This window comes from Microcoleus sp. FACHB-1515, assembly GCF_014696105.1.
Taxonomy (GTDB): Bacteria; Cyanobacteriota; Cyanobacteriia; order Elainellales; family Elainellaceae; genus JAAUTJ01.
In genome coordinates this window covers 1-57,156 of the sequence record NZ_JACJPO010000038.1, presented here as the reverse complement: position 1 = coordinate 57,156, position 57,156 = coordinate 1, and the positions used below count along the sequence as shown (strand labels likewise).

Below are 57,156 nucleotides of genomic sequence, written 5' to 3'. Positions count from 1 at the left end.
GAGCAAGACGCCCAGTTTGGGATCTGTGGGTGGCTCGATCGGCAGCAACCGATCGATCGTTGCCACGACACCATCCGGATTCACCGTTGTGGCGATCGCCGCCAGCACTTCAGGACTGACAATCTCGGCGCGATCGCAGCGATTGATCGCTCGCTCATACAGCGCAAGATGCTGACGCTGCCAAGACTCGGTGCAGCAAAGTGTCGCCAAGGATCGATCGGTGGCGATCGCTTCTTCAATCAGATGCGTTCCTTCCAGCAAACTAAGCTGCTGTTCGTGCCGCTCTTTCGCCTTTTGCAGCTTGCGGAGTTGTTTAATGAGCGGATTTTGCAAGCTGGTGAGCACAAGATCGCCTTCTGAAATTCAATCTACAGCCAGCTTACCGAGGAACGTCCGCTGCGGTGATCGACTCGGTGACTTCCAGGGCGCGATCGAGCATTTCGGCAGCGCGTTCGCGATCGGATGTGCCAAACATCGACTCGACCTGCTCAACCAGGTGAGAGAACCAAGATTGAACGGCGTTCTGCGCTGGTGCATCCTGGCTGTAGGCTTGGGCGATCGCAATGAACGCTTGCGCCTTGAATTCAGGATTGCTGATCGATTCGGCAATTTGCAGGGCGCGATCGAACTGTCCGTTTTCAGCAAAGCTTCCAGCAAAACTGGGCAAAATCCACTGCTCGCGAATCAGGGCGATCGCGCGATCGGGCTGTCCGTTCTCGGCAAAGCTTTGGGCAATGTCGGGCGCGAAGCCTTCAAGATTATTAGCCTGCACAATTTGCAGGGCGCGGTCGGGCTGTCCGGCTTCGAGAAATGCGGTTGCCAAGTCGGAATTCATGTCGGTCACTTGCCGAGCTTGCGCGAAATTCAAGGCGCGATCGGGTTGCTGGCGAAACAGATAGTGCTGAACAATGCTGTCGTAAATCGCGCTGGGATTGTCGATCGACTGGGCGATTTTCACCGCTTCCGCCTCATTGCCTGCTGCAACATACGTCAGCGCAATTTGCCGAAGCGCCATTTGTCGCTCGGATGCAGACGAAATCGATCGCGCAATTTGCAACGCCTGCTCAAACTCGCCAATTCGCGCGTAGCCTTCTGTCACTCTCGCTAACACCTGCGGACGGCGAGGGGCGAGATCTCGAACTTCAGTGAGCAGCGCGATCGCTTGATCTGGCTGATCGAGTTTGTGATAGGCGATCGCGGCATCAACAAAAAGGCCCACTTTTGAAATTACAAGATATTCAAGCGACTCTCCCCTTGCTTCCAGTGCCCGAATTTTTGGAACGGTTTGATTGAGCAGTTCGATCGCCTGCTGGGTCGCGCCGCTGTCTGCCAGTGCAGTCGCAATTCGCAGCGTTGAATGGATTTGATTGAATGCAGCTTGATTGAGTGCAGCCGCTTCGGTGGCAGGTGCTTCAATTTCTGAAACGCTTTCAAGAGCGCGATCGAAAACTTGCTGGGCGGCTTCTGGGCGTTCTGCGGCAAGAAGTTGTTCGCCCATGACGGTAAGAATCAGCGTTCTCCACCATGCTGCCTCGCTTTGCCCTGGCGCTTCAACCTGTTGGAGAAAATCGATCGCCTGATCTAAAACTGCATCCGCCCGTTCCGTTTCACCCGCTTTGGCTAGCTCAGTAGAAAATTCTGCCAGCGAAACCGGATCGCCCAGTCTTGTACTAACCTCGATCGCCAAATCCAAATGTCCAGCCTCGGCAAATTCTCTGGCTCGATTTGCCAGCGATTCGGTTGGAGAAGTCGCGCTGCTGCTACAGCCTGTTCTTTCTTGCGCTTTGGCAATCTCGATCGCTTCAGCCAAGAGGCGTTCGCCCTCTGGCCGCTCTAGCAGCCAATAGCCGCCGCCGACTCTCAGAACCGGATTCGCTTGATAGCAGCGATTGGTCATTGCGTCGATCGATTGCTGCGCCTGATCAAACACTTCAACAGCGCGATCGCTGCCCAGTGCGGCATATTCAAAGCCAATTTCGGAGAACAGTCTGGCTTTGATTTCGGTGGATGGAGAGGCGATCGCTTTGCCTGCGCTCAGGCCGAAGAGGAAGGCGATCGCGGTCAACTGGGTCAACGGCTTGACTGGAAACATGGCTGCTCAAATCTGGTGGCTGTTCAAATCCAAAAGGAATTACTGTCTTCATGCAAGACAAGTCACGATCTGGCAAATGCACCGAAATAATCTTGCAATCGTAAGCTTGCAGACGATCGCAGTGAGCAATTTGAGTCCGGTCTTTACACAGACTTCATCTAAAAGCAAAGCGGCAGCGATCGAACCTAACCGCCTTTGAAAAATCAGCCTTCAGTCAGCGCAATGGCAGCGATCGAATCTGTTAAGAATGCGGAACCCGGGACTTGAACCCGGAAGCCTTGCGGCACATGAACCTGAATCATGCGCGTCTACCAATTCCGCCAGTTCCGCTAGCGTTTTTCGACTGCGATTTACAATCTTTACGCAGATCGACTTCTTTGTCAACTGCTGTTTCAAACAGAAAATGGCAAAGCACGGTCAGACAACGGTAACATCAAATTTGCCTTGCTTGCAGTTTCTTGAATACTAGACATTCTGAAACTTTCCTGTAGAATCGAAACCAAATTTACTTCCGCGTAAGCATAAATTCTTGGAGGACAAAGCCATTACCGCTTCATTCACCCCAACCAGTTCTCAGGCTCAGCCTGAACAAGACAAGTCCATGCTGCAAGTCTGGGGCAAAACGCCGCTAGCAGGCCAAGTCAAAATCAGCGGAGCCAAGAACTCGGCGCTGGTGATCATGGCGGGTGCGCTGCTTTGTCCGCAAGATTGCCGCCTGCGAAATTTGCCTGCCGTTGCCGATGTTGCCAAGATGTGCGACCTGCTGTCGGCCTTGGGACTCAAGCTCGATCGCCAAGACGACGTGCTGGAAATTGACGCTCGCCACGTCAGCCAGTCGAAAGCGCCCTACGAACTTGTCAGCCGGATGCGAGCCAGCTTCTTCATCATTGGCCCGCTGCTAGCACGAATGGGCGTGGCGAGAATTCCGCTTCCTGGCGGCTGTGCGATCGGAGCGCGTCCGGTCGATCTGCATGTGCGCGGCTTGCAGGCGATGGGCGCCGATGTGCAAATCGAGCATGGCACGGTTCATGCTTACATTCGCGGCGTCAACAAGCGACTCAAAGGCGCTAAAATCTACCTCGACTATCCCAGCGTTGGCGCGACCGAAACGCTGATGATGGCGGCAACCTTGGCCGATGGCGAAACGATCCTCGAAAACGCCGCCCAAGAACCGGAAGTCGTCGATCTGGCAAACTTCTGTCGGGCAATGGGCGCAAAAATTCGGGGAGCCGGAACGAACACGATCGTCATCTCCGGCGTTCCTTCGCTGCACTCTGTTGATTACTCGATCATCCCCGATCGCATCGAAGCTGGAACCTTCCTGGTTGCCGGAGCGATCACGCACTCGGAAATCTCGATCGCGCCCGTTGTCCCGGATCATCTAACGGCTGTCATCTCGAAGCTGCAAGCGATCGGCGCTCAAATCATCACCGAAGCACCGAACCGCCTGACGATCGTTTCCCGTCAGCCGCGCATTGCAACGGATATCGAAACGCTGCCCTACCCCGGTTTTCCCACCGACATGCAGGCGCAGTTTATGGCACTTCTGACCTTGAGCGAAGGCGATAGCGTCATCACCGAAACCGTGTTTGAAAATCGCCTCCAGCACGTCGCGGAACTCAACCGGATGGGAGCCGATATTCGCGTCAAGGGTCGTCATGCGATCGTGCGCGGCGTCTCGTTTCTGTCGGGTGCGCCTGTTGTCGCCAGCGATCTGCGTGCTTCCGCCGCTCTGGTGCTGGCCGGACTCGCCGCTGAAGGAATGACAACCATTCAAGGACTGCATCACCTCGATCGCGGCTACGACAACATCGAAGGCAAACTGCTGAAGCTGGGGGCACGGATTCAGCGCGTCAAGGCTGACCCAGATATGAGTGCCCAATCGATCGCCCCGACGCCCGCACCCGTCGCTTAGATTGCTGTCAGTCTCGATTGCCTGCCGCTACAATCAATTTTGTAGCGGCAATTGCGTTTGATATGTCACTTTCTAAAACTCTGCTGTTGGGTCTCAAGTCCGATCACTTCCGCCATCCGCTTGATTTGCAGGCGACTCAGGCCTTAAAGCAACTGCCGGGAATGGATTTGGTCGTGCGAAATTTGCTGGGACCGATCGCAGAGCAATTCTTCTATCTGGAAAATATCGCGTCGAGCGTCTTGGTGAGCGAAAAGCAACTGCCCGACCTGCATAAACTGCTGGTGGAAGCCTGCAAAATTCTCGATCTGGAAGTGCCGCAACTCTACATTCGGCAGCACCCGATCCCCAACGCTTACACCTTCGCCATGCGCGGACGCCAGCCATTCATTGTCGTTCACACTTCGCTGATCGAACTGCTGACGCCCGAAGAAATTCAGGCGGTTCTCGCGCATGAACTCGGCCATCTTAAATGCGATCACGGCGTTTACCTGACGCTGGCGAACATTGCAGTTTTGGCAACAGCGCAACTGCCCTCGGTCGGAGCGGCGATCGCTCAAGGTCTGCAAGCCCAACTGCTCGAATGGGTGCGCTGTGCCGAATTCACCTGCGATCGCGCTGCCCTCCTCGTTGCCCAAGATCCGCGTGTCGTCGCTTCTGTTTTGATGAAGCTGTCCGGCGGCTCTCCCACGCTTGCGCCACTGCTGAACCTGGATGCCTTTCTTGAACAAGCTCGCTCTTACGATGATGTCAGCAGCAGCGAACTGGGTGAACTGCTGAAGCAGGCGCAAACTAGCCAGCTCAGCCATCCGGTTCCGGTTTTGCGAGCACGAGAAATCGATCGCTGGGCCAGCAGCCAAGATTATCAAACCCTACTCAAATCGCGTCCGGTTCGCTATAATGATGAAGCTGGTCAACCCAGCAAAGACATCCAGGGCGGATGGCGAAATTGGTAGACGCACCACACTCAAAATGTGGCACCGAAAGGTATGAGAGTTCGAGTCTCTCTCTGCCCATGCAGTTCACAATCGATTTTCCAACTCCGGTAGCTGTGCGGGAAATCGATCGCAACTGGTGTGGAAGCTGATACGGGCATTTCCTGGAGGTGGAACATGGCTCAACTCAAGCGCTGGGAATCTCCTCGGCGATCGGGTCGTAACGACAAAGGCAAAGGTGGCTCTGCAAGAGCAAGGCAGCTTCGCAAACAGCAGCAGCAACTTCGCCAAAAGCTCAAATCCAATCAATCCGCAAGCGAGGGAGGAGTTCATCTTCCCTCGTTTTTTAGCCGCGAAAACTCAGAAAAACTATACGAAAGTCGAATTCATTGGGCGATCGCGCCATCCTGTCGGTTTTGCGCTTCTCAGGAAGTTTGCCTAAATGTTATTGTCAAAAACAGCGAGCCAATCAGCGCAGGCGAAACGGGAGAGACGCAGTGGAGCAAGACCGCCTCGACCAGCAAATCGAGCTGGTGCAGCATCGACTGAATGCGCTGTGCATTGATTCACCCGTGCTTGCCAGCGTCCGGGAAACGCTAGCGCAGCTCACACAGACGATCGCCCGCCTCGAAGATCGATCGCAGCACTATCAAGATTTGTTTGAATTTGCACCCGATGCCTATATCGTCACCAACGCGCAAGGCCAGATTCTCACCGTCAATCAAGCAGCGGCAAGATTGCTCGATCGATCGCCAGATGACCTTATCCAGCAGCCTTTTCATCACTTGCTGACAGATGCATCTCGCCAGCAGTGGAGCGAAATGCTCAGCGCATTTGAGCAAGGCGCACTTACGCAAACGCAAGAAGTTTGCTTGCTGCATCACCCGGAACCTATTTATGTGTTGCTGAGCGGTTCTGCCCAGCGGCAAGCCGATCGCCTGATTCAACTGCGCTGGCTGCTGCACGACATTCGCGATCGCAAGCTTGTTGAGCAGCAGCTTCGGCAGCGCGTTGAACAAGGAGAACTGATTGGTCAAATTGCGCGTCGCATTCGCCTATCGCTAAATCCACAAGAAATTCTTAGCAGTGCGGTGGCTGAAGTGCGACAGTTTCTCCAGACCGATCGCGTTGTCGTCTACCGGATTGCGGCCAATGGCAGTGCTGCGATCGTGGCAGAATCCGTGAATGCGGCATGGCCTTCGGTTTTAGGCACCGCGATCGATCCTGACCGGATGGCACAGCGAATCGCCTTCTACAAAAGTCGCGGCTTTGCAGCGATCGATGATGCTGAGCAAATTGCTTTGCCGCCCGAAGTGCAATCGCTGGTGCAGCAGCATCAAATCAAAGCCGCTATGGTAACGCCGATTTTGCAAGACGATAAGCTGCTGGGATTAATCTGTGCCCATGTGTGTGCGGCTCCGCGCCAGTGGAAAGTTGATGAGGCGAATTTGTTGCAGCAGTTGGCTGACCAGATTGCGATCGCGATCGCTCAGTCCGAAAAGTATCAGCAGGCGCAGCAGCTTAATGCCGATTTAGAGCAGAAAGTCCGCAGGCGCACCGAAGAAGTTGAACGTGCCCTGAATTTTGAGTCGATGCTGAAGCGAATTACCGATCGCGTCCGTGATTCGCTCGATGAAGGTCAAATTCTCGATGCCGCCGTGCGCGAACTGACGCTGGTTTTGGAGCTAAGCGGCTGCAATGCCGCCCTGTACGATCTCGATCAGGGCATCTCAACCATTTGCTACGACTACACCAATTCGATTCCGACCTATCAGGGACGAGTCGCACAAATGGATCGATTTCCAGAAATCTACAGTCAGCTTAAGGACGGCTTGTACTTTCAGTTTTGCTCGCTGCTGCCCAATCCAGTGCGCGGACAGGTCGCAATGTTGGCCTGCCCGATTTTTGTCGATCCTGCTTCGTCGCAAGGCATGGATCAAGCGGTTTTGGGCGATCTGTGGCTGATCAATCACAAAGATTACGAATTTAACGACGATGAAATTCGATTGGTGCAGCAGGTGGCAAACCAGTGTGCGATCGCCATCCGCCAAGCCCGCCTCTTTCAAGCTTCGCAAGCGCAGGTCAAAGAACTTGAAAAGCTCAACCGCCTCAAGGATGACTTTTTAAGCACCGTGTCGCACGAGTTGCGGACGCCAATTTCTAACGTGAAAATGGCGATCCACATGCTGAAAAATACGCCCGATGAAACGCGCCGCCAGCGCTATTTGCAGATTCTCGAAGCCGAATCGACCCGCGAAGCCGAACTCATCAACGATTTGCTTGATTTGCAGCGGCTTGAAGTGGCAGCAGGGCCAGTCACGCTGGAAACTTTAGCGCTCCAGCGCTGGCTGCTTGCCCTGATTGAACCGTTTAAGACGCGAATTTCGCATCGGCAACAGCGCTTGCAGGTCAACTGTCCGGCCAACCTTCAGCCAATGACCTGTGACTTCGGAATGCTCCAGCGGATTTTGGCGGAACTCCTGAACAACGCCTGCAAATACACGGCTAGCGATCACGAAATTTTGCTCACCGTTTGGCAAGAAGAAGGGTTCACCGTGTTTCAACTGCAAAATCAAGCGGAAATTCCCGCCGCTGAACTGCCGCATATTTTCAAAAAATTCTACCGCATTCCTGACGCTGATCCTTGGAAGCAGGGCGGAACTGGGCTGGGACTGGCGCTTGTGCAAAAATTTGTCGATCGCCTTCAAGGAGAAATTCAGGTCGAAAGCGCACAAGGCTGGACAACCTTCACCGTGCGCCTGCTGACGCAGTTCCAAGAGCGCCAATGAAGGCAATTTGCTCTAGCGAAGTGAGCAAGAACCGCCTACACTGACTGGCAGCAACTTGGGAGCAAGTGCAATGGTTTCTGCGCGGTTTTTTCGATTTTTTGGACATTTGAATCTGCATACCCTTCGCAAGACGATCGCCAAAGTCGGCCAGCAGCGGCTAACCGGACTGGCGGCAGAAATGGCTTACAATACGCTGCTCGCGATGTTTCCGGCTATTCTTGCGGTGCTGACGGCGATCGGTCTGTTTGCTCCCTTGACGACCGCCTTCAATCAGCTTACGACTCAAATCAGCGAGATTGCTCCGGTCGAGGTGCTGACGATCGTGCAGGATTTCGCAGGCGACATTAGCACCAGTCGCAACGGCGGATTATTTTCGCTCAGCTTTGCGATCGCGCTGTGGACTTCATCTGGCGCATTGGTTGCTGCCATGACTGCGCTCGACCAGATTCACCAAATTCCGCTGTCTCAGTGGCGACCATTTTGGAAGCGCAAGCTCGTGTCGATCGGCCTGACGATCGGAACGATTTTGCTGCTGCTGGCTGCGTCGATTTTGCTGTTCGTTGGTGATTGGGCAGTGCGGCGAATTGCCAGCCAAAGCGGAGGACTCGAACCCGGATTGCTCACGACTTGGCGACTGTTGACTTGGCCGCTGGCGCTGGGAATCATTTCGATCGCTTTTGCCTTTGTCTACCGCTATGGCCCCAGCCGCTGGAATCCCGGTCAGCCGATTTTGCCGGGAGCCGTTGTTGCTGCCGTATCGTGGGCATTGCTGTCGAGCGGCTTTCGCCTGTATGTCTCAAACTTTGGCGACTACAATCGAGCGTATGGCGCGATCGGCGCGGTGATCGTGCTGCAAATCTGGCTGTATCTGGGCTGTTTGGTGATGCTGGTCGGCGATCAGCTCAACGTTACAGTCGGCGAAGCGATGCAGAAACAGGCCGCCTCGCAAAAAATCTAACGCTTGGTGCGCTGGAGAAATTCGACAATTCCCGCGCCAAAGGTGAGAAAAATCAACAGCCAAATGATCCATCCGGGCAGAAAGGCGAGCAGCGCCAATCCGCGCAACACCCAAATGGCGATCGTAATTCCCAGAAAAAATAGAAAGACGATCGTTTCCGGTCTCAGTTGCGAGATGCTGCGTTTTGGCCGATTCATCGAGTTTCCTCAAAGCTCGATTTTATCCTAGCGTTTTGCGGAAGCCAGCTAGAAGGGCGATCGCGAAGCGACCGACTCGTTAAAATGAAGATAGATTGTTTCGTTTTGTAACTATGCCGCGCGGCGTTAAAAAATCCGATTTGCCAACTAAAATCTGTCCGGTCTGTCAGCGTCCTTTCACCTGGCGCAAAAAGTGGGAAAACTGCTGGGACGAAGTGAAATACTGCTCGGATCGCTGCCGTCGCCATCGCACCGAGGCAAAACTGCCAGATTGAGCAAATCGATCGAAAGGAGAGCGCTAGAATATGATGTTCCTTCGATCGCAGCAATCATGCAGGCAGTGCAACCCAAACTCATCATTCACGGCGGAGCAGGCAGTTCTTTGAAAGGTAAATCGGGCGTCGAGGCCGTGCGGCGATCGCTCTATGACGTGATCGAAGCCGTCTACGCGCTCTTGCTGGATGGAACCAACGCATCTGCTGCGGTTGTGCGGGGCTGTCAACTGCTGGAAGATGACCCGCGCTTCAATTCCGGAACCGGATCGGTGCTGCAATCGGACGGGCAAATTCGCATGAGTGCCGCGCTGATGGACGGACAAGCTCAGCGCTTCAGCGGCGTGATCAACGTTTCGCGCCTCAAAAATCCGATCGATCTGGCCGAATTTTTGCAGACTTCGCCCGATCGCGTCTTGTCCGAACACGGAGCCGCCGATTTGATGCGCGAACTGCAAGTTCCCCTGCACGACCCGCTGACCGAAATTCGCCTGCAAGAATGGATTCAAGAACGACGCGGCAACTTCACAAAAGAAATGGCGGGCGTCGTCGCCGAAAAAGAACTGGTCAGCAGCGAAGCCGGGCGCGGCACGATCGGCGTGGTTGCCCTTGACGGTCAAGGCCGCTTGGCAGTCGGCACCTCCACAGGCGGCAAAGGCTTTGAGCGCATTGGGCGCGTCAGCGATAGCGCCATGCCAGCCGGAAACTACGCGACACCTCACGCTGCCGTAAGCTGCACCGGAATCGGCGAAGACATCATTGACGAATGCCTTGCCGCCCGCATTGTCGTTCGCGCTACGGATGGACTGTCGCTTCAAGCTGCATTTGAGCGATCGTTCACCGAAGCCGCCCACAATCAGCGCGATCTGGGGGCGATCGCCATCGATCGAACAGGCGCGATCGTCTGGGGCAAAACCAGCGAAGTGATTTTGGCTGCGTACCACACGGGCGATCGCATGGGCGACAGTTTAGAGTCCGGATCGGGTGTAATGGTCGATCGAGCCGACTAGCCAGCAGTGAAGCTCTGCTGCAAGGCCGAGAGCAGCTTGAGCGTTTGGCGCTCCCAAGTACAATCTTGCATCTGTCGGGAGGCGGCTAAACCTTTGGCTTGGGCGGTTGCGGGATCGCGGCGGATTTGCCGGAGGCGATCGACCACACCCTCAACCGTTACAGCGGGCAAAACAAACGCGATCGAATCATTCACCCAGTCAAAATCGGCGGTGATCACAACAGGCAGACCACAAGACAGGGCGGCGGTGACGCTCACCGCAGGTGTGGAATCGATCGCCACCACTGCATCGACGGAGTGAAACACCTGTGCGAGTGCTGCGTCCTTGAGAACTCCCAGATGCAAGCCAGGGAGAGAACTATCGATACCGTTCCGGGAGCGCTTCGCGATCGGCCAACTGGTCAGCAGTTGCGCTTCCGGATGCTCTGTTGAAAATCGATCGAATGCGGCCAGAACCAAGTCGCTCGGTTCACCTGCGGCAAAAATTGCAAAACGCTTCCGGTGCGGCGATCGCTCAACAGGATGAAAAATGGTGGGATCAATGCCAGGATCGATCGCATGAACGCACTTGATGCCCTGAGCTTCTAGCTGTTTCGCCACCGGAACAGAAGCAATGAGTGCACTGTAATCGTTGTCGTTTATTTTCGGCGGAGCATCAGACAGAATCCAGCCGATTTTCACAGGAGCGGCGATCGATCGATCTGCATCACGATCGAGCAGATGTAAAACCGGACAGTCTGCGCTGGCAATGACGGGCAACTGTGCCAACAGATAGCGATTGAGCGGATTGGCGATCGCCTGAAGATTCGGCGGAGACAGCAGCTTGAGGCGGCAGTGGCGCTGAAGCTGAAGCGCAAGATTAATTGCGGCTTCTGTCCAGGTGGCGCAGTGCAAAGCAAGCGTGTCGATCGATCGCACCCGACCACTTGATCGTTGTAATTCCGCTGCAACCTGAGCAAAAACGCTGTCCCAATCGTTTGCCTGCGGCTGACGAAACAGGCGCATCGTTGGATACCAAGGGGAATCGGATCGATGCAGCAGCCAGCGCCAATCTGGAGAAAATGGCAGCACGACCCAGACGGCTTTTCCCAGTGCGCCCGCGAGATGCGCCAAAGCGGTATCGATCGAAATGACCAAATCTAGCTCGGCCACGATCGCGGCAGTATCAGCAAAATTTCGCAGGCGATCGCTCAGATCGATGACGTCTTCTGGCAGTTCGACTGCCTGATCTTTTTGTAGGCTGTAGAGCGTGACACCGGGGATCGAGCGCAGCTTGAGAAATTGCTCGACGGGGCACGATCGCCGCTGGTTAATCGGATTTTTGGGATCGCCTGCCCAAGCGATGCCGATTTTGAATGAGCCTGGCAAGTTGACAGATTGCGGTGGATGCAAGTATGGAACGCGAGCAGGAATCGTGTCGATCGCAGTCTTCATCAAATGAGGAAGGCTCAGCAGCGGAGCTTGCCAATCAAAAGGCGGCAGCGGTTCGCCTTGCGAAATGACCTGAGCGATGCCTGGAACGGAGGTGAGCAGCGATCGCAAACTCGGCTGACATTCGACAATGATGCGCCCCTGATTCGCCAGCAGCAACACATAGCGCACAAATTGCAGCGTATCGCCAAAGCCTTGTTCTGCCCACAGCAGCAAGGTTTTTCCATTCAGCGGCGCACCGTCCCAGCGCGGCTGCGGAAATTGGCGCGGCGGATTGTAAGCGAGTCGCCAGCGCCATTCATATTCGGCAAATCCGGCCTGCAAATCGCCGTTGATCAGCAGCGTGAAGGCGTAGCCAAAGTGGGCTTCCCCATCGTTGGGGGCGAGGGCGATCGCGCTTTGATGATGCACAATTGCAGCGGCGGTTTGCCCCTGCATTCGCAGCACATGCGCCAAATTCTTGTGTGCTGCACTCAACTTGGGATTGTGCGCCAAAGCTTGCTCATAGCAGTGAATCGATTCGGTGAGGTTGCCTTGCGATTGCAGTGCATTCCCTAAATTAACCAGCACTTCAGGCGATCGCGGCGCAAACTTCAGCGCTTGACGGTAGGCCGCGATCGATTCCGCCAGTCGGCCAAGCTGCATCAGCGCAATCCCCAGATTGTTGTGCGCTTCGAGGTGCTGCGGCTGTTGGTGAATGACGCGATCGTAGAGGGCGATTGCCTTTTCTAAATCTCCCTGCCTTGCCGCAATCAGGCCAAGCAGATGCAGCGCTCCAACGTGATCGGGCTGCTGCTGCAACAGTTGCTGACAGATTTGCGCGGCTTGTGCCAACTGTCCAGCCCGATATTGCTCTAGCGCCCTCTTCAGCATCAGCTAGCGCGGTTCAAAGCTTTCGAGAATCAAATCGGCTCTGGGAATGAAGCCTTCGGCATATTCGATCGGGTAGTGCGTGTAAACCAGAAACGCTTTGCCTTCATGCTCACCGACATAAATTCTGCCTGTAATGTCGTCAGTGGTGTTGGGCTGTTCGTAGTTGATCACCGATCGCGCCCAATCGTAGGGCGGCGAACTGTCGCTGGCGATCGTCTTCCAGCCATTGCTCGCCAGCAGACCATCAGGAGCGATGAGCTGCTGCGTCAAATCATCTGCGCTGAGTGCTTCATTGGGAAAGAACACCTGCACATAGGCTTGCTCGTCCGGCGTTCCAGTTGGGCTGAACTTGAACCGCACGCCAGTTCCGTCATCTGCCGATTCTGGCGTTGCGACAAACTGGCCTTCGGGAATGTCAGCGATAAACTGCGGCGTTTCATAGCGCTCTAGCTCAACCTGAGTCGGTTCACCTTCCACATTGAACGTGGCCGTTCTGGGTGCGGCATCGGGCGATGTCGTTGGCGCAGGCGTTGGGCTGGCGATCGATTCTTCTGGAGCAGCCGTCGTCGCAGCAGGTGAAACGGTGGGCGCTTCTGCTTGGGGAAGACAGCCGCCTAAAAAGATTGCCAGTCCGATCGCGATCATTCGCTGCATTTCACGCCACCACAAAATTGACGAGTTTACCCGGAACGACGATCACTTTCTTGACTTCCTTTCCGGCAATGTACTTTTGCGCCAGTTCTGAATCACGGGCGTACTGTTCCAAGGCTTGGCGATCGGCCTGGGCGGGAACCTGAATCGTGCCTCTGGTCTTGCCCATAATCTGAATCACTAGGGGAATCTCATCGACCACGAGGGCAGACTCATCGACCGCAGGCCACGCTGCCAGATGCACTGAATCCGAGTGGCCGAGCAGATGCCAGCATTCCTCGGCAATGTGTGGCGCAAACGGCGCTAGAAGCAAAATCAACGTCTCGATGCCTTCACGGTAGACAGGCGAATCTTTGCTGCTTGCATCGGTCAAGGCGTTGCTCAGCTTCATCATCTCCGAGACGGCAGTGTTGAACTGATAGTCACCTTCGAGGTCTTCCGTCACAGCTTGAATTGCCGTGTGGATCGATCGCCGCAAATCTTTTTCCGGCTTGGACAGTTCGCCCGTCGATTTTGCCGTTGAATTTTTCTCGACAAATTCAGCAATCAAGCGCCAGATGCGATTGAGAAAGCGAAACTGCCCTTCCACGTCCGCATCGTCCCACTCCAAATCCTTTTCCGGCGGCGCTTTGAATAAAATAAACATCCGCGCCGTATCTGCGCCATACTTGCCCAAAACCTGTTCCGGGTCGATGCCGTTGTATTTCGACTTCGACATTTTTTCGTAAAAGACTTCCAGCCGATCGCCCGTTTCGGGATCAGTGGGATTCGCCAAATCCGCAATTTGACTCGGCGCAATGTACTTGCCCGTCACCGGATTTTTGTAGGCTGCCGCCTGCACCATCCCCTGCGTTAGCAACCGCTCAAATGGTTCATCGAAGTTCAACAGACCGCGATCGCGCAGCACTTTTGTAAAAAATCGCGAATACAGCAAATGCAAAATCGCGTGTTCAATGCCGCCGACATATTGATCAACCGCCATCCAGTCGTTGGTCTTGGCCGGATCAAATGCCTGCTGCTCATTGCGAGCATCGGGATAGCGCAAAAAGTACCACGAGGAATCGATGAACGTATCCATCGTGTCGGTTTCGCGCTTCGCCGCTGTGCCACAGCTTGGACAAGTGACATTTACCCAGTCGGCCAACTGCGACAAAGGCGAAGCACCGCGCCCGGTAAATTCCACATTGTCCGGCAGACGCACGGGCAAATCAACATCGGGAACCGGAACGATGCCGCAGTTGGGACAGTGGATGACGGGAATCGGTGCGCCCCAATAGCGCTGCCGCGAAATTAGCCAGTCGCGCAGGCGATAGTTGATTGTGCCTTTGCCTTTGCCGTTGGCTTCCAGCCATTCGATCGCCTTTTCGACACTTTGCCCCGCGCCCTTCCCTGCCGGAATTCCGTCCAACGCGCCAGAGTGAACCATGACGCCTTCATGCGCCCAAGCTTCCGTCATCGTGTCGGCATCGATCGCTCGATCCGGCGGCTGCACCACGACGACGATCGCCAGCCCAAACTTCCGCGCAAACTCAAAGTCGCGCTGGTCGTGCGCGGGAACCGCCATAATTGCGCCAGTTCCGTAGCCCATCAGCACATAGTCGGCAATCCAGATTGGAATCTTTTCGTCGTTGACCGGATTGATCGCGTAGCTGCCCGTCCAAACGCCGGATTTTTCGCGATCGTCCGCAGTGCGATCGATGTCGCTTTTGGTCGCCGCTTCTGCCTGATATGCCTTGACGCTCTCTGCTTGATCGGGTGTGGTTAATTGCCCAACCAGCGGATGTTCGGGCGACAGCACCATAAACGTTGCACCCCACAACGTATCCGGCCTGGTCGTGAAGACTGGCAGTTCGTCTCCGGCTTCGGTGTGGAAAATGACTTGTGCGCCAGTCGATCGCCCAATCCAATTTTCCTGCATCAGCTTGACGCGCTCCGGCCAGCCTTTGAGCTTGTCCAAATCGTTCAAAAGCTGTTCCGCGTAGTCGGTGATTTTGAGGAACCATTGACGCAGCAAGCGACGCTCGACGATCGCGCCCGATCGCCACGATCGACCTTGACTATCAACCTGTTCATTGGCGAGGACAGTTTGATCGATCGGATCCCAGTTGACGGCGGCTTCTTTTTGATAGGCGAGTCCGGCTTTGAAGAATTCCAAAAAAAGCCACTGCGTCCACCTGTAATAGTCCGGTGAACAGGTGGCGACTTCGCGATTCCAGTCGTAGGACAAACCTAAGCGCTGAAGCTGTTTACGCATCTGGGCAATATTTTCATACGTCCAACTGGCCGGACTCACACCCCGATCGATCGCCGCATTTTCTGCCGGAAGCCCGAACGCATCCCAGCCCATCGGGTGCAAAACGCGAAAGCCCTGCATCCGATGCACACGGGCGATCACATCGGTAATCGTGTAGTTGCGGACATGCCCCATGTGCAGATTGCCCGACGGATACGGAAACATCGACAGCGCGTAGTATTTGGGTCGATCGCCGCCGTCAGCGGTTTGATCTAACTTTTGTTCTGCCCAACGCTGCTGCCACTTTTCCTCGATCGCGGTCGGGTTGTAACGGGACTCCACTGAACGCAACTCCTGCTTGTCATCGGGTTTCCAATGAGACCATTCTAAGAGGCCAAGGGTGATAGGGTGTCAAATAGATTTGGCGATCGTGCTGCAATTTCAGCCAATGAATTTTCTTGATTCGCAACACTCGATTTCTCTCTTCGTCTACGGCACACTGAAACCCGGTGAATTTTTCTACTCACGCTATTGCGAAGCTCATCTGATTTCAGCTCAAGCAGCGATCGTGCGGGGACTGCTGTTTGCCCTGCCGCTCGGCTATCCGGCTTTAGCAGCAGGCAGCGATTGGGTGCAAGGCTACCTGCTGCATCTCAAATCCGACGCGCTTGAGGCGATCGATGAACTGGAAGATTACGATCCGACTCGTGCGGCAGGCGACAACGAATATGAGCGGATTGAAGTGGAAGTGTTTGATCTGGCGCAAAATTCGATCGGCAAAGCTTGGACATACCGAATGGAACTCAAGCGCATCTTGACGCTGCGGGGCCACTGGTTGCCGAATGGCATGTGGACGGGAAATGCCGAATCGATCGAGTTTTGAGCGCTAGGGCATTTGTGCAGGGTTGGGTGCAGTTCCAGTGGCCGCGGTTTGCGGGGAAACGGGCGCTTTGGGAATTTCGAGGATCGGGCGATCGAGCGCGATCATCAGCGCATCCGAATCAGGCTGAGCCGCAGTTGTGTCAATTTGCGAGGTGGCGTATTGTGCGCTCGGAAGATTCACCGAAACGGCTCCGACAAACAGTGCAGCGATCGCCATGCCGCCCCACACAACCAGCTTGCGCCGACGCCGATCGAGTTGCGACAAGACGCGCTCAACGGTTTGCTCAATCGGGCGATCGGCAGGAATTGGCATCGCGTGCATTCCCTGCCGCAGCTTCAGCAATCTGGAATAGAGGCACTGCACCTGCGGGTCATGCTTGAGCCACGCTTCAACTTGGCGACGTTCGTTTGCCGTTACTTCTCCATCGAGATAGGCGCTTAAAAGCTCGAAGCGGTCGCGCAGCGCTCCCGGTACGGTATCGCGCTGAGATTGACTTTGTGCCGAGTCACCATCGATCGACGAAGGGCGAGCAGAATCGTGAGCGTCAAACGAGTTGGAAGTCATGTTTACTAATCACATCGAAGATTGAGCAAGCTTTGCACTCGCACACGCACATAGACTTGCAATGCACCGCAATAGTTTCACTATAGCGAAACCTGTTTTTGCATCTCGTCAAACTGACTACATCTGTAGGCGGATATTCTAGCGGCCATCTAGGTAGTTTTGCAGTTGCGTTTGCAGACGTTGCCGCGCTCTGGCAATGCGAGATTTCACTGTCCCTAGGGAAACTCCGGTGATTTCCGCAATTTCTTCGTAGGCCATGCCTTCAATTTCACGCAGAACGATCGTGGTGCGAAACACTTCGGGCAGATCCGCGATCGCGTCGTGAAGCTGGTCATAAAACTCGCGGGTGACGAGTGCTTCCGCAGGCCCCGGATCGTCTGAGGGAATTTCCCAATCCATTTCGCCGTCTTCCATTGTGCGCGGTGCATCCAGCGACAGCGGATTGTTGTTGCGTTTGCGCTTACGCAGTTCGTCATAGAACAAGTTCGTGGCGATGCGGCTCAGCCAGCCCCGAAACTTGCTGGGATCTTGGAGGCGACGAATGTTGCGATAAACGCGAATCCACACTTCTTGCGCCAAATCCGATCGATCCGACCAGTCCGGTGCAAGGTGATAAAGAATTTTGTCAATATGCGACTGGTAGCGACGGAGCAGTTCAGCAAAGGCGGCTTTGTCAGGACGCACGCCTGTTTGACACTGCAAGATCAAGTCGTAGTTAGAAAGTTTGTCGGCTCGCAGAGGAGTGGCAGGCGTCGCCGTTTCTGCTGCCCAAGCCGGAGGCATGGATTGAGCCTGAAATGTTCCCGATTGGGGGGTGAGTGACATGACTAAAACCTTCTCCAGTCGCAAAATTACTACGAACGCTAAGTAAATCAGAATCGAGGCAGTTCAAGAGTGGCAAAGCTGCTCCATCAAACCATCGAACCAGAGTGACATGAACTAGAGTGACCGTGCTGCTCGATCGAATCGGCAAAATCAGCGTGATATGACTGCATTCCCGATACTCGATACACTCTACCGTCTGCTTCTAACTCTTAGGCCGCACCTGTAGGACGCTTTTTAATCCGCACATTCATTGGCACAGCTTTATTTCACCTCCCAAAAGTTCTTTGTAATACCAAATCTTTACCGCTCGATCGATCGCGGTTTCAGGAATTGAAACGCAACGTTTCATGAACTTTAGCGATCGCTGCTAAAGCTGAAGCGATCGCCAAAATCTTGACATAAACCTCCAAGAACGTTTGCACAAAAAGACAAAAACTAGCGGTTTTTCCAAGCTTAAGATTAAAGCTCAAGCAGCTTTTTCACTTCTAAAATGAGGTATTAAGATGGTTGGCAACGTTGATGGTGGTAATAGCTGGCAGGATGCAAAATCGCTGGGAACTTATCGCTGGCCGAATTTTCGAGTTTTTCCGGGCGTTATTTTCGCAGACGAACGAACAGACTGGTTTTCGTTTCGTTCCACTGGACGATCCTCAAGTGGAGCGCTTTTTTATTTTTCCGGTAGAACGGCTAGTCAATCCAAGTTTGAGGTTTTCTTTCGTCCAAGCGATCGAAAAGGTCTCGGCCAGCGCATTGGACAACTTTCGCTTCGTCCGCAAGAAATGAACTCTTTTGTCGCTCTAACTCGAAAACCAGGAACCTACTACATCCGAATCACTTCACAAGCGTTCCTGCCAACTAGCTATGAATATCAATTTGGCTTTTCTTTAAGACCAAGCAGAAGTCAAGCCGCTGATGCACCCAAAAATCGTAGCGGTCAGGATTTGTTTTGCTAATCGTTGAATTGCTTGAAGCGATCGCGTTCAGCAGTCGAACCACTAACTGAGTCTGCGCGCTCGACTAGGCAGACCAGCGAGATTGCGATAGCAAAGCTTTATGAATGGCAGCGGCGATCGCTTGCGGCTCTACAGGTTTAATCACATACGCTTGAAAGCCTGCTGCCAAACTGCTCAACTCTTCTTCCGAGGGTGACAAAGCGCTGACGGCGATCGCAGGCAAACACCGCCCCACATCGAGCGATCGCACGCGACGAATTAGCGTGTAGCCATCTTCAAACGGCATGGCAAGATCGCTAAACATCAGGTCAGGTCGCAACTCAGGCAAGGTCGCGATCGCTTCTGCTGCTGAAGACACGGCGGTTACTTGAAGGCCGTGAATTTCGAGCATGACGCTAAGCAGCAGGCGATCGTCAAAACAATCGTCAACTACGAGGGCGCGGAGATTGGTAAAATCTGCTGGCTGATCCACATCTGGACTCACTGTTTGAATACTGTCCATTGTTCGTGAGCAATCGCTACAGCAAATATAAATAAAATCTTAAACTTGCTTCTTCCTAACAATAGCGGGCTGTTCTCGATTGTTCAAGCATTTTTTCCTGCTCAATTCAGTATTGCCTGGGGATCGCCAGCGGCACAGGCGGATCGCACACCAGTTCAAGCTGCTCCTGGCTGTGAGGATGAATGAAAGCGAGCCGCATCGCGTGTAAGTGATAACCACCATCGCCCGGAAGCGCTTGCTGATTTGAATAAGGCAGGCCACCAGGAGCATACAGCGGATCGCCGACTAACGGGTAGCCTGCGGCGGCGAGATGAATGCGAATTTGATGCGGGCGACCAGTGGCGATCGACACGTCCAGCAAGCTTGTCTGAGATCGATGCACCACACGGCAATCGCTTCGCGCCTCCAGACCTGCATCGACTGCCGCATACAAATCGCCTAGAGGCGGGTAGGCGACTTTGCCGATCGCCTGCGTAATTGTGAACTCGTCGGGCATGTCGCCACCGCAAACTAAAGTGCGATAAATCTTGAGAATTTGGCGATCGCGCATTTGCTGACTTAGGTGGGCGCGGGCCTGGGGCGATCGAGCCAGCAGCATCAGACCTGACGTTCCTCGTCCCAAGCGGTGAATGGGTGTTGGCAAATCGATCGCATCGCGCTGTCGCAACTGTCCCAACAGCGTATGCTCGACAAAGCCGCCTCCAGGCAAAACAGGCAGTCCGGCAGGCTTATTGACAACCAGCAAATCGGCATCTTCATAGGCGATCGCAAAAGGGGGCACAGGCGGCTCGACCCAAGGCGGACGGTGATACTGCAATTCTTGTCCGGCTTTGAGGCGGGTTGCTGGCGTGGTGGGGCGATCGTTGAGCAAAATTTGTCCGTCCTCGATTCGCTGCTGCCATTCGGATTCGATCGAGTGCGAATAGCGCTGAGTGTAAAATTCCAGGACGGTGCAGCCTGAGCTGGTTGGGGTGATGCGATCGCGATAAATCCAGCCGCGATTTAATTTGCTCATTTCTAACCGTTATTGAGTTCCATCAGCGATAGTTTTTCATCTGAATAGAGCCACTTTTCAAAGTTGGTTTTGCAGCGCGGCCATTCTTTATCGGTCATTGCAAACCAATCGGTATCGCGGTTTTTTCCCTTCACAATCATGTGCTGACGAAAACGACCTTCATGCAAAAATCCCATTCGCATTGCTGCCGTTCGACTGGCATGATTGAGCGCATCGCATTTCCATTCCACTCGTCGATAGCGATGCTGATCAAACAAATGACAAAGCAGCAAAAATTGCGACTCGGTATTCACTTTGCTTTTGTGAACAGCAGGCGAAAACCAAACGTGACTAATTTCAGCACGGCCATGTTCAGGGACGATCGCCTGCAATGCCACAATGCCAACTTGGGTTTCGCTCGCATTTTCAAACACCGTCCAAGTGAGAATATTGGCTTTGCCAACCATGTCGTTTTCAAGCCAGGCTTTCATCGTAATCGAGCTTCTAAATGGGCCATAGAACAAATAGTTCCAGACGGCTTCTTTTTCCGGTGTGCCATGTGAAACGGCGTAAAGTCCAGCGACATCTCTGGCCGGAACCAGCGGCATCAAAGTAACAAATTGACCGCTCAGCGGTATGCGCTCAGGCGATCGCCAGGTTGGATAGTACATCATCGAGCTTGCGAAAATAGCTCATTCTACAATGCTTCCAACGGTTCAGCATCAGGATTTGCCAAAGCGCAACTGTAACAGCGAACAATCGTCTTTCAAGGGTTCAAAATGGTTAAGCTGCTGAATCCGCTGCAAAATTTCTTCCAGGCGATCGCTGCCCTGCTGATGACAAGTTTGAATTAGATTGACGAAATCTTCGAGGCGCCAGTCTTTTTGCTGCCGCAGTTCATAAATGCCGTCGCTAAATACATAAAGCGTGCTGTTAGGAAGAATTGTGAATCGATCGCAGGCATACTGCACGCCGTCAAAAAAACCGATCGGCACTCCAGCAGTTTTGAGAAGCTGCACGTTTGTTTCATGAAACAAAATTGCAGGCGGATGACCTGCACTGGCGTAAGTTAGCTGCTGCGTCAGGCAGTTATAAACGCCATACCAAATGGTGAAATATTGATCGCCATGATCGCTCATTTGAAACGTATCATTGAGCGCGGTTAAAACCGCTTGCGGCTGATAGAAATTCGTTTCGGGTAGCGATCGCGATTGCAGCAAATTTTGAATCGATACGGAAGTGAGCGCGGATTTTAGTCCGTGTCCTGACACATCAAGCAAATAAAAAGCAAGATAGTCTGGATCAAGCCAGAAGTAATCGAAACAGTCGCCACCCAACTGCTGAGACGGCAAAAAGCGCGAATCGATCGATACTTTTCCAGCCATTGCGGTTGGTAAAAGCGATCGCACATAATCCGCAGCTTCGGCAAATTCCGCTTCAAGTCGCTGCGTTTGAAGCTGTAAATCGGCGGCGAGTTTTTGCAGTTCTTGATTCGATCGATACAGCCGCAATCCGGCGCGAACTCTGGCTTTTAGCTCGTTCACTTCGATCGGTTTGGGCAAAAATTCATCGGCTCCAGCATCGAGTCCAATGATGCGATCGGCGATCGCAGTTCGAGCGGTCAGCAAAATAAAAAAGGTGCTAGACAAAGCAGGATTGGATTTAATTTGCCGACAAACTTCTAGCCCGTCAATTCCGTCCATTTGCCAGTCACACAAGATCAGTGCGGGCTGAAATTGCTGAGCTAAAACTAAACCTTCCTCCCCATTTTGGGCTGCAATCACTTCATAGCCTTGTTCTTCAAGTGTGCGCTTCAGCACCATTTGAATAATCGGATCATCGTCAACTGTTAGAATTTGGATCATCTAGTCGTGCAGCCCTCGATCGCACGATCGCAAGAGTGATAGTTTGATCATAAGCTCAGTAGATTCACTGCTCGATCAGGATTTTGCCAAAAAAAGCTCCTCAACTGAGGAGCTTCATCAATTCTTTTTCTAGCGTGAATTAACTAGACGGCGATCGCGCCCGCGACTGCCGAAGCAATCGCCGAAACCACTGCGGTCGCAAACAGCCACCAGGCTGCTGTTGCGGCTGCTTTGCGCGTGTCTTCCGCTTGCTTTTGCGCTTGGCGCTTCACGTCTTCCAAGCGACGCTGCGTTTCAAGCTGAATGCGTTCTGCACGCTGCAAAACGCTGGTGCGAGCTGTTTCCACCTGATCGATTAAACGGTTGGCATCTGCCTCTGAAATGTCGCGACGCGAACTCAGCAGAGCCACGAGCGTATTGCGATCGAACTGTCCCAAACGGTGACGGAGCGCGTCAAATCCGGCTTGGGGATCATCCATCATCGTTCGCAGGTCAGCCTTGATGCTGTCGTAGTTCAGTTCAGGCCGTTCCAGGCTGTTCAGGTAGCGGCGAATCCGCGCGAAGATATTGTCGATCGCGCCTTGGATGCGGTACTGCACATCTTGCAGTTGCAGCAAAATTCGATCGCGCTGCGATTCAATTTGCGCCACGACCCGCTCGGCTTCTTCCGGTGTCATGTCGGGACGCTGCGAGAGCAAAGCGACGATCGTGTTGCGATCGAAGCGCGAAAGCCGCTGACCCAAGTTGCTCATGCCCAAGCGGGGATCGCGAGCCAACAGTTGCAGATCGCGCTTGATGCCTTCGGGATCGAGTTCTTCTTTGTCCGTGTTGCGGAGATATTGCTCGATCGCCGTCTCGAAGTCCATGACGCGCTGCTGCGTCCGCAAAGCAAGGCGGCGGGGCGCTCCGGTGATGCGGCGGATATTTTCCTGCACCTGATCGATCACCTGGTTGACCTGTTCTTCACTCAGGTCTTGACGCTGGCTCAGCAGCTTGACGAGCGTGTCGCGATCGACCTGCGACAAACGCCGCCGCAGTGCATACATGCCCGCCTGCGGATCGTTGAACAGCAAGTTTAGGTCGCGCTGAATGCCTTCCGGATTCAGTTCATCTTTGCCCGTGTTCCGCAGGTAGTCGGAGAGGCTGCTTGTCACCTGATCGTATTGATCCTTGGCCGCTGCCGTAAGCTGCTGCGGTGCATGGGTGACGCGATACCACGAGCCTTCCACCTGATTAAGGACATCGTTGATTTGGTCTTCGCTCAGGTCTTGCCGCTGGTTGAGCAACTGTACCAAGGTGTCGCGATCGAAATGCGAAGCTCGATTGCGGAGCGCGGCCATTCCCGCCTGCGGATCGTTGAGCAAAAGCTGCAATTCGTTTCGGATTGCATCCGGATTCAGTTCGTCTTTGCCCGTGTTTCGCAGGTAGTCTTGCAGCTTCGTCCAGGTTGCTTCGGTGCGCTGCTTAGCTTGGTCAGCGAGGTTTTGCGACTCGAACAGGACGCGATCGCGCGTTTGCTCTAGCGCATCGAGAATCGGATCGACTTGGGCAGGAGCAATGTCCGATCGACGCGAAAGAATTTCCCGCAGTGTGGCGCGATCGTAAGCGGCCAGGCGCAAAGTCAGCGTGTCGTGATCGGCCTCGGCATCCGAGAGAATTGCGCCAAACGCCCGCTGAATTTCTTCGGGGTAGAAGCGGTCTACGGGGGTCAGGGTGAGGTAGGTTTCCACCATCTGACGCAGTTCGAGCGCGGCTTGACGTTCTTCCGCAGCGCGGGCGGTCGTGATCACTTCGCGGCGAATCGACTCAAGCTGATCGGCAATTTCTTGAATGCGAGCCTGCGTGAACATGCCGCGATCGCTCAAGATCGACACAAAATCCGATCGATTGATCCGCTCTAGCTGTTCGCGCACTGCTCTTGGATCAGCAGCGGGATCGTAGATCACCTCGCGGAATTCGCGATCGATCGCATCGCGGCTGAGTTCCCAAAAATAAGCGTTGTGCAGGTAGTTTTCAATATCAGCGCGAACCGTACTGACTGGCTCATCGGACACTTGCGCGGCAATTTTGTTTGCCTGATCCCCGACTGTTGTTTGTGCCGATTTCAGTTGACCAACAATTTTTTCAACGCTCAGGTCAGACAGATCGGTGCGACCCATCAACATTCCCACGATCGGCATCACGTTCGCCTGAATTGCTTGCAGACGCGACCTCGATTTATTTTGCTGCTCGTCGCTTTGCTGCTCGGTTTGACGCGAGTTGCGGATTTCAGCAATCAACTGGTCGAGCTTGTTCGACACTTCTTTGCTGTCGATTTGGCCTTCCTGCGTCGATCGCAAATAGTCGATCAGTTGGGTCATCTGATCCGGCTTTGGCTCTTGTCCAGGCTGCGTTCTGCCCAAAGTTTGCTGCCAAACCGACTCAAGCTGCGCGGCAATTCGATCGACATCGCGCTTCGACAAATCGGTGCGGCTGCTGACCAGATCGACGAATTTCTGGCGATCGACCTGAACGCCTTGCGGCCCCACCATCGACCGCACTTCGGGATCGCTCAAAATCGACTCGAATTCGCGGCGAATGCTGGCGATGTCCAGATCGGCGGGACGAATGCGATCGATGTAGTCTTCGATCGTGTCTCGAACGCGACCGGGATCAACGTTGGGCACGAGTTCGCGGCGCACGGCAGCGGCGGCGGCTTCGGCAGTGGCAACGACCTGATTGCTCGCGGCACGTCCACCCAAAGCTGCCGTCGCCGTTCCCAAAATTGCCTGGAAACCTGATGTCGCCGAATTCACAACCGAGCCGATCAGCGATCCGACCGTTGTGGAACTGAAGAAAACCAACAGGCAGTAGTAGCCCGCCCAGATGACAAGGCCGACGATCGCGCCCAGTCCGTCATCAGAGAGCAAGCTGAGCTTGACGGCGAGATAGCAGGCGAAAAACAACGCCAGCGTGACGGTAACAAGTGTCCAAATGCCTACGGCTGCGCCGATTTTTTTCACGGTTGAGCCGAAGCTGCCGGATTTGTGGTCGTCGTGGTCATCGTGATCTGAAGATTTGCCCAGAATCGAAATTCCGGTGGCGACCGATAAATTGGTCAGGACAATCTGAAATGCAAAAGCTAAAAGAATTCCTGAAATGACCGCAATCCAAAAGCGCGGGCCAGAAAATACCAGCGACGCATCTTCGGGTCTTGCGGGTTCAGCAACCACTGCCGTCGCTAAAAACTGCAAGGGCAATGCCGCATTAAGCATAGTTTGAAACATTGATCTTTCCTCTTCAAAGTTGCCGCCGCGCAGTCTTGAAAGAACTCGCGCGATCGCAGTGCTGCCCCTTTTCAGGCAAAGTAATACTGTAGTTTAAGATCCTCGAAATTGCGCGATTGCTTCATCCCCCTCAAGTGAGAAATCGTTTTGACTTGAAGTGTTCTGAAAACGCAAATGATGCAATTGGGCGATCGAAAATCCGACATTCATCTATCTTTTGGTTTAGAAGTGTGATTTATCACTTCACGGGTCAACCAACTCCCGATAAAATTACACCGGAATAAAAATGTTGCTCCTCCGATTGACTCTGCTCGTTGCGATCGCCTTGACCTTTGCTGCCTGCAATTTTGCGTCGTCTGCCGCCAATCGTCCTGCATCCGATCGATCTGCAATGGTTGTTTCTCCAATTTCCGCTGCGATGCCCTCATCTTTTCCCTTTGATTTTGCCGCTGATTTTTCCGAAGGATTCGCCGCTGTCCGAATTACAGACCGCTTTGGCTATATCGATCGATCGGGCAGTATCGCGATCGAAGTCAATCCGGATTTCGACGGTATTTCTGCTTTCTCTGAGCAGCGAGCTGTTGCTAGAGTCAACAACATTAGCGGCTATATTGATACGGCTGGAACGATAATCGTTGACCCGCAATATCTCAGCGCTAACTCATTTCAAGACGGACTTGCCGCTGTCCGCATGGGGACAAAATACGGCTACATCAATCGAGCAGGCGAGCTAGAAATTGAACCGCAATTCGATCTAGCAGGCGATTTTTCTCAACAGCTTGCTTCCATCAAAATTGACGGAAAATATGGCTATATCGATCGCCAAGGTCGCACCGTTATTCCTGCCCAATTCGAGGATGCTTGGAGCTTTGCAGACGATCGCGCCACCGTTCGCTATGGCAATCAATGGGGCTATATCGATCGGGAAGGCAAGATGGCGATCGCACCACAATTTGATGGTGCATTTACCTTTGCAGAGGGATTAGGCCGAATTCGCAAGGGATCACAGTGGGGCTATGTGGACGCCTCTGGCAGCCTCAAAATCGCGCCGCAGTTTGATTTTGCAATGGATTTCTCAGGCGGTTTTGCTGCTGTTTTAGTTGGCAGCAAATGGGGCTATATCGATCGCAACGGCACATTTGTAATTCCGGCTCAATTTGATTTTGCGGCTGATTTTTCTGAAGGGTTTGCTGCTGTGCAAATCGATCGCCAATATGGGTTTATTGACTCGTCTGGAAACTTTGTTATTCAGCCAAGTTTCAGCAATGTCGGTAAATTTTCGGAAGGATTTGCCTGGGTGCAAACTGAAGGCAGGTATGGGTTCATCGATCGCCAAGGGAGATTCCTATCCAATTAATCCGTCGAATCAAACTACGTGTTAATTCCTGCCAAAATCAAGTTTTGAGTTTCTTAACAAAGATTTTCTTTTCGTAACCTCTTAGGGGTAGGATAAAACTCACCTCAATTTTATTTGAACTGCATTGCGTCACGCAGCTTATTCGTGTCAGGCAGTTTCGATCATTCCTAACCAAGAGGCATCAAAATTCATGACTGCCGTTACCCAACTTCCTACCTTTTGCGAAGGCATCCAGTACTTCAACGACAACCTGCCCCAATTCGATCGCTACGGCAAAACCGCCGTGATTGCCGAAGGTGAGCAGGCGATCGCCGACCCCACCGATCCTGCTGCGGTTTATCAAACGCTGCTCGCGGCTGATGCCCTGCGCTATTTGACGCTGCAAGTTACGGCCAGCAAAGCATCGGGGCATCCGGGCGGGTTCGCCAGTCAGGTCGAGGCGTATGCGGCACTGGTGATGCTCGGTCATAAAAATATCGTGACGGAAGTGGGACACCACGCGCCCGGTTTCTATAGCGCCATGTTCCTCGATCGCTCCCTGGAAGATATGGGGATTGTGACCGTTCAACAGTTGCGCGATCGCTTCCGCGAACAGCACGGCCTGCTGGGACATCTATCCGGCTTCATTCCCGGCATTCTTGCCCCGGCTGGCCCCCTTGGACAAGGCCAACATTTTGCAATGGCCGCTGCCCTCCTTCACCCTGGCAAGCTGTTTCCCGTCACGATCGGCGATGGCGGACTGGGTGAACCGTATGTGATGAGTTCGATCGGCCACTTCCACACGGCCTATCCCAGCGTCACGAATTTCCTGCCTGTGCTGGTCTGGAACGGCTATTCGCAAGAGCATCACAGCATGGTGTCTACGCAGTCGAACGACTCGATGATCGCCTACTGGAAAGGCAACGGCTTCGATGAAGTCGTCTTGGTCAATGCCAAAGATTTTGACGACCAAAATCAAGCGGGCGACTATGTAGACAGCACGGCTTTTTCCTTTGAGCAGCGCATGGCTTTTACACAAGCGGTTCTGGAAGCGGCTGACCAAGCGGCAAAAAACGCGCTCGGCGGCAAACTCACCGTTTTAATCATCAAGCAGCTCAAAGGAGCAGGCGTTCATGCTCGCGGCTCCAAGTCGCACAACCTCTACGCGCATCACACGCTCGACAATGCCGACATTGTTTCGGCGCTGCAAGCTCGTGCTTTGTCGCCCGCTGCGTGGCAACTGGTGCGATCGAATGCCGAACGCGCGGGCGGCGGCTCGGCCTCAAAAGTGGCCGTCACCGAATCGATTCTGGAGATTCCCGACCTTGGTACGCTGCCGCTAGAAGAGTATGCGATCGGCGGTGAGAAGAAAGTTGCAACAACGGCGATGGGGCGTCTGGTCGCCGCTGTGGGCAAAAAGGACGATCGCTACCTTGTCACCAATGCCGACGGCAATGAAGCATCAGGCATCGCCAATATCAACCAAGCCCTCAAAATCATTCACCCTACAGCCGACGATCTGTATAATCAGCAGCCAAAAGGTCAGGTATACGAACCCTTGAGCGAAGATGCCTGCGCGGGGTTGGCAGTGGGATTGGCATTGATGGGCGGGCGATCGCTTTGGTGTTCCTATGAGTCATTCGCGATCAATGGCCTCCCGATCTGGCAAACGGTCACGCAGGCAATGGCCGAACTGCGCCGCCCTACGCCCGCCACCGTCACGCTGTTCACAGCGGGCGCACTAGAGCAAGGACGCAACGGCTGGACGCACCAGCGCCCGGAGATTGAAGCATATTTTGCCGCTATGATGCGAAACGGCAACATCTTCCCTTTGTTTCCACCCGACGCCAACAGCATCCAAGTTTGCTACGACTGGGCACTGACTCAGCGCAACAAAGGCGTGGTGATTACGGCCAGCAAATCGCCGCTGCCGATCTACACGACGCTAGAGCAAACTCGCCAAGGCTTGCAGGAGGGCGCGATCGTCCTGGAAGAAACAGCGGGCGAAACACCCGGAGCCAAAACGATCGTCCTCGCCGTGATTGGCGACATGACCTTGATGCCCGCCCTCGAAGCCGCCACTCAAATTGAGGCACAAGGGCTGAAGGTGCGCGTCGTGTCGATCGTTTCTCCCCGTCGCCTCTACCGCGCTTCCGATGTGAGTTGGGATACCTGCTCAGAACCGGATGGCGGCTTTATGGATGACGCCACGTTCGATCGCGTCTTTGGCGGCGATGTCCTAATTGGCATCACAGGCGGAGCGAGCGGAATGCTGGAACCAATCATGCTTCGCAGCACAGCCAAGCGCGACACGTTTGCCTGGAAGCGCGGCGAAACAACGGCCACTCCTGCTCAACTGATGGGATTTAACGGCATTACCGGAGAGTCGATCGCCCAACGCGCCATTGCGCTAACCCAATAAAAGCCATTCAAATTTGAGGGAACGCCCTGCTTGGTTATCGATCGAGCAGGGCTTTATTTTACATTTTGGGTATCTTGGATGTGGCAACTGAATCGATCGCCTCACCTCAGGACAGCAATAATTCAAATGAGCAAGATCGCAGTAACCGCAATGAGCGGCCCCAAATTTGTTCGATACTTTTCTCCAGTTATTCAAGCGCTAAAAGAACTGGGCGGCTCAGGGCGTCCGGCTGAAGTCAGAGAGGTAATTGCGAGACAGTTAAATATTTCTGAGCAAGAAAAAACTGAATTATTAGAAGGAGGTGCGCCTCGGTTTGATAATCAAATTGCCTGGGCAAGATTCTACCTTGTTAAAGCAGGATTACTCGATTCTTCTAAACGAGGCGTTTGGAGTTTAAGTGATAAAGGACGGGCGATCGACACGCTATCTACAAAAGAATCGCTGTCGCTGTTTAAGCAGGTTCACGCTGAATTTGAAGGCGAAAAGGACACAAAAGAATTCTCCCCGCAAGACGAATTAACCGAGGAGGACATCGCACCGAACGATACTTCGGTTAATGACGATTCCGTCTATCGAAAGCGGTTACTTGATGTACTTATATCCTTGCCACCTGCGGGGTTTGAACGTTTATGTCAGCGACTCCTCCGCGAGTCAGGTTTTGAGCAAGTAGTCGTGACAGGGCGATCGGGCGATGGTGGAATTGATGGACAGGGAATTTTACAGGTCAATCCATTTGTCAGCTTTAAAGTACTGTTTCAGTGCAAGCGATACACAGGAGCAGTCTCGGTTTCTCAGGTGAGAGATTTTCGGGGGGCAATGATGGGCAGAGCCGATAAAGGCATCATCTTAACAACTGGAACATTTACATCAGACGCGCAAAAAGAAGCGGTCAGAGATAGCGTTCCACCGATCGAGTTAGTTCACGGTGAAAAGCTTCTCGATATGTTTGAGAATTTGGAACTCGGTTTAACGCCTCGAAAAACATTTGATGTCGATCTTCACTTCTTCAAAGAGTTTCAGGTTTAATCTCGGTAACCTTCTAACTAAACAACTGCTGCACCGAAACCGAGACATCTGGAAAGGCCAGGGGATTGATGCTGCCCCCTGCGAAGGTCTGTTTGGACTGGTAGCCCGCTGCTGTAGGCGAGTCCGTTCCGGCCACTTTGAGCGATCGAAACACAATTAACTCTTTAGCCTTCAAATTAATCACCCAATACTCGCGAATACCCGCTGCTGCGTAGATTTGGGTCTTAACCTCCAGATCCTTTTTCAAGCTAGAATCCGAGTATTCAATCAGCCAGAAGATATCTTCCGGGTACGGGTGATGCTGCAAATACACCGCGACCGAGTGCGGTGCAACGATCGCGATGTCTGGCTCTGGCTCCGAATCGTTGGGCCTCAGGGTGACGGGTTTGGCCTCGCGAATTCGGACGCGACCGCCCAGCAGCAATCGCAGGTAGTCCGCTGCGTTTTGCGAGTAAGCCGCGTGGGGCGTACCTTCCGGAGGCATCTCAACAATTTCTCCGTTCAATAGCTCAACCTGGCGATCGTCAAGAATGCCCGCCGCGATCATGCGGTGATAGTCCTCGATCGTCCATTTGGCTGTGATGACTCCGCTCATGTTCGATCGCCTCACCCTTGCTTGTGCTAAAGATTGGTTGAAATGGCTTGTACTGGACAGGTGGGAATGCACTGTTCGCAGACCACACAGCGCGATCGCGTAAAGGTCAGTTGAAACGTTTGTGGATGCAGCGCTAAAGCTTCAGTCGGACACACGCCCGTACACAAGCCGCAATCGACGCAAGTTTCTTCATCGATTACAATTTCGCGACTCGCCAGGGAAACGCCGATGTTTTGTGACTGCATCCACTCTAGGGCGGCATCAAGCTGGTCAATATCGCCGGACAGTTCCACGACCAGCGTGCCGATTTGATTGGGTGCAACCTGAGCGCGAATGATGTTGGCGGCGACGTTGAAATCTTTCGCCAGCCGATAGGTGATCGGCATGTGAACCGATCGCTTGGGAAAAATCAAAGTGACCCGCTTTTTCACAGTCGCTTGCGATCGCTACACTAATAAACAGCTTTCGTTTATTCTACGCAATTGACTCTATGACGGCTGGCTCAAATTCAACTGGAATCGCAGCACGCCTGCGTAACTTATTAATTGTTTTGGTGGCGATCGGGCTGAGCGTTGCAGTCTTTTTTGGCCTCAATTCTAAGACAAACGCGAGTTCGCTCACGGCAATGGCCGAGTCTGCAATGCCGCTCGAAACCGCCTTGGCAAACGGTAAACCAACCTTGATGGAGTTCTATGCCAACTGGTGTACCTCGTGTCAGGCAATGGCTCCCGACCTGTATGCGCTTAAGCAGGAGTATGACGATCGCGTCAACTTCGTTATGCTCAACGTCGATAACTCCAAGTGGCTGCCTGAAATGTTGCACTATCGGGTTGATGGCATTCCGCACTTTGTCTTTCTCAATGGAAAAGGAGAATCGATCGCCAGTTCGGTCGGCGAACAGCCGCGCAGCATTGTCGCAGAAAATCTCGATGCGCTTATTGCCGATGTGCCGCTGCCGCATCTGCAAACCAACGGTCAAACCTCACAGGTCGAAGTGCCGATCGAAACATCCGGATCGGCAGATCCCCGCAGTCATGGCGCTCAGGTCGTCACGCCTCAAAGCAAGTGATTCCTGAAGCAAAACGTCAAGGCGCAAGACGCATCAAATTAGGTAAAGCTTTAATGAATTAGTTGCTATACTATGTGAAACCACAGCCCGGAATATAGAATATCGATACCCAAACTCCGTCAGTTTCCTGGAAAGCAGAAGCTAGAAGCGACTCGGAGGGCTGATTTTGGTAAACCTACGCTTGAGTAAAGATGCGATCGCAAGTGCTTGGCTGCGGCTCGGCGCTTCGTCGCCCTACCAGCCTGACATAGTGCCCACCACTCAAGCACTGTAAGCAACTTCATCTCATTTTCAAGCGGATTTTCGGAGTGAGTTATGCGTGACAGAATCGATCGCAACCCAGTTTCTAAAGTGTCTGTTATCGGCAAGGCGCACCAGCAGGCCGCCTCGCAAGCTGGCGATCGACAAGCTCGCAAACGGCTCGGCGACTATCTGGTTGAAGCCGGACTGCTCACCAAAGCCCAAATTGACGTTGCCCTCAACGATCAGCACCTCGCCAAGCAAGAAGGCACACCGATGAAGTTTGGTGAAATTTTGGCAACTCGCGGCTGGGTCAAGCAGCAAACGATCGACTACTTTATGAAGAAGCTTGTCGTGCCCGAACGCCGCAAGCAGGCCGAAGCTGCTCGTGTCAATTCGCCTGCACCACCAGTTGAGCCTGTTCGTCCTGCTCCAACGCCCGATCGCTTTGTCCGCCGAGAGGCGCCGATCTCGAAGCCGTTGCCCTCGGTGAAATCAACGGATGGCGATGTCAATTGGGTCGGTTGAAACTGATTCGATCGCCACTCCATCCGGCTATCCGCAGCTTTCCCGCTTAATTTCTAAGATTGAGCGAATTTGTTATATCTCGGTGGAAAAAAGCCACAGCCAAACCGGAAGCAGCACCAGCAGCAAAATTGAACCGATCGCCAGTGCCGTCACGGTCAGTTCGCGATCGAGGTCATATGCCTCCGTCAACACCAGCGTCGCAAACGCAGGCGGCATCGCCATTTGCAGCACCAAGACCAACTGCGGTGCGCCATGAATGCCAAATCGCGGCAGCGCCATTCCCACCAGCAAGGGCACAATCAGCATTTTGATACTCAGGCTGACGGCAGCACTGCGAAAGCTCAAGCCAGACGGAATGTGACTCAGCCGCATTCCCAGCAGCAGCAGCGCGATCGCAATCATTGTCCAGGCACAGCCGCGCAGCACATCCGTCATCACCGAGGGAAGCGCGATCGATCGCAATCCCAGCCCGATCCAAAAACTCCACAAAGCCGGATTCTTAATGACGGCCAGCAAAAATTCACTCCGGCTGCGGCTTTTGCTGCCAAAGCGAGCGGCCAAAGCAGCCCCCAATCCGTAAGCGCCCAGCGTGCTGCCGATCGTGTCGTACAAAACCGCCCAGGCAAAAAATCTTTCGCCCACCAGCGCTAGCACAACCGGATAGCCCAGATAGCCTGTGTTGCCGACCATTGCTGACAGCAGAAAGCTTCCTTGAGTAGGTTTACTGAGGGGCGATCGCCGCAGCCACAGCCCAGCAAAACTGGCACTCAGCGTGATTGCGCTCCAGGCTACAATCGGCGCTATCCACACCGCTGCGTGCAGATCTGCCTGCTGCAAAAAGCCAATGATGCTGAGCGGCACGCCAATCCAAAACAAAAATTTACCGAGCAAAGCAGGAATTCGCTGCGGCAGTTGCCAGCCGAGCAATACACCCAAGCCGACCCAGCCTATCAGTGGGGCATACAGTCTGAGCAGATTCACACCTAAACCCGACATGCGACAGAATGGAAAGGACAAGAAGCAGACCCGCAAGCCTGGTCTGCCTCAGTCTACAATCACGAAGGGGTGGCAACACAAAAGTCGCGTGAGTCAAAAGAACGAGGTTGCTGCGTGCAGAACAAGTCTGTAGATTCGATCGATACCGTTCCGGGAGCGCGTCGCGATCGCTCTGAAAAACCATCCCGGCCTAATTCGCTGCGCGGTGACGACATCCCCGAAGCGCTTCGAGCCGAGCCGAATGCCTCCGTTCCGCCTGCGCGATCGCGTCCGTTGCGGCTGCCGTTCTTGTGGGGAGCCGTCGTTTTGAGTGCGGCTGCATTGGGATTTGTGGTTTGGCAGCAAATGCAGTTGCCGATCGCTCAATCCTCGATCGGGCGTTCTGCTTCTTCTGCCGTTGCCGGACTTGATCAGTCTGCCGATCGTCTTGCCGTCACGCCCAGCCCGTTGCCTCCACCGCTACTCGGACATTTTCCGTATGCACAAGCGCCCGCTGCTTCGCTGGCGGCGATCGTTTCCGACGGCAGCATCAAGCTTCGGCAGCCTGCTGCAACGCGATTTGTCGAAATGGTGAAGGCGGCCAACGCGCAAGGCATAGCGCTCCGGCCAATTTCAGGATTTCGATCGCTCAGCGAACAGGAACATATATTTTTCGATGTGAAAGCCGAACGCGGCCAGCAGGTGCATCAGCGAGCCGCTGTCAGTGCCCCTCCAGGCTACAGTGAACATCACACCGGATACGCGATCGACATTGGCGATGGTGCAAATCCGGCTACCGACTTGCAGCAAAGCTTTCAAAACACAGCGGCATTTCGCTGGCTTCAGCAGAATGCGCCGCGCTACGGCTTTGAGATGTCGTTTCCGCGCAATAATCCGCAGGGCGTTAGCTATGAGCCTTGGCACTGGCGGTTTGTTGGCGATCGCACCAGCCTGGAAACCTTTTACCGTGCTCGTTCTCAACCTCGATCGCAACCGTGAACCAACTGTCGCTGAACCTGATCGCAATCACTATTTTTACTCTCGTGATGTCCAGTCTGCTGGGGCCGCTGGTGCATCTGTCGCCTGCTGTTCCTGCTGTTGTGATGGCTAGCATTCTCGGACTGGCAACGATCGACACCTGGAGTTTTCAAGGTCAAGGCCGTGCCCTTTTGCTCGATAGCCTGGCTCGCTTTTCGCCTGACCATCGCGATCGCGTCATTCGCCACGAAGCCGGACATTTCCTCGCCGCCTTGCTGCTCGACATTCCCGTGACGGGCTACACGCTGAGCGCGTGGGAAGCGTGGCGGCAAGGTCAAGTTGGAGCGGGCGGCGTCAGCTTTGACACGACGGCGATCGAAGCAGAAATCGCAGGCGGCACAATTTCCACACAAACGATCGATCGCCTCTGCACTGTTTGGATGGCCGGAGTTGCGGCGGAAGATTTAGTTTATGGTGCGGCAGAAGGCGGTGCAGACGATCGCGCCAAGCTCGTTCTACTGTGGCAGCAGCTTCGCCGACCCCTGACTGAGGCGCAACTCAAAGCGCGATGGGCAGCACTTCAGGCCAAAGCGCTGCTTGAAACGCATCGATCGGCTTACGATGCGCTGGTGGAAGCGATGCAAAACCGCGCTCCGGTTCAAGACTGTGTCGCGATCGTTGCAAACTTGACCGCAACTTTGTGATTCAGCTTGTGCACCGAATCGGATCACGATGTACCAAGCCTTGGAGTAGTGATAACTGCCATTCACATCTAGGGGTGAAACGATGAGCAAGTAGATGGGCAGATCGGCTGGCGGCGATTCGCCACGTTGCAAGAAATGATTCAGACGCTTTTCCGCCGAGAAGTAGCGGCAGCCGTGATGAACCCTGTGCCGCGATCGGTTTTCCCCTTCCTGCGCCAAATCAGTCAAGAAGCGATGACTTCAGGAATGCAAACGTCTTTGCTGGCGCTGCTGTTTACGGGTGTGTTTTGTGCTTTCAGCGTCCCTGCCCAAGTATCCCTCGCCCAATGCAAAAGAGAACGCCTAACGCTTTGGGATGTGCCTGCGCCTGCTGCGTCGGCCTGTACGCTAGTCGATGCAACGCTTATCTTCTGTAGATCTCCAACATTACGTTGTTTGAAGTTTTCTGTCAGATTGCAGAATCGGGTAAAAGCGCTGCTGTAAACTAATGCCAATCGAACTTTTCGGCTTTGGCTGGAAGTTCGGCGAACACTCAGTCGATCGGTCTTGGTAGGGGGTTCAGCCCAAGCGCCCGTTAACACACGACCGTTAACATTACATAGTCTGGAGCCTTTATTCAATGTCCCATTCAGTCAAAATCTACGACACCTGCATCGGATGTACCCAGTGCGTTCGAGCCTGTCCGACAGATGTTTTGGAAATGGTTCCCTGGGATGGCTGTAGAGCCGGACAAATCGCTTCTTCCCCCCGCACCGAAGACTGTGTGGGCTGCAAGCGCTGCGAAACGGCTTGCCCGACCGACTTCCTCAGCATCCGCGTCTATCTGGGCGCAGAGACTACGCGCAGTATGGGCTTGGCCTACTAGCGTCATTCACGCCCATTCAACGCGAAGTAATCGATCAGGGGTTCACAGAACCCCTTTTTTTGTGAGCAAAATCGCGCTCATTCGCAGGGCTGAACTTCCATGCAAGACATTCATAGATGTGATGCGTATCGTATTTTGAACCTTTGTAAACGGTTTTATATATTAAAAGAGTGGCAAGAAAAAGAAGAATTGAATCCTCAAAGAGGAGCCAGAGAAAATGAGAGCAACACACGAATTCATTCACAGCACTCCACAAATTACAGCACGATCGAACGCAAGCAGCAGCCGTAATCCTCGTAAAGAAATCAATCAGCTTTGGCAGCAGTTGATCACCTTCTTCGCTGGCAATTCCGATCCGAAAATTCAGCGCATTCGTGAAGACAACTGGCGCGTTTTTGACCCGAAGACCAATCGATCGCTCAGCTTTACGTCCGAGCAAGAGGTGCGTGTTTGGCTCGATGAGCGCTACAGCTTCTAAACTGAATATTTGAATCAGTAATGGATGAGCTTGAGATCAGGCTCATCTTTTTTTGAAAAAATTCTGCTCGATCGCGTGTTCCAATAATCGCCAACCGTATTTCCGCTGAATCATTCAGATCGCCTGATCGCCTCGATCGTTAATTCCTATCTGTTATTAAAACGTTTTGTCTTCTAGCTTGAAGAAACGTCCTGCAAACGCTGCCTCAAGTCATTTAGAAAAGACATGACCACCCAAATCAACTGGCTTAATTTTGGCGATACACCACTGACGCGATCGCTTGCTGCCCTTCAGCCTCCGGTGATGATTCCGCCCAATCGCGCTAGCCGTCCTTCGATCGTGCCTCCTGTGATCGTGCCACCGCCGACTGTGTCAATGCCAACCGTAACGCCGCTGATGCTGACTGGAAATGCCAGCGCGAATCGGATTAGCGGCGGCAACAGCAGCGATCGAATCAACGGCATGGGCGGCAACGATACGATCCTGGGCAGTTTGGGAAACGATGAACTGACCGGAGGCGGAGACAGCGACATATTCATCATTCGCGCTGGCGACGGATTGGACACAATCACCGACTTTGGCGGAATTGGCATTGGGTCTGTTCCAACAGCGGCAGCGATCGCCAATCTGGACACGATCGAATTTCAAGGTGAAGGATTGATCGCTCGCAACATGCTGTTGACGCAGCAGGGTAGCGATTTGGTGATTAGCTTTGAAGGCGTGTCGCAAACACAAGTGACACTACGCAACTTCAGCCTGGAAAATCTGGACAACCTGCAAATTACCACTGGCGCATCGGTCAACGCAGGCAACATTCGCTTTCACGGTCAGAGCCGAGTGGATGACAGCTTTGATGTATTTGATGCGAACAGCATCCAAAGCCATCTCTACAACCGCAATACCGTGACGTTTTTGAACGACCTCAACAATATGGTTTGGGGATACGATCGCTCCAACGACGTGATCAACGGTCAAGGCGGCAACGACCAAATTGTCGGACTGAGCGGCGACGATTTGCTGCGCGGTGGACAGGGAAGCGACACGCTCACGGGCGGCATCGGGCGCGATCGCTTTGTTCTCACAGCCGGAACGGGCAGCGATCGCATCACTGATTTCACGATCGGCCAAGACTGGATGCAGTTGACAGGCATGACTTTTCAGCAACTCAGCATCAGTCAGGGCACAGGCACAGCCAGCCGCGATACGGTCATTCGCCTGCGGAACAGCAACGAAATTCTAGCCACCTTGAGCGGAGTTCAGGCCAGCACCGTGACGGCAAACAGCTTTGTGACGAATTAGCAGAATTCGCGATCGAGCAAAGCGGCGATCGTGGCAATCAGCTCATCGGGGTCAACAGGTTTGGCTAGATGTCGCTGAAATCCTGCTGCGATCGCTTGCCGCTGATTGATTTCCCCAGCGTAGGCAGTCAGGGCAATCGCCTTGGTTCCGGTTTGCCGCAGATTCGATCGCAACTGCTGCATCAGCGCATAGCCGTCCATCTGCGGCATTCCAATATCGCTAATCAGCAGGTTTGGCTTGACGGTTTCAAAAATTTGGAGGGCTTCGATCGCAGAACTGGCCTGAGTGACGATCGCACCTGCTGCCTCCAGCGTAAACGCAGTGACATCGCGAGTGTCAGCTTCGTCATCGACCAGAAGAATTTGCACTCCGGCGAGGGGGAAGTCGGAGGAGGAAGCGGGGAGGTCGGAGGTCAGAGGCCGAGGGTCGGCAGTTTTGAGGAGCGGTAGTTCGACGGTGAAGGTTGCGCCTTGACCCTCGCCTGCGCTGCTAGCGGAAACGCTGCCGCCGTGCAGTTCAACCAAGTTGCGGACGATCGCCAGTCCCAAACCCAGCCCGCCAAATTTGCGCGTGGTTGCGCCGTCTGCCTGTCGAAAATAGTCGAACATATGGGGCAGAAAGTCAGGGGAGATGCCGATGCCCGTATCGGAAACGGTGAGACGGGCGACAGGCTGAGAGCCGAGGGCTGAGGAAGGCCGATCGGACTGCATTCTTTCTGCTTCATCTTCCAGCCCTGCCAACTTCACTTCGACACGCCCGCCAGAAGGCGTAAACTTAATCGCGTTGGTGAGCAGGTTCCACACGATCTGCTGAAGGCGAGCCGCATCGCCCAAGACCGGATCGATCGCGGCAAGATCCACGTGAATCCGGATGGATTTGGCTTCGGCGGCAAGGCGAACCGTGTCGATCGCCGCTTCGATGATGCTGGCAAACGGCACTGGCTCCATGTTGAGGCTGAGTTTGCCGCGCAGAATGCGGGATACGTCGAGCAAATCTTCGATCAGTTGCGTTTGCAGACGAGCGTTGCGTTCGATCGCTTCGAGTGCCTGATTGGTTTTGGTCGCATCGAGCTTGCCGCCGCGCAGCAGTTGCGACCAGCCCAAAATCGGGTTGAGCGGGGTGCGAAGTTCGTGTGAGAGAACGGCGAGAAATTCATCTTTAATGCGGTTGGCGGCTTCGGCTTGTTCGCGAGCGGCTCTTTCGCGCTCCAGCAACGCTTCGCGCTCTTGTGCTGCTTGGCGTTCAGCAGTTTTATCCTGCATGATTTTGAGCAAGCCTTGAACGTTACGGGCTTCGTCGTGCATGGGCATGACCAGTCCGCTGCCCCAAAAGCAGCTTTGGTCTTTGCGGACGTGCCAGCGTTCGTTTTCGGCGCGGCCTTGCGCGAGGGCAATTCGCATTTCTTCTTCGGCTTTGCCTGCCGCTTGATCTTCGGGTGTGAAAATAATTCTGCCGTGTTGCCCGATGATCTCAGCTTCGGTGTAGCCCAGAAGTCGCTGTGCGCCCGTGTTCCAACTGGTGAGGCGTCCGTTGAGGTCAAGCGTAATGATGGCGTAGTCCTTGGCGCTTTCGAGAATCAGGCGCAGGCGCGTTTCGCGATCGCGCAAAGCTGATTCTGATCGCTGACGATCGCTGATGTCGCGAATCATCCAGCGCAAGGCGATCGCTTGATTTTGGCGATCGCACACGGCAGCGATCGTGATCGCAGCGGGAAACGGATTGCCGCTGAGCGGCTGCAAGTGCAGTTCGTCAGTTTGGCGGTGCCGCTGCGGATTCTGCTTGAGCAGATAGACGAGCGATCGAAACGTGAAACGATCGTCAACTGGAACATAATTTGCGAGCGGCTGTTTGAGCAGATCGGCGGGCTGAACACGCAGCAGCGTGGCGATCGCTTGATTGGCTTCTTCAATTTTGCCGCTCGTGTCCGTTACAACATAGCCGTCCGGCGCGAAGCTGAACAAATCTTGATAGCGCTGCTTTTCGGCGGCTGCCGTTTGGTGAGCGATCGCCAATTCTTCATTTTGCTGGCGCAGTTCTTCTTCGGCCACCTGCAATTCTTCGTTGCTGGCCGCGAGTTCTTCATATGCTTCCTGCAATTGCTGTTCGGCCTGTTTGCGATCGCTAATATCCTTGGTGGCACCGACGATCCGCATAACTGCTCCAGCCTCGTTCCGCAGCAAGCAGCCTTGTTCCCAAACGGTGATCCAGCGATTATCTGCATGGCGAACGCGATATTCGGTTTCGTAGCGATCGATCGTGCTGTCGAACAAGCTAGGCCGAAGCGTTTGGAGCCGTGCCGCATCATCAGGATGGATGCGATCGAACCACCACTGTGCAGCAACGGGCGCTGCTTCAGGATGAACTCCAATTAGGTCATACAGCTTCTCAGAGCGATACACTTCGCCCGTTTGCACATCATAGTCAAACACCAGCGCATCAACAGCCTGCGTCGCCAGCCGAAAGCGTTCTTCACTGGCGCTCAAGGCCGTTTCAATTTGCTTTTGTCCGTGAATATCGATGGTTGAGCCATACCAGCGCAGCGGATTTCCCTGCGAATCGCGAGTCAAAAGGGCGCAGGTAATGCACCAGCGATATTCGCCATCCGCACGGCGAACGCGATGCGTCACTTCATAGGCCGAGTCGCCCGATCGAATGCAGGTCAGCCAGCGATCGTTCGTCATGGCGCGATCGTCTGGGTGAAGCACTTCTGCCCAGCTTGCCTGATTTTCAGGATCAAAATTCATGCCCGTGTAGTCGAGCCAAGGCTGGCTGATAAAGTCCAGCGCACCGTCGGGTCGTGCCGTCCACAGCGAGATCGGAACCGTGTTGGTTAAATTCTTGAAAAACTGCTCGCGATCGCGCAAGGCAGACTCGGCCTGTTTGCGGAGGCGATCGCGCTCCAAAGCAGCATCCACTCGTGCCAGCAGTTCCCGCGCAGTAAACGGCTTGATGATGTAATCATCGGCTCCGGCTTGCAGCCCTTCGATGCGGGCTTCTTCGCCTGCCCGTGCCGACAGCAAAATCACCGGAATATGCTGCAACTGTGCATCGGCTCGCAGCGCTGCCAGCAGGCCAAAGCCATCGAGCTTCGGCATCATCACGTCGCTGAGAATCAAATCCGGCTGCTGCTGACGGATTTGGGCGATCGCGGCTTCCCCATCGGCGACTGCTGTCACGGCATACTGCTGGCTGAGCAGCCGCCGAATGTAGTCGCGCATGTCGCTGTTGTCGTCAGCAAGCAGGATGTGGGCTGTCCGGCGGTGGGACGTTTGTTCCGGCAGGTCTTGATCGAGTATCGGCTTGGAGATGACTGGCGATTGCCGATCGCCTGCGGCAGTTATGTAAGCGCTGGCGTTGACGGGGCGAGGAGTAGAAGGGGTGATGCGATCGATCGGTAGATGCGCTGATCCGGTGGGGATGGAGACGGTGAAGGTTGTGCCTTGATCAAGCTGACTGCTGACGGCGATCGTACCGCTATGTAGCTTGACGAGTTCTTGCACGAGCGACAGGCCGATGCCCGATCCCTCATAGCTGCGGCCTCGTGCTTCCGGAACGCGATAGAAGCGATCGAACAGGTGCGGCAGCGCTTCGGCGGGAATGCCGACTCCGGTATCTTGAACCGTAAGTTCGACGCGATCGCCTTGTTCGCGCAGCCGCACGCTGATTTCGCCCGCCAAAGTGAACTTGAAGGCGTTCGACAAAAGATTGAGGACGATTTTTTCCCACATGTCGCGATCGACATACACCGCTTCACTCAGGGGTGGACAGTCGATCGTGAAGCGAATACCCGCTTGAACCAGCGCAGACTGAAACGAGCTAGCCAGTTCGATTGTGAAGCGAGCGAGATCGATCGGTTCATAAGCCGCTTGAATGCGTCCAGCCTCGATGCGAGAAAAATCCAGGAGCGTGTTGACCAGCTTCAGCAAGCGCTGGCCGTTGCGGTAGATCGCTTCAAGCTGCGATCGCTCATCCTCTGTTGCTGCTGCCAGCATTTCCTCTAGCGGGCTGAGCATCAGCGTCAGCGGCGTGCGGAACTCGTGCGAAACGTTGCTAAAGAAAATCGTTTTGGCGCGATCGAGTTCTTCCCTGGCTTGGGCGGCAGCTTTTTCCTCGCTGATGTCGCGCACTTCGATAATCGTGCCGACAATGCCGCTCGCATCGCGAATCGGACTGGCAGTGTAGGCGACCGGATAAAAATGTCCGTCTTTGTGGACAAACACTTCTTCGCCCTGCTCCTGATTGTTCTGCGGCAGGGCGCGATCGATCGGGCACTCTTCCAGTGGATAGGGCGTACCGTCCGGATGCGTGTGGTGAATGATGTCGTGCAGCGCTCGCCCTTGCACCTCTGCTAGTGAATAGCCCGTCAGCTTTTCCGCAGCGGGATTCATGTAGGTGCATTGCTGCTGCTCATTCATGATGAAGATCGCCAGCGTCGCATTGTTGCAGACGACTTCAAGCTGACGGCGATAGAGATCCGCACTCTGAGCGGTTTCCTCGCGCTTTTTCTCAGGCTGCTCAAAATTCACAAACAATCGTGCTCCTTCCACCTGTCCCTATGCCTGCACAAACTGCTGCCGCAGGCGATCGCATTCACAGCGCAGATGCACCTGATGCCCTTTTTGCCGCCAAAGCGCTTTGACGCAACGCCAGCAAAGCAGGCTGCCTACCGCCGCTCTTCAGCCGCTGACTGTGCTCAACAGAATGTTCAGCACAGCGGCAAGCTGCCGCAATCCTCGAATGAATATTCTCGCTTTTCGCTGTATCAGCGCGACTAATCGAACCACAGATGGATTGATATTCGATGTGGCATGGCAAACATTACTACGATGTATTCGATTGTCTGCCGTTTTACAGAGTCCCTGTTCTATCTTTTGGCGTAGATCGCCTGAGGACAGCGATCGAACTGCCCATTCACTCGCCATCATCCTCGATCTTGCACCATGTAGCAGTGAGCGTATTAGTCGTAACAGGTTCGAGTTTTGACTTCAGCAGTCAACTCCGCCTTTGGGAAGTAGAAGCAGATCGATCGCCTTTGTTAGAAGCAAGGTTGATTTGCTCGATGTGGATTTGATGAAGAAAACGCCGTTTCGATCGATTTTGCTGCTGCTGCCGCTCTTGCTCATCATTGGGCTGGTTGCCGCCCGCATCGAAATTTCGCTGCCCGTGACGCCAAACCTTCGCAACACGCTGACGCCGGAGACTCAGCCGACCACGCAGGAAATCGGTTCTTATGATCTGCTGGGACGAGTGATCAGCCGCGACGCAGCGATCGACCTGCGGCAAACCGAGGCGGGACGGTTGCAGCTTGCGCCAGAAAATGGAGCGGTGCAGATTACTCAAAAGCTGATCGATCGCGGGCGCAAAGCGTTCTATGAAGAAACGTTTGGCGGCGAAGTGTTTCAGACCGAGGTGACCGGAGCGCTCGATGGCGTGTTGAACGTGGTCAACATCAGTCAGGCAATTTTGAAGCTGCATGGCGAAGCGACGACGAATCTGCAAGTGCCGCTGAATCAAGACGTGACGATCGGCGGACGCACCTTCACGAAAGGAACGCTGCTGAACACGGGATTAGACGTGCCTGCTTTTTCGCTGACGCCACTGGGGATGAAGATTTCCGCCCGTCCGGGCAAAGTGAAAGCGGGAATTACCTGCGCCTTGTGTCATGCCTCGGTCGATCGCGCCACAGGCCGCGTGATCGAAGGTGCGCCCAACAACGATGTCAACATGGGCTTGCTGCTGGCTTCCGCGACGAATTCCGCCGCGCTGTTTCGCCAAACTGGGGTGAATCCGACCAAGCTGCCGCCTGGAAATCACACCTACATCAATAGTCAAGGGCAAGAAGCGCGACTGCCGGATGCCAAGCTAGTCGAGGATGCCGTTGACGCACAGTTGCTCACTTGGCTACCGGGAAACTTCGACTCGACCGGAAACATGGTCAACAATCCCTCGCAAAATCCCGCTTCCTACACGTTCGAGAATTATCCGTATGGCTGGAGTGGGTTTAGCGCGATCGGTTGGTTTCACGGCCTGACCACGCTGAATAACAACGTCCACGCCACGAATTCTGATGCCACAACCGGAGCCGATTCCAGCGAAAAACTGTTGGGCATCGACAAGGAAACTTATTTGGGCGTGATTTTGCAGAATTCCTCAAATCCGCGCTTCCGACTGCCGCAGGGCGCAAAGCCGTCCGAGTTTTTCGAGTCGATCGATCCGACTCCGGGCGAACCGGGAATGAACGAGGTGATTCGGATGCCCGGATATCCGCAAGGGTCGCGCTTTATGCTCGATGGCCTGATGGCAAATTCTCCCGGTACGCAGATCGGACAGGAGCTAAACGGCATGTCGGCTTGGCAAAATACCTTAGCTCCGCCTGCGATCGCCCAGTCCGATCCCGAAATTCTCCAGCGTGGCGCACAGGTTTTCGACAAAGCAGGCTGCACAAGCTGCCATGTCGGACGCTATTTCACCAACCACCAAGTCATCTCCGAGCGCGAAATCAAGAGCCAGCCTTCAAGAGCCAAAGCGCTAGCTCCCTTTACCCGAATTTTTGCCGATCCGCCGCGCACCTTTCCGCCCAGCGAATCCGTTCCACCCTCAAAAGACGCGCCGATTCTGACGGTTCCCACTGACATCACGCCGCAAAAATCCCAGCAGCTTGCGTATGCCCAAAAAGATCCGTTTGGCGGCTACAAAGTCCCCAGCCTGATCGGGCTGGCTGTCACTGCGCCCTATTTGCACGATGGCGGCGTGGCGGCTACAGCCGAAGCGATCGCCCCTGACGATCGCGGACGCTATCAGGTCGTAGACGAATCGCAAATCGGCGCGGCAGGCACATCACTCAAATTTATTTCGCCCGATCCGGCAGCGAGTTTGCGCGTTTTGGTCGATCGCAATTTGCGAAACAAAGCGATCGCCGCCAATCGTGCGAATCGCGATTTGCGGCTGTCAAATGTGGACGGCAGCGGACACAATTATTGGGTCGATCGACGATCGGGCTATTCCACAGAAGATCAAACGGCGTTGATTGAATTTATGCTGTCGCTCGATGACGATCCGATCGTCTTGACCGCAGAATCGGCGGCGAGGTAAGAAATCATGCGAAGCAATGGCCTTTGGTTCATTTTGATCGGATTTTTAATTTACGTTTTCTTTTTCGCCCCACCGATTCAAGCGGATACGTTTGCGCCGATTTTCACGCTGCTATCAGGAAAAATTCCGCTGATCAATCCGATTCACATCTCGATTTTCAGCATGGTGGGAATTTTCCTGCTGATGTATGCCTGTGTGATGCTGCCGGATGGCCGAATGCAGCGACTTCCAGCTTGGCCGTTTTTAATTGCCGGAATTGGAACCGGAATTGTCGGGCTAATTCCCTATCTGGCATTGCGAGAACCGAATCAAGAATTTCGCGGCGAAAAAGATAATTTTCTGAAAATTTTTGACTCGAAACTTGCAGGTTTTATTTTCAGCTTCAGCACGTTTGTTTTCCTCAGTTTCGCTTTGATTTGGGGCGATCGAAACAACTTCATCGAAGAATTTTTGACCAACAAATTCATTCACGCCATGACGATCGCCGTTTGCCTATTCGCCCTACTTTTTCCCTATCCCACGCTATTAGCAGACGACATGGCGCGACGTGGCATTCCCAACGATCGATTCCTCAAAACGATCGTGGTTATTCCTTTATTTGGCGCTCTCATTTACCTGTGCATTCGGCCACCCTTGCCCGAACCGGATTGACCGCGATCGAAAACCCGAATGCAGGAAGCCAAGCAGAACAGGTAATCTAGATCAGGTGGAGCATTCAAGGCCAACCTTTCATGAGCAACGTAAAGACGATTACCGACAGCGAGTTTGAGTCCGAAGTCTTAGGCGCAACTCAGCCTGTTTTGGCATATTTTTGGGCGTCTTGGTGCGGCCCCTGTCGCCTGATGTCTCCGGTCATGGATGTGACCAGCGCGGAATATGGCGATCGCCTCAAGATTGTCAAGCTTGAAGTTGACCCGAATCCTGAAGCGGTGTCGCGCTGCGGCGTTGAAGGCGTTCCGGCTCTGCGCTTGTTTCGCGATGGCGAACAAATTGAAGCGATCGAAGGCGCAATCAGCAAACAGCGACTGCAAGATTGGCTGAAGGCTCACCTGCCTGCTGCCGTTTAATTGTCATCATGATTCAATTTGCTTCCCGCCTCGCGCCGCTGCAAGCCAACGTCTTTGCCGACATGGATCGCGCCAAAGCCCAAGCGATCGCCGCCGGACGCGACATCATCGATTTATCGCTGGGATCATCGGATCTGCCCACGCCCGCGCATGTGCTGGAGGCGATCGCGCAGTCGCTTCCCGATCCGAGTACGCACGGCTACTTGCTGTTTCACGGGACGCGGGCATTTCGCCAAGCCGCCGCCGATTGGTACAGGCAAAAATTTGGCATTGCGGTAGACCCCGAAACCGAAGTTTTGCCCCTGATCGGGTCGCAGGAAGGCACAGCCCATCTGCCGCTGGCCGTCCTTAATCCTGGTGATTTTGCTCTGCTGCAAGATCCGGGTTATCCCTCGCACACGGGCGGCGTTTATCTGGCGAACGGTCAGGTTTACCTGATGCCGCTGCGGGCTGAAAACCGCTTTCTGCCCGTCTTTGAAGAGATTCCCGCTCCGGTTTTGGCACAGGCGCGGCTGATGGTGCTGAGCTATCCGCACAATCCGACGACGGCGATCGCCTCCCTCGATTTCTTCCGTCAGGCCGTCGCCTTCTGTCAGGAGCACAACCTCGTTTTGGCGCACGATTTTCCCTACGTCGATCTTGTGTTCGATGGCATCACTGCGCCCTCGGTTCTGCAAGCTGATCCGACAAAATCCGTTTCGATCGAATTTTTCACGATGTCGAAGTCCTACAACATGGGCGGCTTTCGCGTCGGCTATGCGATCGGTAATGCCGACCTGATTCGCGCTCTGCGGCAGGTGAAGGCGGCGATCGATTTCAATCAGTATCGCGGTATTTTGAACGGGGCGATCGCCGCGCTGACCGGATCTCAGGAGACGGTTGCGCTGGCTGTTTCAACGTTCAAAGCGCGTCGGGATGCCTTTATGTCCGCCCTGCACCGGATCGGCTGGGCAGTTCCCACCCCGGAAGCAACGATGTATATTTGGGCAAAGCTGCCCGATCGCTGGTCAAACAATTCGATCGAATTTTGCACTCAGCTTGTCGCCGCCACCGGAGTCGCTGCCGCACCAGGAGCAGGCTTTGGTAAGTCGGGCGAAGGCTATGTGCGATTTGCCTTGGTGCATGAACCCGATCGCCTGTCGGAAGCGGTCGATCGCATCGCCGGATTTCTTGCTTAATGCATTCTTCGCCGACGCAATGCGCCAGCTTCTCACAAGGAAAGGCTGGCGCAATCGCGGTTACATTTATAAAGTTGTATAGTTAGGGTCTTTATATTGGCTGACCCCATTTGAACAAAATCTAGTGTGACAGCGATCGCCCAAAATCCGACTTTTCGTAATGATTTTTTCAGATTTTTCTGCCAAGCCAAACACAAAAATCATTGAATTTGTCAAGTCGATTCATTGATTTTTTTCCAAATAGCCCGTCACCAGCAAATCAGATTCGATCGATCGCCACTCCACATTCACCAGATTGATCGCTTCAGTCATTTTCTCCAGTCCCAAATCGCCCACCGGAGAAGGCGCACTCGCTCCGCCAATCATTTTTGGTGCAATAAACGCCATCACTTTTTGAATCGAGCCGTCTGCGATCGCTCGTGCCGCCAAAGTGCCGCCGCATTCCCACAAAGCCGAAGAGAGGCCGCGATCGAACAGATTCGCCCTCACTGCGGCAGGCGTCAGGTCGGGCAGTTCCATGACTTCAACGCCCTGTTGTCTGAGGTGTTGCTGCATTTGCGGCTGAGTGTGGGCGATCGTAAACACAACGGTCGGAACAGAATCGACTTGCCACAGTTGCGCCTCGGTCGGCAGATCGAGCGTCCGACTCATGACGACGCGCAAGGGATTGTGGCCGACGCCATGACTGGTGAGCAGCGGATTATCGCGTCGAACCGTGTTGCCGCCGACGATGACGGCATCGCATTCGGCGCGAAGCCGATGGACGATCGCCCGTGATGCCGGACTTGTCACCCAGGTGCTATGCCCGCTGCTGGCCGCAATTTTGCCGTCGATCGTCATTGCATATTTCAAAATTCCCAGCGGTTTTTGGAAGCGGATGCGATGCACAAACGCCTCATTGAGTGCTTGACAAGCGGCTTCTTCCACCCCGACTTCTACCGCAATTCCAGCAGCACGGAGGCGATCGATTCCCCGCCCCGCCACGATCGGATTGGGATCAACCATGCCAACGACAACCCGACTGACTTGCGCCTGAATCAGCGCTTCCGTGCAGGGTGGCGTGCGTCCGTAGTGGTTGCACGGCTCCAAACTGACATAGACCGTTGCACCCTTGGCTCGATCGCCCGCGTCCCGCAGCGCAAACACTTCGGCATGAGGTTCGCCCGCCTTGGGGTGAAACCCTTCCCCGACAATTTCACTATGTGCCACTACGATCGAGCCAACCAGCGGATTTGGACTTGTCTGACCCTGTGCCCGCCGCGCCAAATCCAAACAGTTCCGCATCATCTGGCGATCGAACTCCGTTATCATTTCCTTCCTCCCAGTCCACGTAGCCAAAATCAAGCTTGGCGATTCGCTAACTTTTAACCCTAGACCTCAGCGATTGTAGCGATTTCGTTAAATCTACCCGACTGGCCTATTGGCAGAATGGACAATTCACGCTATCAATAGCATTCATATCCTGCGATGGCAACTGTCAACCAGGATCGGGTTAGATTCAATCGATCAAAAATTCCACCTCGGACAAGCCAGCAATGGCGATCGCATTCGTTAGAATTTAACCCAACCAAATTCCGGTTTTTGCAAGTTGCGGAGTTTTGGCCGTTTGATTCGAGCTTGCAGCCTATTGGTTCTGTGTAGCCCTCTGCGAATGACACCTGCGCCCGTTCCTCGACAGCCTTCTCAACCTTCCGATCGCCCTGGTGCGCCCTCGGACATCACGCCCGTTTTTGCGCTGAAGGAACTGGTTTCGCGCCTGAACCGCGAGCAAAACAAAATTCAAGATTTGCTCAGTTCGCTCGGTTTTGCCCTCCGCAGCTTCAACAACCTCAACCAGTTTCTTGAACTCACGCCTTTGATCGCCAGTCGCGTTACGGATGCCGACGGCGGCGCACTCGTTTTGTTTAAGCCGAACGGTCAGATGCGGCTGGAACGCCTGCACTGTCCCGATACGCAGCAGTGTCAAGATGTCCGCAAAGCGCTGGAAACCGCGACTCGACAGGTGACTTCCGCGATCGCCGCCAGTCCGGGCAAGGCGATCGCCCAGCCCACGCTTGCCCTCGATGCCCAGTTCAGCCGCAACTTGGGCGGCAACATGCAGCTTTTTGGCACGGCGATTTTGGTCAAAAATACCGAGCGTGGCAGGCTGTACGTTTTCAGTCGCGATCCGGCGTATGCCTGGACGGAAACGCGCCAAAAGCTGGTGCGGCTGGTGGCCGATCAAACCGCTGTGGCGATCGAAAACGATCAGCTTACGGTCGAGCTGCGAAAGAAAGAACGGCTCGATCGCGAAATGGAAATTGGCGCGGAAATTCAGCATCAGCTTTTGCCGCGCACCTGTCCAAACATCGAAGGCATCGCATTGGCGGCTCGCTGCCAAACGGCCAATCGCGTCGGCGGCGACTACTACGATTTCATTCCGGCCAACTACGACAAACTCCGCAGCCGCAAATCCGGCAGAACCGAATCGAACCGCTGGAGCTTGGCGATCGGGGATGTGATGGGCAAAGGCGTTCCCGCCGGATTGATCATGACGATGCTGCGCGGCATGCTGCGGGCGGAAGTGCTGAACGGCCACTCGCCCGCTCGGATTTTGCAGCACCTCAACCACGTCATGTATGGCGACTTGGAAAACTCGAATCGCTTTGTGACGCTGTTTTATTCCGAGTACGACACGCGGTCGCGGATTTTGTCCTACAGCAATGCCGCGCACAACCCGCCGCTGTTGTGGAAAGCCGCGACCAAAACGATCGCCCGACTGGACACGCTGGGAATGCTGATCGGGCTGGACATGGACACGCAGTATCACGATGCTCAAGTTCAGCTTGAACCGGGAGACACGATCATCTACTACACCGACGGCTTCACCGATGCGGCAAACGCGAAGGGCGATCGATTTGACGAAGAAAATTTGATTCGCGCCTTCCAGTGGGCTTGCACCAACTACAGCGATCCGCAGGCCATTTTGGAACATCTGTTTGCCCAAGTGCAAAAGTTTGTCGGCGCGGCTCGCAGTGCAGATGACGATATGACGCTTGTGGTGCTGCGGGTGGCAGCCGAACCGCCGCCCTTGCTAAATCCCTCTTCCTGAGAGATGAGGGCGGTTCGGACTGACCGCTTCTGCCAAAGAAAAATCGATCGCGATCGTTTCAGCAAGCCTAGATTATGGCAGACTTAAGGGCGGTTATTGATTGTGCGGATTGATCAGGAGTGATGATGGATTTCATTCATTTAGTGGCGATCGGCGATTTCAGCAGCGTGCAGGATTTCGCGCAGCAGATGCAGTCTGTTGATCTAGCGTTGCTGGCCCAATTTCAAAATCGTGTTTTTTCCAGCTTCAGTGCGGCACTTGACAATTTCATTCAGTCCGGACAAGTTTGGGCATTTCTAATTGGCCTTGTGCTGGGCTATTTGGTACGCAGCTTTACCAGCTACGGCTAAAATTTGCGGTTTAATTTGTTTGTTCTTTGTTGTGTCGCTCAAGGCTAGAGTCAGTGGTAAGTGAACCGCAGCAGCAAACCTGGAGCCAGCGATTTGAGTCGGCTTTGCATCCGGCGATCGCTTGCTTCAATGCCAGTATTGATTTTGATATCGCCCTACTTGAATATGACATCACCGGATCGCAAGCTCACGCTCAAATGCTTGCCCGCACCGGAATTATTTCATCCGACGAAGGCGATCGACTGGTCAATGGTCTAGAGCAAATTCGCCAGGAATATCGTCAAGGCTATTTTCGTCCCAGCGTCGAAGCAGAAGACGTTCATTTTGCCGTCGAACGTCGTCTGACCGAAATTTTGGGCGACCTGGGGAAAAAACTGCACACGGCGCGATCGCGCAACGACCAAGTTGGCACCGATACCCGCCTTTATTTGCGCGATCAAATTAACACCATCCGAAGTCAAATTCGCGAATTTCAGCAAGTTTTGATCGGTCTGGCCGAACAGCATATCGAAACGTTAATTCCTGGCTACACGCACATGCAAAGAGCGCAGCCTGTCAGCTTGGCGCATCACCTGCTGGCTTATGTCGAAATGACGCAGCGCGACTGGGAACGCTTGGGCGATGTTTACAAGCGCGTGAATATTTCGCCGCTCGGTGCAGGCGCATTGGCCGGAACCACTTTTCCCATCGATCGCCACTTCAGCGCGAATTTGCTCGGCTTTGATCAGGTTTACGGTAACAGTTTGGATGCCGTCAGCGATCGCGATTTTGCGATCGAATTTCTCGCCGCCGCCAGCCTAATCATGGTGCATCTCTCACGACTTTCTGAAGAAGTAATCAACTGGTCTTCTCAAGAATTTAGCTTCGTCACTCTGCGCGATAGCTGTGCAACCGGATCAAGCATTATGCCGCAGAAAAAAAATCCCGATGTGCCGGAATTGGTGCGCGGTAAATCCGGGCGCGTCTTCGGCCATTTGCAGGCAATGCTCACGCTAATGAAAGGTCTACCGCTGGCTTACAACAAAGATTTGCAGGAAGATAAAGAAGCATTATTCGACGCAGTAAAAACTGTTCAAGCCTGCCTCGAAGCTACCACAATTTTGATGCGAGAAGGACTGGAATTTAAGCGCGATCGCCTCCAGTCTGCCGTCGAAGAAGACTTCTCCAACGCCACTGATGTCGCGGATTATCTGGCTGCCAAAGGTGTGCCGTTCCGCGAAGCCTACAACCTCGTCGGTAAAGTTGTGAAAACCTCGATCGCATCGGGCAAACTGCTCAAAGATCTATCGATCGACGAGTGGAAATCTTTGCATCCCGCGTTTGAATCGGATATTTATGAGGCGATCGCGCCTCGCCAAGTCGTGGCGGCTCGTAATAGCTATGGTGGCACAGGTTTTGAGCAGGTGAGAGAGGCGATCGATCGCGCCAAACAGCGCATGAACTAGACAGTTTCTCGAATGGAAGAACTACAACGAATCTGCAAAACCTTGTTGAGTAATGCTGATCTTGTCATCTCGATCGACGTTCCAAACGGTGCGATTGTTCTTAATTTTGCGCCTGCTATCTCGCTTGAAGACATTGTCATGCGCTGTAGCAAATATACTCGTTTGAGAGTGGCTAAAACAGCAGACGATGATGAATGGTTCTTCGTTGGCGAAACCAAGCTTGAATTGATTACTTCAAAAGCAGAACTACAAAAGCTGCTTGTAGAAGATCGCTGGCAAGTGAATTGCGATACACCCGTTGAACCAGTCTTTTGGATTCGCTGTGAGGGCGCAATCATGCTTGACATTGTTTGTGGTGCTTTGGCCTGGTCGATGGGTGAGCGAGAATTTCAATCTGTATCTCTTCCAGCGATCGCAGATTAACCAAAGTTCTTGTTAAGTTAAAAGCATGAATCAGTTAATGAATTTCCTGCTGCGTCGGCCTTCCGATCGCGTTCATGCCAATGTTGAAATTTACACCTGGCAAACCTGTCCCTACTGCATTCGCGCCAAAGTTTTGCTGCGCTGGAAAGGCGTGAATTTTACTGAATACAAAATCGATGGAGACGGGGCGGCACGAGTCAAAATGGCCGATCGCGCAGGGGGTCGCCGCAGCGTCCCTCAAATTTTCATCAACAATCAACACATCGGCGGCTGCGATGATTTGTACGCGATCGATCGCGCCGGAAAGCTCGACGCGCTCCTTGCCGAAAATGCCTAGCTCGATCGCCACCGACAATCCGATCTACCGTAATCACGTCCGCTGGATGCAGCGGGCGATCGAACTCGCGGAAGCGGCGGGATTGGCGGGCGAAGTTCCAGTCGGGGCAGTGATTGTAGCGAGAGATGAACTGATTGCAGAAGGAGAAAATCGGCGGGAGCGCGATTGTGATCCGACCGCTCATGCCGAAATTGTCGCCTTGCGATCGGCAGGCGCGAAGCTGAATACTTGGCATTTGGAGCATTGCACGATGTATGTGACGCTGGAGCCTTGCCCGATGTGTGCGGGCGCGATCGTGGCAGCGCGGTTGGGAACACTGGTGTATGGGGCAGACGATCCGAAAACTGGCTCAGTGCGGACGGTGGCAAATATTCCCGATAGTCCATGCTCAAATCATCGCCCGATCGTTTGGGCAGGCATTTTAGAGGCGAACTGTCGCGATCAGCTTCAGCAATGGTTTTCCCAGAGAAGATGAGGGGATGCGATCGCCCCGTAGGATTGGGTATATTTACTTTTGTGTATTTCCCTGTGCTGAACTCCCGACTGCAAGGACGGCAAATGAACTGTCCTGAAGTCAGAAGGAAGGTGCAGCCAAAGTCTGTAGGCTAAATGCAGCAATCAAGTTTTCAGCAGCTTTTCCCTGGTGTCTATGGTGTTCCCTTTTTCTGGCAAATCTACTGAATCTGTCGCTGCGGTCAATTCGCGGTTTTCCCCTTGGTTGACGCCGATCGTGTATCCGCTCGCTCATCGCTTGGTGCTGCCGCTTTATTTTGGTGACATCGCCGTGACCGGACAAGAGCATTTGCCGACAGAGGGGCCAGTCATCCTTGCCCCAACACATCGCGCTCGCTGGGACGCCATTCTTGTTCCGTTTGCGACCGGACGTAACGTAACGGGACGCGATTTGCGCTTTATGGTGTCGGCAGATGAAGTGCGCGGCGTGCAAGGCTGGTTTATCCGTCGCCTGGGTGGATTTCCCGTCAATACGAAGCGTCCGACGATCGCTAGCCTCCGGCACGGCGTGGAAGTGCTAGAAAACAAGGAAATGCTCGTGATCTTTCCGGAAGGTGGCATCTTCCGCGACAACGAAGTGCATCCGCTCAAACCCGGACTTGCCAGACTCGCAATTCAAGCTGAACTGAGTCAGCCGAACTTGAATGTGAAAATTGTGCCGATCAATTTGCACTACAGCGATCCCTATCCGCAGTGGGGAACAGATGTCAAAATTCAAATCGATCGCCCGCTCCAGGTTGCTGACTACTGCCAAGGCAACGCTAAGCAAGACGCTAAACACCTCACAGTGGATTTAGAACTGAGGCTGAGAGCACTTTCAGGTCAGCCTGTTCCCGCTCGTGAACTCGTGATGGCGTCACACGCCAAGGACAATTTGCCAGCCGCGCAATCGACCTACGTTCAGCAGCGCTGCGTCCACAAGCCGCACCTGCCAGCGTCCTGAGATCGATCGATTCAAGAACTGCCTCAGCATCGGCGTGGTTTGCAGCGTGTAGGTGGTTTGGAGGCGCGTCGATCGCCCCAACGTCCGTCCCTGAAGCAGCACAATTGCACCGTTAGGCGCAATCAAACTGATGCTCACATCGCCTAAAAAGCTGTGTTCCACGTCGATCGTCACCTGAATATCGCGCAGATTCCCGCTGTCTGTGATGCTGATGCTGCTGGTTGCGCCTTGCGGTTCGTAGTCGGGAATGTCGATCGCCTGTGAATTCAATCCTTGTACCTGCCGTGTGGCGATCGGCGCAGGCGCAATTCGACTCTGTGCCGCCTGCACTGCTCTGGCTGCATTCACCTTGCCAAAGCCAAACCACTGCGAGTAGCCGCTGCTATCATAGGTGCCTTTTGCCAGCCCAAGCTGCGGATCAGCATCGGCATCAATCAACTTATCGGCGGTGGACTGCATGATTTGCTTGACTTCAGCCGCTGTTAAATCCGGATTGGCCGAAAGCATCAGCGCGGCTACACCTGCCACGACCGGACACGCGCTCGACGTGCCGCCAAAATCTGCCGTGAAGCTGTCTGTGCTGTAGCCTGGTGCAGCGACGCGATCGGTTGTCACAACGCCCCGACCGGGAAATGGCCCCTTGAGAACCGGAGCGGAAAAGGTGTAGCCCGTGCGCTGAAGCCACAGTCCGGGCGGCGCGTTGTTGCTGGGAGCCGCGATCGCAATGCCCGCGCCCCAATTGCTGTAGGCTGCTTTTTTGCCCAAACTCGTTGTTGCCGCCACCGTCATCACATCGGGGTGAACCGCAAAGCCGTTTAGCCAAGTGGTTACGCCCTGAATGACATTCGCCTGCCAGCCCTGTTCATTCACCGAGCCGTTAATTGGACGGTTGGCATTGCCCGCTGCAAACACAACAACGCAGCCTTTGCCGTTGCGTCCCTGCGTGGCGGCGCGGGTGATCGCGGCTCGCTGGCGGAGCGAGAGCGGAAAATAAACGGCACTTGGCCCCCAGCTACAGGAAATGACGCTGGCGCCCTGCTCGATCGCCCAGTTAAACACCTGCTCAACCGCAGAATCATCCAAAAAGCCTGTTGTGCGAATTGGCAGCAGCGCACAGCCCGGAGCAACCCCGACAATTCCAACGCCGTTTTCTTCCGCAACCGCAACGCCCGCGCAGGCAGTTCCGTGATTTTCCCCTGGCTGCTCCGGCAGCGGAATTGCATCGCGACCCTTGAGATCTCTGGGGGCAACGATCTTGCCTTTGCCCTGAAAATCCGGGTGGTTCAGATCGATCGCATCGTCGGCAATGGCAATCACGATCGATCGATTTCCCCTTGTAATCTCCCAAGCGGCTTCGGCGAAGATATGCGATCCGGCTGCAAGCTGCTGTCCGCCGCCGTGATTGAGATACCACTGCTGGGCGTAAAGCGGATCGCGAGGCCGATAGTGCAACTCCTGCCGAACCACGATGTTCGGTTCCGCCAGCAAAACGTCTGCCCGCCGCATCAGTTGATTTGCCAGCTTAATCGGATTGTCCTGCGCTTGAGAAGTAACCCGAAAGATAAAGGTTTGCGGAACGCCTTCAACCTGTTGAAAGGCTTGCAGCCCCAACTGTGCCATTTCCATGCCGATCGATTGCTTGGCAACGCGATCGTTAAACTGCACGGTCACTTCATCAGTCAGATACACAAACGTATCCGGGCTGTTGCGAAGCTGATAGACATGGCTGGCAAACGCAACGGTGGAGAGACTTCGCGCCCGCTGCATCGTCGCGTCAAGCTGACTGGATTCGACCTGAACGGCCACCAAATCGACACCCGGAATGGCTCGACTCGATCGCGCTCCCAACACCGCCGTCAGCGACTCCAAATCCATTTCACTCATCAAGCGCACGGTGAAGCGATCGCTCAGCTTGTCGATCGCCAACTCCTCGCCGCCTCGTTGCAAAATTACGCCTTCTTGCTCAGCCAAAACGCCCGGAACAAGCGGTGTTCCTTCAGGGGTTGAACCTACCATCCGCCATTGCCTTTTGCACGCTGCCGCTTTATCGTAGCAGTGCGGTGGATGTGGGCGATGGCTTCGCTGCCGGAAACGAGTTGGAAAGGGGCGATCGAGTTTCCAATTTCAGTTGCCACACTCCTTCACTCTTTCTCACACCGAGAAGCACAAATCTAGAGCTTTGCAGTCTAACGACCCGAATCAGCATTAATACACGCAATGCCTGCTGCTCAACGGCATGTGTGAGTAGATTAAACAGCAAGCAGTCTGCATAACTACCTGGATGAGGCAACTAAGACGGATCCGCTCTGTACAATAAATTGTTAGGTTGCTCTAAGTTATCTGTAAGGGCATCCTTAAAGCCCCCGGTGTAGTATTTTGGGTCAAGCAAGTAGACTGAGGGAAGTTTAAACTTCAACGACTATGAAATGTTCTCCTGTCAATGAATTAGAATTATTTATTATTGAAGCTAACAGGCTCACATCCAAATCGTTTTATCAACATTTCAATTTCGGTGAAGAAATTGGATTTTCAGATAGATCTTTGCCTGAAAGCACACCAACAGTGGAACAGCTTGAGTCTTATCTTCTTCATTTTCGCAAGTTTATTCAAAAAAATGATCGCGTTTATTTCTATCTTGTGAACCAGTATGTTAACAAGTTAGCAGGAAATCAGTCTGATTTTCTTAACAAGTGGAACATAGTGTATGAAACCTTTGAGGAATTGATAGAGGCTAAAGCGTTAACTGGCAGGGTTATAACTTATGTACCAGATATTCCTAATCTGTCATTACTTGACCTCTTTAAAGCCAGAACTTTTGGCGATTTGTCACATCTTGATCCCAAAAAGCAACTACTGCATCAAAAACTTTCTTCTACAAGTCAGTTAGAGGAGGTTTGAAAAGTCAAAGATGACGTAAAAAAGCTCTCCGGATGTACGCTGCAAGTAAGTAGTCCGCAGCACCGTGAGAGCCATGAGTAAAGCATACTCCAGCAACCTG

53 protein-coding genes and 2 tRNA genes (1 of these 55 only partly in view) are annotated in these 57,156 nt (G+C 53.9%); 34 read left to right on the top strand and 21 right to left on the bottom strand.

The features are described 5' to 3' along the window. The 3 genes from H6F67_RS12800 to H6F67_RS12790 form a co-directional block, all read right to left on the bottom strand. Window positions 1-345 carry the start of an RNA methyltransferase gene (locus H6F67_RS12800; RefSeq protein ID WP_190766947.1) on the bottom strand. The gene continues 435 nt to the left of window position 1, outside the view, so 345 of the gene's 780 nt are visible here — the first part of the coding sequence; it begins with the start codon at window positions 343-345; the stop codon falls past the left edge of the window. Between the two features lie 34 nt (window positions 346-379). Further along, window positions 380-2,092: a lipopolysaccharide assembly protein LapB gene (locus tag H6F67_RS12795; protein ID WP_190766945.1), complete on the bottom strand. Its 1,713-nt coding sequence runs from the start codon at window positions 2,090-2,092 to the stop codon at window positions 380-382. 248 nt (window positions 2,093-2,340) lie between these two features. After that, window positions 2,341-2,422: transfer RNA gene (locus H6F67_RS12790), tRNA-Leu, on the bottom strand. A 199-nt stretch (window positions 2,423-2,621) separates the two neighbouring features. On the opposite strand from H6F67_RS12790, the gene murA reads away from it, so the two are divergent. The 6 genes from murA (at window position 2,622) to H6F67_RS12760 (ending at window position 8,686) form a co-directional block, all read left to right on the top strand. Beyond that, window positions 2,622-4,007 carry a UDP-N-acetylglucosamine 1-carboxyvinyltransferase gene (gene murA / locus H6F67_RS12785; protein WP_348251715.1) on the top strand — a complete coding sequence of 462 codons (1,386 nt, stop codon included), beginning with the start codon at window positions 2,622-2,624 and terminating at the stop codon, window positions 4,005-4,007. A 62-nt stretch (window positions 4,008-4,069) separates the two neighbouring features. Continuing rightward, entirely contained in the window at window positions 4,070-4,960 is an 891-nt protein-coding gene (locus tag H6F67_RS12780; RefSeq protein ID WP_190766943.1) for a M48 family metallopeptidase, read from the top strand. Next, window positions 4,939-5,020: transfer RNA gene (locus H6F67_RS12775), tRNA-Leu, on the top strand. The genes H6F67_RS12780 and H6F67_RS12775 overlap by 22 nt, the downstream gene beginning before the upstream one ends. A gap of 96 nt (window positions 5,021-5,116) precedes the next feature. After that, entirely contained in the window at window positions 5,117-5,488 is a 372-nt protein-coding gene (locus H6F67_RS12770; protein ID WP_190767240.1) for a hypothetical protein, read from the top strand. Next, a complete protein-coding gene (locus tag H6F67_RS12765) occupies window positions 5,437-7,728 on the top strand; it encodes a GAF domain-containing protein (protein ID WP_190766941.1) in 2,292 nt (763 codons plus the stop codon). The genes H6F67_RS12770 and H6F67_RS12765 overlap by 52 nt, the downstream gene beginning before the upstream one ends. A gap of 70 nt (window positions 7,729-7,798) precedes the next feature. Then, a complete protein-coding gene (locus tag H6F67_RS12760) occupies window positions 7,799-8,686 on the top strand; it encodes a YihY/virulence factor BrkB family protein (protein WP_190766939.1) in 888 nt (295 codons plus the stop codon). Here the strand turns inward: H6F67_RS12760 and H6F67_RS12755 are convergent. Further along, window positions 8,683-8,883, bottom strand: coding sequence for a hypothetical protein (locus H6F67_RS12755; RefSeq protein WP_190766937.1), 201 nt, complete (start codon window positions 8,881-8,883; stop codon window positions 8,683-8,685). The two genes, H6F67_RS12760 and H6F67_RS12755, sit on opposite strands and share 4 nt — an antisense overlap. A 113-nt stretch (window positions 8,884-8,996) precedes the next feature. Here H6F67_RS12755 and H6F67_RS12750 point away from each other — a divergent pair, with 113 nt between their 5' ends. Together H6F67_RS12750 and H6F67_RS12745 are read left to right on the top strand one after the other, a co-directional pair. Beyond that, the gene (locus H6F67_RS12750; protein WP_190766935.1) at window positions 8,997-9,158 is read left to right on the top strand and encodes a DUF2256 domain-containing protein; all 162 of its coding nucleotides are present in this window, start codon (window positions 8,997-8,999) and stop codon (window positions 9,156-9,158) included. A gap of 56 nt (window positions 9,159-9,214) precedes the next feature. Next, the gene (locus H6F67_RS12745) at window positions 9,215-10,165 is read left to right on the top strand and encodes an isoaspartyl peptidase/L-asparaginase (protein ID WP_190766933.1); all 951 of its coding nucleotides are present in this window, start codon (window positions 9,215-9,217) and stop codon (window positions 10,163-10,165) included. On the opposite strand, the gene H6F67_RS12740 is transcribed toward H6F67_RS12745, so the two are convergent. The 3 genes from H6F67_RS12740 to leuS are packed head-to-tail and all read right to left on the bottom strand — an operon-like array spanning window position 10,162 to window position 15,694. Beyond that, window positions 10,162-12,468, bottom strand: a complete 2,307-nt coding sequence (locus tag H6F67_RS12740; RefSeq protein ID WP_190766932.1) for a tetratricopeptide repeat protein — start codon at window positions 12,466-12,468, stop codon at window positions 10,162-10,164. The genes H6F67_RS12745 and H6F67_RS12740 overlap by 4 nt on opposite strands. Window positions 12,469-12,471: 3 nt before the next feature. Beyond that, window positions 12,472-13,122, bottom strand: a complete 651-nt coding sequence (locus H6F67_RS12735) for a hypothetical protein (protein WP_190766929.1) — start codon at window positions 13,120-13,122, stop codon at window positions 12,472-12,474. A gap of 1 nt (window position 13,123) precedes the next feature. Continuing rightward, a complete protein-coding gene (leuS, locus tag H6F67_RS12730) occupies window positions 13,124-15,694 on the bottom strand; it encodes a leucine--tRNA ligase (protein ID WP_190766927.1) in 2,571 nt (856 codons plus the stop codon). A 106-nt stretch (window positions 15,695-15,800) separates the two neighbouring features. Here leuS and H6F67_RS12725 point away from each other — a divergent pair, with 106 nt between their 5' ends. Beyond that, window positions 15,801-16,235, top strand: a complete 435-nt coding sequence (locus H6F67_RS12725; protein ID WP_199304392.1) for a gamma-glutamylcyclotransferase — start codon at window positions 15,801-15,803, stop codon at window positions 16,233-16,235. A 3-nt stretch (window positions 16,236-16,238) separates the two neighbouring features. Here the strand turns inward: H6F67_RS12725 and H6F67_RS12720 are convergent, their stop codons facing one another. Beyond that, a complete protein-coding gene (locus H6F67_RS12720) occupies window positions 16,239-16,799 on the bottom strand; it encodes an anti-sigma factor (RefSeq protein ID WP_190766925.1) in 561 nt (186 codons plus the stop codon). A 138-nt stretch (window positions 16,800-16,937) separates the two neighbouring features. After that, window positions 16,938-17,582 (bottom strand): sigma-70 family RNA polymerase sigma factor, encoded by a 645-nt coding sequence (locus tag H6F67_RS12715; protein WP_190767215.1) that lies wholly within the window; start codon window positions 17,580-17,582, stop codon window positions 16,938-16,940. A 582-nt stretch (window positions 17,583-18,164) separates the two neighbouring features. Between H6F67_RS12715 and H6F67_RS12710 the strand changes: the two genes are divergently transcribed. Beyond that, on the top strand, window positions 18,165-18,407 hold the full coding sequence (locus H6F67_RS12710; protein WP_190766923.1) for a hypothetical protein: 243 nt from the start codon (window positions 18,165-18,167) through the stop codon (window positions 18,405-18,407). Window positions 18,408-18,641: 234 nt separating this feature from the next. Here H6F67_RS12710 and H6F67_RS12705 read toward each other — a convergent pair whose 3' ends face one another. The 5 genes from H6F67_RS12705 to H6F67_RS12685 all read right to left on the bottom strand — a co-directional run bounded on the left by H6F67_RS12705 (window position 18,642) and on the right by H6F67_RS12685 (window position 25,204). Beyond that, window positions 18,642-19,079: a response regulator gene (locus H6F67_RS12705; RefSeq protein WP_190766921.1), complete on the bottom strand. Its 438-nt coding sequence runs from the start codon at window positions 19,077-19,079 to the stop codon at window positions 18,642-18,644. 106 nt (window positions 19,080-19,185) lie between these two features. Next, a complete protein-coding gene (locus H6F67_RS12700) occupies window positions 19,186-20,094 on the bottom strand; it encodes an RluA family pseudouridine synthase (RefSeq protein ID WP_190766919.1) in 909 nt (302 codons plus the stop codon). Window positions 20,095-20,096: 2 nt separating this feature from the next. Then, the gene (locus tag H6F67_RS12695; protein ID WP_190766917.1) at window positions 20,097-20,747 is read right to left on the bottom strand and encodes a GNAT family N-acetyltransferase; all 651 of its coding nucleotides are present in this window, start codon (window positions 20,745-20,747) and stop codon (window positions 20,097-20,099) included. 48 nt (window positions 20,748-20,795) lie between these two features. Further along, on the bottom strand, window positions 20,796-21,938 hold the full coding sequence (locus H6F67_RS12690; RefSeq protein WP_190766915.1) for a PP2C family protein-serine/threonine phosphatase: 1,143 nt from the start codon (window positions 21,936-21,938) through the stop codon (window positions 20,796-20,798). Between the two features lie 143 nt (window positions 21,939-22,081). After that, window positions 22,082-25,204 carry an MFS transporter gene (locus tag H6F67_RS12685; protein WP_190766913.1) on the bottom strand — a complete coding sequence of 1,041 codons (3,123 nt, stop codon included), beginning with the start codon at window positions 25,202-25,204 and terminating at the stop codon, window positions 22,082-22,084. A gap of 286 nt (window positions 25,205-25,490) precedes the next feature. Here H6F67_RS12685 and H6F67_RS12680 point away from each other — a divergent pair, with 286 nt between their 5' ends. From H6F67_RS12680 to H6F67_RS12670, 3 genes are all read left to right on the top strand, one after another. Continuing rightward, window positions 25,491-26,561: a WG repeat-containing protein gene (locus H6F67_RS12680; RefSeq protein WP_199304390.1), complete on the top strand. Its 1,071-nt coding sequence runs from the start codon at window positions 25,491-25,493 to the stop codon at window positions 26,559-26,561. Between the two features lie 190 nt (window positions 26,562-26,751). Continuing rightward, on the top strand, window positions 26,752-28,962 hold the full coding sequence (locus H6F67_RS12675) for a phosphoketolase (protein WP_190766911.1): 2,211 nt from the start codon (window positions 26,752-26,754) through the stop codon (window positions 28,960-28,962). A gap of 150 nt (window positions 28,963-29,112) precedes the next feature. After that, complete coding sequence (locus tag H6F67_RS12670) at window positions 29,113-29,988, top strand: restriction endonuclease (protein ID WP_190766909.1); 876 nt, start codon at window positions 29,113-29,115, stop codon at window positions 29,986-29,988. 13 nt (window positions 29,989-30,001) lie between these two features. Here the strand turns inward: H6F67_RS12670 and H6F67_RS12665 are convergent, their stop codons facing one another. Both H6F67_RS12665 and H6F67_RS12660 read right to left on the bottom strand, forming a co-directional pair. Beyond that, complete coding sequence (locus tag H6F67_RS12665) at window positions 30,002-30,583, bottom strand: Uma2 family endonuclease (RefSeq protein ID WP_190766908.1); 582 nt, start codon at window positions 30,581-30,583, stop codon at window positions 30,002-30,004. 26 nt (window positions 30,584-30,609) lie between these two features. Next, window positions 30,610-31,014, bottom strand: coding sequence for an NIL domain-containing protein (locus H6F67_RS12660; protein WP_190766906.1), 405 nt, complete (start codon window positions 31,012-31,014; stop codon window positions 30,610-30,612). Window positions 31,015-31,073: 59 nt separating this feature from the next. Here H6F67_RS12660 and H6F67_RS12655 point away from each other — a divergent pair, with 59 nt between their 5' ends. Together H6F67_RS12655 and H6F67_RS12650 are read left to right on the top strand one after the other, a co-directional pair. Then, complete coding sequence (locus H6F67_RS12655) at window positions 31,074-31,652, top strand: thioredoxin family protein (protein WP_190766904.1); 579 nt, start codon at window positions 31,074-31,076, stop codon at window positions 31,650-31,652. A 315-nt stretch (window positions 31,653-31,967) separates the two neighbouring features. After that, the gene (locus H6F67_RS12650) at window positions 31,968-32,420 is read left to right on the top strand and encodes a hypothetical protein (RefSeq protein ID WP_190766902.1); all 453 of its coding nucleotides are present in this window, start codon (window positions 31,968-31,970) and stop codon (window positions 32,418-32,420) included. Between the two features lie 72 nt (window positions 32,421-32,492). On the opposite strand, the gene H6F67_RS12645 is transcribed toward H6F67_RS12650, so the two are convergent. Then, window positions 32,493-33,416 (bottom strand): AEC family transporter, encoded by a 924-nt coding sequence (locus H6F67_RS12645; protein ID WP_190766900.1) that lies wholly within the window; start codon window positions 33,414-33,416, stop codon window positions 32,493-32,495. 114 nt (window positions 33,417-33,530) lie between these two features. Between H6F67_RS12645 and H6F67_RS12640 the strand changes: the two genes are divergently transcribed. The 6 genes from H6F67_RS12640 to H6F67_RS12615 all read left to right on the top strand — a co-directional run bounded on the left by H6F67_RS12640 (window position 33,531) and on the right by H6F67_RS12615 (window position 37,719). Then, on the top strand, window positions 33,531-34,394 hold the full coding sequence (locus tag H6F67_RS12640; protein ID WP_348251713.1) for a M15 family metallopeptidase: 864 nt from the start codon (window positions 33,531-33,533) through the stop codon (window positions 34,392-34,394). 47 nt (window positions 34,395-34,441) lie between these two features. Continuing rightward, entirely contained in the window at window positions 34,442-35,077 is a 636-nt protein-coding gene (locus tag H6F67_RS12635; RefSeq protein WP_199304402.1) for an ATP-dependent Zn protease, read from the top strand. Window positions 35,078-35,212: 135 nt separating this feature from the next. Beyond that, on the top strand, window positions 35,213-35,560 hold the full coding sequence (locus tag H6F67_RS12630) for a hypothetical protein (protein ID WP_190766896.1): 348 nt from the start codon (window positions 35,213-35,215) through the stop codon (window positions 35,558-35,560). A 136-nt stretch (window positions 35,561-35,696) separates the two neighbouring features. Then, the gene (gene psaC / locus H6F67_RS12625; RefSeq protein ID WP_171572613.1) at window positions 35,697-35,942 is read left to right on the top strand and encodes a photosystem I iron-sulfur center protein PsaC; all 246 of its coding nucleotides are present in this window, start codon (window positions 35,697-35,699) and stop codon (window positions 35,940-35,942) included. 217 nt (window positions 35,943-36,159) lie between these two features. After that, complete coding sequence (locus H6F67_RS12620) at window positions 36,160-36,420, top strand: hypothetical protein (protein ID WP_190766894.1); 261 nt, start codon at window positions 36,160-36,162, stop codon at window positions 36,418-36,420. Between the two features lie 225 nt (window positions 36,421-36,645). Then, window positions 36,646-37,719: a hypothetical protein gene (locus H6F67_RS12615; RefSeq protein ID WP_199304389.1), complete on the top strand. Its 1,074-nt coding sequence runs from the start codon at window positions 36,646-36,648 to the stop codon at window positions 37,717-37,719. On the opposite strand, the gene H6F67_RS12610 is transcribed toward H6F67_RS12615, so the two are convergent. After that, complete coding sequence (locus H6F67_RS12610; protein ID WP_190766892.1) at window positions 37,716-42,266, bottom strand: PAS domain S-box protein; 4,551 nt, start codon at window positions 42,264-42,266, stop codon at window positions 37,716-37,718. The genes H6F67_RS12615 and H6F67_RS12610 overlap by 4 nt on opposite strands. Before the next feature lie 63 nt (window positions 42,267-42,329). Here H6F67_RS12610 and H6F67_RS12605 point away from each other — a divergent pair, with 63 nt between their 5' ends. The 5 genes from H6F67_RS12605 (at window position 42,330) to H6F67_RS12585 (ending at window position 47,056) form a co-directional block, all read left to right on the top strand. Continuing rightward, window positions 42,330-42,494 (top strand): hypothetical protein, encoded by a 165-nt coding sequence (locus H6F67_RS12605; RefSeq protein WP_206753907.1) that lies wholly within the window; start codon window positions 42,330-42,332, stop codon window positions 42,492-42,494. 295 nt (window positions 42,495-42,789) lie between these two features. Next, window positions 42,790-44,811: a hypothetical protein gene (locus H6F67_RS12600; protein WP_190766888.1), complete on the top strand. Its 2,022-nt coding sequence runs from the start codon at window positions 42,790-42,792 to the stop codon at window positions 44,809-44,811. 6 nt (window positions 44,812-44,817) lie between these two features. Continuing rightward, window positions 44,818-45,462: a hypothetical protein gene (locus H6F67_RS12595; protein WP_199304388.1), complete on the top strand. Its 645-nt coding sequence runs from the start codon at window positions 44,818-44,820 to the stop codon at window positions 45,460-45,462. Window positions 45,463-45,542: 80 nt separating this feature from the next. Further along, on the top strand, window positions 45,543-45,878 hold the full coding sequence (locus H6F67_RS12590; RefSeq protein WP_190766886.1) for a co-chaperone YbbN: 336 nt from the start codon (window positions 45,543-45,545) through the stop codon (window positions 45,876-45,878). Between the two features lie 11 nt (window positions 45,879-45,889). Then, on the top strand, window positions 45,890-47,056 hold the full coding sequence (locus tag H6F67_RS12585; RefSeq protein WP_190767210.1) for an LL-diaminopimelate aminotransferase: 1,167 nt from the start codon (window positions 45,890-45,892) through the stop codon (window positions 47,054-47,056). 222 nt (window positions 47,057-47,278) lie between these two features. On the opposite strand, the gene ribD is transcribed toward H6F67_RS12585, so the two are convergent. Next, on the bottom strand, window positions 47,279-48,367 hold the full coding sequence (gene ribD, locus H6F67_RS12580; RefSeq protein WP_190766884.1) for a bifunctional diaminohydroxyphosphoribosylaminopyrimidine deaminase/5-amino-6-(5-phosphoribosylamino)uracil reductase RibD: 1,089 nt from the start codon (window positions 48,365-48,367) through the stop codon (window positions 47,279-47,281). Window positions 48,368-48,707: 340 nt separating this feature from the next. Between ribD and H6F67_RS12575 the strand changes: the two genes are divergently transcribed. From H6F67_RS12575 to H6F67_RS12545, 7 genes are all read left to right on the top strand, one after another. Next, window positions 48,708-50,147, top strand: a complete 1,440-nt coding sequence (locus tag H6F67_RS12575) for a PP2C family protein-serine/threonine phosphatase (protein ID WP_190766882.1) — start codon at window positions 48,708-48,710, stop codon at window positions 50,145-50,147. Between the two features lie 122 nt (window positions 50,148-50,269). Further along, on the top strand, window positions 50,270-50,497 hold the full coding sequence (locus H6F67_RS12570) for a hypothetical protein (RefSeq protein WP_190766880.1): 228 nt from the start codon (window positions 50,270-50,272) through the stop codon (window positions 50,495-50,497). 53 nt (window positions 50,498-50,550) lie between these two features. Further along, window positions 50,551-51,942: an argininosuccinate lyase gene (gene argH / locus H6F67_RS12565; RefSeq protein ID WP_190766878.1), complete on the top strand. Its 1,392-nt coding sequence runs from the start codon at window positions 50,551-50,553 to the stop codon at window positions 51,940-51,942. A gap of 12 nt (window positions 51,943-51,954) precedes the next feature. Next, a complete protein-coding gene (locus H6F67_RS12560) occupies window positions 51,955-52,365 on the top strand; it encodes a hypothetical protein (RefSeq protein WP_190766876.1) in 411 nt (136 codons plus the stop codon). A 25-nt stretch (window positions 52,366-52,390) separates the two neighbouring features. Further along, window positions 52,391-52,702: a glutaredoxin 3 gene (gene grxC / locus H6F67_RS12555; RefSeq protein ID WP_190766874.1), complete on the top strand. Its 312-nt coding sequence runs from the start codon at window positions 52,391-52,393 to the stop codon at window positions 52,700-52,702. Next, window positions 52,695-53,177: a tRNA adenosine(34) deaminase TadA gene (tadA, locus tag H6F67_RS12550; protein ID WP_190766872.1), complete on the top strand. Its 483-nt coding sequence runs from the start codon at window positions 52,695-52,697 to the stop codon at window positions 53,175-53,177. The genes grxC and tadA overlap by 8 nt, the downstream gene beginning before the upstream one ends. A gap of 174 nt (window positions 53,178-53,351) precedes the next feature. Beyond that, entirely contained in the window at window positions 53,352-54,158 is an 807-nt protein-coding gene (locus tag H6F67_RS12545) for a 1-acyl-sn-glycerol-3-phosphate acyltransferase (RefSeq protein WP_190766870.1), read from the top strand. Here H6F67_RS12545 and H6F67_RS12540 read toward each other — a convergent pair. Together H6F67_RS12540 and H6F67_RS28120 are read right to left on the bottom strand one after the other, a co-directional pair. Beyond that, a complete protein-coding gene (locus H6F67_RS12540; protein ID WP_190766868.1) occupies window positions 54,072-56,174 on the bottom strand; it encodes a S8 family serine peptidase in 2,103 nt (700 codons plus the stop codon). The two genes, H6F67_RS12545 and H6F67_RS12540, sit on opposite strands and share 87 nt — an antisense overlap. Further along, a complete protein-coding gene (locus tag H6F67_RS28120; RefSeq protein ID WP_277874586.1) occupies window positions 56,168-56,293 on the bottom strand; it encodes a hypothetical protein in 126 nt (41 codons plus the stop codon). The genes H6F67_RS12540 and H6F67_RS28120 overlap by 7 nt, the downstream gene beginning before the upstream one ends. 286 nt (window positions 56,294-56,579) lie before the next feature. On the opposite strand from H6F67_RS28120, the gene H6F67_RS12535 reads away from it, so the two are divergent. Beyond that, window positions 56,580-57,056, top strand: coding sequence for a hypothetical protein (locus H6F67_RS12535; RefSeq protein WP_190766866.1), 477 nt, complete (start codon window positions 56,580-56,582; stop codon window positions 57,054-57,056). Window positions 57,057-57,156 lie beyond the last annotated feature (100 nt).

Bases quoted from the DNA above. Each gene is read 5' to 3' on its own strand.
- ribD (WP_190766884.1), bottom strand. From the start codon at position 48,367: ATGATAACGGAGTTCGATCGCCAGATGATGCGGAACTGTTTGGATTTG.
- H6F67_RS12760 (WP_190766939.1), top strand. From the start codon at position 7,799: ATGGTTTCTGCGCGGTTTTTTCGATTTTTTGGACATTTGAATCTGCAT.
- H6F67_RS12675 (WP_190766911.1), top strand. From the start codon at position 26,752: ATGACTGCCGTTACCCAACTTCCTACCTTTTGCGAAGGCATCCAGTAC.
- H6F67_RS12605 (WP_206753907.1), top strand. From the start codon at position 42,330: ATGCCCTTTTTGCCGCCAAAGCGCTTTGACGCAACGCCAGCAAAGCAG.
- H6F67_RS12750 (WP_190766935.1), top strand. From the start codon at position 8,997: ATGCCGCGCGGCGTTAAAAAATCCGATTTGCCAACTAAAATCTGTCCG.
- H6F67_RS12620 (WP_190766894.1), top strand. From the start codon at position 36,160: ATGAGAGCAACACACGAATTCATTCACAGCACTCCACAAATTACAGCA.
- H6F67_RS12560 (WP_190766876.1), top strand. From the start codon at position 51,955: ATGGAAGAACTACAACGAATCTGCAAAACCTTGTTGAGTAATGCTGAT.
- H6F67_RS12780 (WP_190766943.1), top strand. From the start codon at position 4,070: ATGTCACTTTCTAAAACTCTGCTGTTGGGTCTCAAGTCCGATCACTTC.
- H6F67_RS12795 (WP_190766945.1), bottom strand. From the start codon at position 2,092: ATGTTTCCAGTCAAGCCGTTGACCCAGTTGACCGCGATCGCCTTCCTC.
- H6F67_RS12600 (WP_190766888.1), top strand. From the start codon at position 42,790: ATGAAGAAAACGCCGTTTCGATCGATTTTGCTGCTGCTGCCGCTCTTG.
- H6F67_RS12535 (WP_190766866.1), top strand. From the start codon at position 56,580: ATGAAATGTTCTCCTGTCAATGAATTAGAATTATTTATTATTGAAGCT.
- H6F67_RS12770 (WP_190767240.1), top strand. From the start codon at position 5,117: ATGGCTCAACTCAAGCGCTGGGAATCTCCTCGGCGATCGGGTCGTAAC.
- H6F67_RS12570 (WP_190766880.1), top strand. From the start codon at position 50,270: ATGATGGATTTCATTCATTTAGTGGCGATCGGCGATTTCAGCAGCGTG.
- H6F67_RS12635 (WP_199304402.1), top strand. From the start codon at position 34,442: ATGTCCAGTCTGCTGGGGCCGCTGGTGCATCTGTCGCCTGCTGTTCCT.
- H6F67_RS12595 (WP_199304388.1), top strand. From the start codon at position 44,818: ATGCGAAGCAATGGCCTTTGGTTCATTTTGATCGGATTTTTAATTTAC.
- H6F67_RS12690 (WP_190766915.1), bottom strand. From the start codon at position 21,938: ATGATCCAAATTCTAACAGTTGACGATGATCCGATTATTCAAATGGTG.
- H6F67_RS12615 (WP_199304389.1), top strand. From the start codon at position 36,646: ATGACCACCCAAATCAACTGGCTTAATTTTGGCGATACACCACTGACG.
- H6F67_RS12630 (WP_190766896.1), top strand. From the start codon at position 35,213: ATGATTCAGACGCTTTTCCGCCGAGAAGTAGCGGCAGCCGTGATGAAC.
- H6F67_RS12665 (WP_190766908.1), bottom strand. From the start codon at position 30,583: ATGAGCGGAGTCATCACAGCCAAATGGACGATCGAGGACTATCACCGC.
- H6F67_RS12650 (WP_190766902.1), top strand. From the start codon at position 31,968: ATGCGTGACAGAATCGATCGCAACCCAGTTTCTAAAGTGTCTGTTATC.
- H6F67_RS12540 (WP_190766868.1), bottom strand. From the start codon at position 56,174: ATGGTAGGTTCAACCCCTGAAGGAACACCGCTTGTTCCGGGCGTTTTG.
- H6F67_RS12575 (WP_190766882.1), top strand. From the start codon at position 48,708: ATGACACCTGCGCCCGTTCCTCGACAGCCTTCTCAACCTTCCGATCGC.
- H6F67_RS12755 (WP_190766937.1), bottom strand. From the start codon at position 8,883: ATGAATCGGCCAAAACGCAGCATCTCGCAACTGAGACCGGAAACGATC.
- H6F67_RS12590 (WP_190766886.1), top strand. From the start codon at position 45,543: ATGAGCAACGTAAAGACGATTACCGACAGCGAGTTTGAGTCCGAAGTC.
- psaC (WP_171572613.1), top strand. From the start codon at position 35,697: ATGTCCCATTCAGTCAAAATCTACGACACCTGCATCGGATGTACCCAG.
- H6F67_RS12700 (WP_190766919.1), bottom strand. From the start codon at position 20,094: ATGAGCAAATTAAATCGCGGCTGGATTTATCGCGATCGCATCACCCCA.
- H6F67_RS12720 (WP_190766925.1), bottom strand. From the start codon at position 16,799: ATGACTTCCAACTCGTTTGACGCTCACGATTCTGCTCGCCCTTCGTCG.
- H6F67_RS12705 (WP_190766921.1), bottom strand. From the start codon at position 19,079: ATGGACAGTATTCAAACAGTGAGTCCAGATGTGGATCAGCCAGCAGAT.
- H6F67_RS12670 (WP_190766909.1), top strand. From the start codon at position 29,113: ATGAGCGGCCCCAAATTTGTTCGATACTTTTCTCCAGTTATTCAAGCG.
- grxC (WP_190766874.1), top strand. From the start codon at position 52,391: ATGAATCAGTTAATGAATTTCCTGCTGCGTCGGCCTTCCGATCGCGTT.
- H6F67_RS12725 (WP_199304392.1), top strand. From the start codon at position 15,801: ATGAATTTTCTTGATTCGCAACACTCGATTTCTCTCTTCGTCTACGGC.
- H6F67_RS12745 (WP_190766933.1), top strand. From the start codon at position 9,215: ATGCAGGCAGTGCAACCCAAACTCATCATTCACGGCGGAGCAGGCAGT.
- H6F67_RS12710 (WP_190766923.1), top strand. From the start codon at position 18,165: ATGCAAAATCGCTGGGAACTTATCGCTGGCCGAATTTTCGAGTTTTTC.
- H6F67_RS12695 (WP_190766917.1), bottom strand. From the start codon at position 20,747: ATGATGTACTATCCAACCTGGCGATCGCCTGAGCGCATACCGCTGAGC.
- H6F67_RS12715 (WP_190767215.1), bottom strand. From the start codon at position 17,582: ATGCCTCCGGCTTGGGCAGCAGAAACGGCGACGCCTGCCACTCCTCTG.
- H6F67_RS12735 (WP_190766929.1), bottom strand. From the start codon at position 13,122: ATGCAGCGAATGATCGCGATCGGACTGGCAATCTTTTTAGGCGGCTGT.
- H6F67_RS12645 (WP_190766900.1), bottom strand. From the start codon at position 33,416: ATGTCGGGTTTAGGTGTGAATCTGCTCAGACTGTATGCCCCACTGATA.
- H6F67_RS12655 (WP_190766904.1), top strand. From the start codon at position 31,074: ATGACGGCTGGCTCAAATTCAACTGGAATCGCAGCACGCCTGCGTAAC.
- H6F67_RS12685 (WP_190766913.1), bottom strand. From the start codon at position 25,204: ATGTTTCAAACTATGCTTAATGCGGCATTGCCCTTGCAGTTTTTAGCG.
- H6F67_RS12680 (WP_199304390.1), top strand. From the start codon at position 25,491: ATGTTGCTCCTCCGATTGACTCTGCTCGTTGCGATCGCCTTGACCTTT.
- H6F67_RS12740 (WP_190766932.1), bottom strand. From the start codon at position 12,468: ATGCTGAAGAGGGCGCTAGAGCAATATCGGGCTGGACAGTTGGCACAA.
- tadA (WP_190766872.1), top strand. From the start codon at position 52,695: ATGCCTAGCTCGATCGCCACCGACAATCCGATCTACCGTAATCACGTC.
- H6F67_RS12545 (WP_190766870.1), top strand. From the start codon at position 53,352: ATGGTGTTCCCTTTTTCTGGCAAATCTACTGAATCTGTCGCTGCGGTC.